The sequence below is a fragment of the Vibrio sp. V15_P4S5T153 genome (assembly GCF_963874485.1).
Taxonomy (GTDB): domain Bacteria; phylum Pseudomonadota; class Gammaproteobacteria; order Enterobacterales; family Vibrionaceae; genus Vibrio; species Vibrio anguillarum.
In genome coordinates this window covers 1-57671 of record NZ_CAWNHR010000019.1, presented here as the reverse complement: position 1 = coordinate 57671, position 57671 = coordinate 1, and the positions used below count along the sequence as shown (strand labels likewise).

Annotated in this window: 52 protein-coding genes, 8 tRNA genes, 1 rRNA gene and 1 pseudogene (1 of these 62 running past the window's edge); 14 read left to right on the top strand and 48 right to left on the bottom strand. The window is 45.2% G+C overall.

What is annotated here, in order from left to right:
* From rplI to fkpA, 13 genes are all read right to left on the bottom strand, one after another.
* Positions 1–393, bottom strand: partial view of a 50S ribosomal protein L9 gene (gene rplI, locus AACT42_RS18875; RefSeq protein WP_013857917.1) — the 5' portion only. The gene continues 57 nt to the left of window position 1, outside the view; 393 of the gene's 450 nt are visible here — the first part of the coding sequence; the start codon lies at positions 391–393; its stop codon lies beyond the left edge, outside the window.
* 33 nt (positions 394–426) lie between these two features.
* A complete protein-coding gene (rpsR, locus tag AACT42_RS18870) occupies positions 427–654 on the bottom strand; it encodes a 30S ribosomal protein S18 (protein ID WP_000090472.1) in 228 nt (75 codons plus the stop codon).
* Between the two features lie 16 nt (positions 655–670).
* Positions 671–973 carry a primosomal replication protein N gene (gene priB, locus AACT42_RS18865; protein ID WP_026027846.1) on the bottom strand — a complete coding sequence of 101 codons (303 nt, stop codon included), beginning with the start codon at positions 971–973 and terminating at the stop codon, positions 671–673.
* A gap of 8 nt (positions 974–981) precedes the next feature.
* Positions 982–1350 (bottom strand): 30S ribosomal protein S6, encoded by a 369-nt coding sequence (gene rpsF / locus AACT42_RS18860; RefSeq protein WP_013857919.1) that lies wholly within the window; start codon positions 1348–1350, stop codon positions 982–984.
* Between the two features lie 211 nt (positions 1351–1561).
* A complete protein-coding gene (gene tuf, locus AACT42_RS18855; protein ID WP_013857920.1) occupies positions 1562–2746 on the bottom strand; it encodes an elongation factor Tu in 1185 nt (394 codons plus the stop codon).
* A 123-nt stretch (positions 2747–2869) separates the two neighbouring features.
* Positions 2870–4966, bottom strand: coding sequence for an elongation factor G (fusA, locus tag AACT42_RS18850; protein WP_010318928.1), 2097 nt, complete (start codon positions 4964–4966; stop codon positions 2870–2872).
* Positions 4967–5041: 75 nt separating this feature from the next.
* Positions 5042–5512: a 30S ribosomal protein S7 gene (gene rpsG, locus AACT42_RS18845; protein ID WP_013857921.1), complete on the bottom strand. Its 471-nt coding sequence runs from the start codon at positions 5510–5512 to the stop codon at positions 5042–5044.
* A 96-nt stretch (positions 5513–5608) separates the two neighbouring features.
* The gene (rpsL, locus tag AACT42_RS18840) at positions 5609–5983 is read right to left on the bottom strand and encodes a 30S ribosomal protein S12 (protein ID WP_010318930.1); all 375 of its coding nucleotides are present in this window, start codon (positions 5981–5983) and stop codon (positions 5609–5611) included.
* Between the two features lie 182 nt (positions 5984–6165).
* A complete protein-coding gene (gene tusB, locus AACT42_RS18835; protein ID WP_064624236.1) occupies positions 6166–6441 on the bottom strand; it encodes a sulfurtransferase complex subunit TusB in 276 nt (91 codons plus the stop codon).
* A gap of 9 nt (positions 6442–6450) precedes the next feature.
* On the bottom strand, positions 6451–6807 hold the full coding sequence (tusC, locus tag AACT42_RS18830; RefSeq protein ID WP_064624234.1) for a sulfurtransferase complex subunit TusC: 357 nt from the start codon (positions 6805–6807) through the stop codon (positions 6451–6453).
* The gene (gene tusD / locus AACT42_RS18825; protein WP_094129258.1) at positions 6804–7208 is read right to left on the bottom strand and encodes a sulfurtransferase complex subunit TusD; all 405 of its coding nucleotides are present in this window, start codon (positions 7206–7208) and stop codon (positions 6804–6806) included. The genes tusC and tusD overlap by 4 nt, the downstream gene beginning before the upstream one ends.
* Positions 7202–7921 carry a helix-turn-helix transcriptional regulator gene (locus AACT42_RS18820; protein WP_013857924.1) on the bottom strand — a complete coding sequence of 240 codons (720 nt, stop codon included), beginning with the start codon at positions 7919–7921 and terminating at the stop codon, positions 7202–7204. Before AACT42_RS18820 ends, tusD begins: the two co-directional genes overlap by 7 nt.
* Positions 7922–8106: 185 nt before the next feature.
* Positions 8107–8895, bottom strand: a complete 789-nt coding sequence (gene fkpA / locus AACT42_RS18815; RefSeq protein ID WP_010318935.1) for an FKBP-type peptidyl-prolyl cis-trans isomerase — start codon at positions 8893–8895, stop codon at positions 8107–8109.
* A gap of 139 nt (positions 8896–9034) precedes the next feature.
* On the opposite strand from fkpA, the gene AACT42_RS18810 reads away from it, so the two are divergent.
* Entirely contained in the window at positions 9035–10015 is a 981-nt protein-coding gene (locus AACT42_RS18810; protein WP_026027456.1) for a WD40 repeat domain-containing protein, read from the top strand.
* Between the two features lie 2 nt (positions 10016–10017).
* Entirely contained in the window at positions 10018–10245 is a 228-nt protein-coding gene (locus AACT42_RS18805; RefSeq protein WP_010318937.1) for a SlyX family protein, read from the top strand.
* 82 nt (positions 10246–10327) lie between these two features.
* On the opposite strand, the gene AACT42_RS18800 is transcribed toward AACT42_RS18805, so the two are convergent.
* From AACT42_RS18800 to tsaE, 9 genes are all read right to left on the bottom strand, one after another.
* Positions 10328–10516, bottom strand: a complete 189-nt coding sequence (locus AACT42_RS18800) for a DUF2065 domain-containing protein (RefSeq protein WP_094132221.1) — start codon at positions 10514–10516, stop codon at positions 10328–10330.
* Between the two features lie 71 nt (positions 10517–10587).
* Positions 10588–11568, bottom strand: a complete 981-nt coding sequence (gene hflC, locus AACT42_RS18795) for a protease modulator HflC (RefSeq protein ID WP_013857929.1) — start codon at positions 11566–11568, stop codon at positions 10588–10590.
* A 2-nt stretch (positions 11569–11570) separates the two neighbouring features.
* Positions 11571–12764 carry an FtsH protease activity modulator HflK gene (gene hflK / locus AACT42_RS18790; protein ID WP_013857930.1) on the bottom strand — a complete coding sequence of 398 codons (1194 nt, stop codon included), beginning with the start codon at positions 12762–12764 and terminating at the stop codon, positions 11571–11573.
* Positions 12765–12809: 45 nt separating this feature from the next.
* Positions 12810–14099, bottom strand: a complete 1290-nt coding sequence (gene hflX / locus AACT42_RS18785; RefSeq protein ID WP_094132220.1) for a ribosome rescue GTPase HflX — start codon at positions 14097–14099, stop codon at positions 12810–12812.
* Between the two features lie 41 nt (positions 14100–14140).
* The gene (gene hfq, locus AACT42_RS18780; RefSeq protein WP_013857931.1) at positions 14141–14407 is read right to left on the bottom strand and encodes an RNA chaperone Hfq; all 267 of its coding nucleotides are present in this window, start codon (positions 14405–14407) and stop codon (positions 14141–14143) included.
* 181 nt (positions 14408–14588) lie between these two features.
* Positions 14589–15536 carry a tRNA (adenosine(37)-N6)-dimethylallyltransferase MiaA gene (gene miaA / locus AACT42_RS18775; protein ID WP_094132222.1) on the bottom strand — a complete coding sequence of 316 codons (948 nt, stop codon included), beginning with the start codon at positions 15534–15536 and terminating at the stop codon, positions 14589–14591.
* A 15-nt stretch (positions 15537–15551) separates the two neighbouring features.
* Positions 15552–17534: a DNA mismatch repair endonuclease MutL gene (gene mutL, locus AACT42_RS18770; protein ID WP_094132219.1), complete on the bottom strand. Its 1983-nt coding sequence runs from the start codon at positions 17532–17534 to the stop codon at positions 15552–15554.
* A 2-nt stretch (positions 17535–17536) separates the two neighbouring features.
* On the bottom strand, positions 17537–19258 hold the full coding sequence (locus AACT42_RS18765) for an N-acetylmuramoyl-L-alanine amidase (protein WP_010318945.1): 1722 nt from the start codon (positions 19256–19258) through the stop codon (positions 17537–17539).
* The gene (tsaE, locus tag AACT42_RS18760; RefSeq protein WP_010318946.1) at positions 19252–19716 is read right to left on the bottom strand and encodes a tRNA (adenosine(37)-N6)-threonylcarbamoyltransferase complex ATPase subunit type 1 TsaE; all 465 of its coding nucleotides are present in this window, start codon (positions 19714–19716) and stop codon (positions 19252–19254) included. The genes AACT42_RS18765 and tsaE overlap by 7 nt, the downstream gene beginning before the upstream one ends.
* Positions 19717–19936: 220 nt before the next feature.
* Between tsaE and queG the strand changes: the two genes are divergently transcribed.
* The gene (gene queG / locus AACT42_RS18755; protein ID WP_040122935.1) at positions 19937–21067 is read left to right on the top strand and encodes a tRNA epoxyqueuosine(34) reductase QueG; all 1131 of its coding nucleotides are present in this window, start codon (positions 19937–19939) and stop codon (positions 21065–21067) included.
* 659 nt (positions 21068–21726) lie between these two features.
* Here the strand turns inward: queG and AACT42_RS18750 are convergent.
* From AACT42_RS18750 to orn (AACT42_RS18730), 5 genes and pseudogenes are all read right to left on the bottom strand, one after another.
* A tRNA-Met gene (locus AACT42_RS18750) sits at positions 21727–21803 on the bottom strand.
* A gap of 153 nt (positions 21804–21956) precedes the next feature.
* Positions 21957–22032, bottom strand: a tRNA-Gly gene (locus AACT42_RS18745).
* 176 nt (positions 22033–22208) lie between these two features.
* Positions 22209–22490 (bottom strand): annotated as a pseudogene (gene orn, locus AACT42_RS18740) (oligoribonuclease); the annotation flags it as partial.
* Between the two features lie 89 nt (positions 22491–22579).
* A tRNA-Gly gene (locus AACT42_RS18735) sits at positions 22580–22655 on the bottom strand.
* Between the two features lie 176 nt (positions 22656–22831).
* Entirely contained in the window at positions 22832–23377 is a 546-nt protein-coding gene (gene orn / locus AACT42_RS18730; protein WP_010318948.1) for an oligoribonuclease, read from the bottom strand.
* Positions 23378–23531: 154 nt separating this feature from the next.
* Here orn (AACT42_RS18730) and rsgA point away from each other — a divergent pair, with 154 nt between their 5' ends.
* The 7 genes from rsgA to AACT42_RS18695 all read left to right on the top strand — a co-directional run bounded on the left by rsgA (position 23532) and on the right by AACT42_RS18695 (position 33429).
* Positions 23532–24593 carry a small ribosomal subunit biogenesis GTPase RsgA gene (gene rsgA, locus AACT42_RS18725; protein ID WP_094133756.1) on the top strand — a complete coding sequence of 354 codons (1062 nt, stop codon included), beginning with the start codon at positions 23532–23534 and terminating at the stop codon, positions 24591–24593.
* Positions 24594–24768: 175 nt separating this feature from the next.
* Positions 24769–25626 (top strand): archaetidylserine decarboxylase, encoded by an 858-nt coding sequence (gene asd / locus AACT42_RS18720; protein WP_013857937.1) that lies wholly within the window; start codon positions 24769–24771, stop codon positions 25624–25626.
* 212 nt (positions 25627–25838) lie between these two features.
* Positions 25839–27254, top strand: coding sequence for an SLC13 family permease (locus AACT42_RS18715; protein ID WP_064624225.1), 1416 nt, complete (start codon positions 25839–25841; stop codon positions 27252–27254).
* 298 nt (positions 27255–27552) lie between these two features.
* The gene (locus AACT42_RS18710) at positions 27553–29433 is read left to right on the top strand and encodes a methyl-accepting chemotaxis protein (protein ID WP_094133757.1); all 1881 of its coding nucleotides are present in this window, start codon (positions 27553–27555) and stop codon (positions 29431–29433) included.
* A 112-nt stretch (positions 29434–29545) separates the two neighbouring features.
* Positions 29546–30433, top strand: coding sequence for a DMT family transporter (locus AACT42_RS18705; protein ID WP_017046692.1), 888 nt, complete (start codon positions 29546–29548; stop codon positions 30431–30433).
* A gap of 156 nt (positions 30434–30589) precedes the next feature.
* Positions 30590–32122 (top strand): 2,3-bisphosphoglycerate-independent phosphoglycerate mutase, encoded by a 1533-nt coding sequence (gene gpmM / locus AACT42_RS18700; protein ID WP_017046693.1) that lies wholly within the window; start codon positions 30590–30592, stop codon positions 32120–32122.
* A gap of 221 nt (positions 32123–32343) precedes the next feature.
* The gene (locus AACT42_RS18695; protein WP_237666791.1) at positions 32344–33429 is read left to right on the top strand and encodes a murein hydrolase activator EnvC family protein; all 1086 of its coding nucleotides are present in this window, start codon (positions 32344–32346) and stop codon (positions 33427–33429) included.
* A gap of 37 nt (positions 33430–33466) precedes the next feature.
* On the opposite strand, the gene AACT42_RS18690 is transcribed toward AACT42_RS18695, so the two are convergent.
* The 4 genes from AACT42_RS18690 to nudC form a co-directional block, all read right to left on the bottom strand.
* Complete coding sequence (locus AACT42_RS18690; RefSeq protein ID WP_017046695.1) at positions 33467–34429, bottom strand: hypothetical protein; 963 nt, start codon at positions 34427–34429, stop codon at positions 33467–33469.
* 89 nt (positions 34430–34518) lie between these two features.
* Positions 34519–35157 carry a TetR/AcrR family transcriptional regulator gene (locus AACT42_RS18685; protein ID WP_013857945.1) on the bottom strand — a complete coding sequence of 213 codons (639 nt, stop codon included), beginning with the start codon at positions 35155–35157 and terminating at the stop codon, positions 34519–34521.
* Positions 35158–35258: 101 nt separating this feature from the next.
* Positions 35259–36326 (bottom strand): uroporphyrinogen decarboxylase, encoded by a 1068-nt coding sequence (gene hemE, locus AACT42_RS18680; protein WP_010318957.1) that lies wholly within the window; start codon positions 36324–36326, stop codon positions 35259–35261.
* A gap of 249 nt (positions 36327–36575) precedes the next feature.
* On the bottom strand, positions 36576–37361 hold the full coding sequence (gene nudC, locus AACT42_RS18675; RefSeq protein WP_170889804.1) for an NAD(+) diphosphatase: 786 nt from the start codon (positions 37359–37361) through the stop codon (positions 36576–36578).
* 180 nt (positions 37362–37541) lie between these two features.
* Between nudC and AACT42_RS18670 the strand changes: the two genes are divergently transcribed.
* Positions 37542–38036, top strand: coding sequence for an Rsd/AlgQ family anti-sigma factor (locus tag AACT42_RS18670; protein ID WP_013857948.1), 495 nt, complete (start codon positions 37542–37544; stop codon positions 38034–38036).
* Between the two features lie 90 nt (positions 38037–38126).
* Here the strand turns inward: AACT42_RS18670 and rpoC are convergent, their stop codons facing one another.
* The 13 genes from rpoC to AACT42_RS18605 form a co-directional block, all read right to left on the bottom strand.
* Positions 38127–42329, bottom strand: coding sequence for a DNA-directed RNA polymerase subunit beta' (gene rpoC / locus AACT42_RS18665; RefSeq protein WP_013857949.1), 4203 nt, complete (start codon positions 42327–42329; stop codon positions 38127–38129).
* A 79-nt stretch (positions 42330–42408) separates the two neighbouring features.
* Positions 42409–46437, bottom strand: coding sequence for a DNA-directed RNA polymerase subunit beta (rpoB, locus tag AACT42_RS18660; protein WP_010318961.1), 4029 nt, complete (start codon positions 46435–46437; stop codon positions 42409–42411).
* A gap of 252 nt (positions 46438–46689) precedes the next feature.
* On the bottom strand, positions 46690–47055 hold the full coding sequence (gene rplL / locus AACT42_RS18655; protein WP_010318962.1) for a 50S ribosomal protein L7/L12: 366 nt from the start codon (positions 47053–47055) through the stop codon (positions 46690–46692).
* Positions 47056–47115: 60 nt separating this feature from the next.
* Positions 47116–47604, bottom strand: a complete 489-nt coding sequence (gene rplJ, locus AACT42_RS18650) for a 50S ribosomal protein L10 (protein WP_094133759.1) — start codon at positions 47602–47604, stop codon at positions 47116–47118.
* Between the two features lie 288 nt (positions 47605–47892).
* Complete coding sequence (gene rplA, locus AACT42_RS18645; protein ID WP_013857952.1) at positions 47893–48594, bottom strand: 50S ribosomal protein L1; 702 nt, start codon at positions 48592–48594, stop codon at positions 47893–47895.
* Between the two features lie 4 nt (positions 48595–48598).
* Complete coding sequence (rplK, locus tag AACT42_RS18640) at positions 48599–49027, bottom strand: 50S ribosomal protein L11 (RefSeq protein WP_010318965.1); 429 nt, start codon at positions 49025–49027, stop codon at positions 48599–48601.
* A 133-nt stretch (positions 49028–49160) separates the two neighbouring features.
* Entirely contained in the window at positions 49161–49709 is a 549-nt protein-coding gene (nusG, locus tag AACT42_RS18635; RefSeq protein ID WP_013857954.1) for a transcription termination/antitermination protein NusG, read from the bottom strand.
* A gap of 12 nt (positions 49710–49721) precedes the next feature.
* The gene (gene secE / locus AACT42_RS18630; protein WP_026027616.1) at positions 49722–50102 is read right to left on the bottom strand and encodes a preprotein translocase subunit SecE; all 381 of its coding nucleotides are present in this window, start codon (positions 50100–50102) and stop codon (positions 49722–49724) included.
* Positions 50103–50355: 253 nt separating this feature from the next.
* A complete protein-coding gene (gene tuf / locus AACT42_RS18625) occupies positions 50356–51540 on the bottom strand; it encodes an elongation factor Tu (RefSeq protein WP_013857920.1) in 1185 nt (394 codons plus the stop codon).
* Between the two features lie 101 nt (positions 51541–51641).
* Positions 51642–51717: transfer RNA gene (locus AACT42_RS18620), tRNA-Thr, on the bottom strand.
* Between the two features lie 10 nt (positions 51718–51727).
* Positions 51728–51802: transfer RNA gene (locus AACT42_RS18615), tRNA-Gly, on the bottom strand.
* Positions 51803–51836: 34 nt separating this feature from the next.
* Positions 51837–51921: transfer RNA gene (locus tag AACT42_RS18610), tRNA-Tyr, on the bottom strand.
* Between the two features lie 30 nt (positions 51922–51951).
* Positions 51952–52027, bottom strand: a tRNA-Thr gene (locus AACT42_RS18605).
* 212 nt (positions 52028–52239) lie between these two features.
* Here AACT42_RS18605 and coaA point away from each other — a divergent pair.
* Complete coding sequence (gene coaA, locus AACT42_RS18600) at positions 52240–53163, top strand: type I pantothenate kinase (protein ID WP_010318972.1); 924 nt, start codon at positions 52240–52242, stop codon at positions 53161–53163.
* A gap of 13 nt (positions 53164–53176) precedes the next feature.
* Here coaA and birA read toward each other — a convergent pair whose 3' ends face one another.
* Both birA and murB read right to left on the bottom strand, forming a co-directional pair.
* Positions 53177–54139: a bifunctional biotin--[acetyl-CoA-carboxylase] ligase/biotin operon repressor BirA gene (gene birA, locus AACT42_RS18595; protein ID WP_094133761.1), complete on the bottom strand. Its 963-nt coding sequence runs from the start codon at positions 54137–54139 to the stop codon at positions 53177–53179.
* A complete protein-coding gene (gene murB, locus AACT42_RS18590) occupies positions 54136–55182 on the bottom strand; it encodes a UDP-N-acetylmuramate dehydrogenase (protein WP_094133762.1) in 1047 nt (348 codons plus the stop codon). The genes birA and murB overlap by 4 nt, the downstream gene beginning before the upstream one ends.
* 8 nt (positions 55183–55190) lie before the next feature.
* On the opposite strand from murB, the gene AACT42_RS18585 reads away from it, so the two are divergent.
* Together AACT42_RS18585 and pssA are read left to right on the top strand one after the other, a co-directional pair.
* Positions 55191–55673, top strand: coding sequence for a GNAT family N-acetyltransferase (locus tag AACT42_RS18585; RefSeq protein WP_013857960.1), 483 nt, complete (start codon positions 55191–55193; stop codon positions 55671–55673).
* A gap of 98 nt (positions 55674–55771) precedes the next feature.
* The gene (gene pssA, locus AACT42_RS18580) at positions 55772–57112 is read left to right on the top strand and encodes a CDP-diacylglycerol--serine O-phosphatidyltransferase (protein WP_013857962.1); all 1341 of its coding nucleotides are present in this window, start codon (positions 55772–55774) and stop codon (positions 57110–57112) included.
* A 274-nt stretch (positions 57113–57386) separates the two neighbouring features.
* On the opposite strand, the gene AACT42_RS18575 is transcribed toward pssA, so the two are convergent.
* Positions 57387–57463: transfer RNA gene (locus AACT42_RS18575), tRNA-Asp, on the bottom strand.
* Positions 57464–57492: 29 nt separating this feature from the next.
* A 5S ribosomal RNA gene (gene rrf / locus AACT42_RS18570) occupies positions 57493–57608 on the bottom strand.
* Positions 57609–57671: the final 63 nt, after the last annotated feature.

Sequence of the window (57671 nt, the reverse complement as noted above, 5' to 3'; positions counted from 1 at the left end):
GCTCACTTCGAAAGAACCTACGTTACGTAGAGCACCTTCAGGTAGACGAACTTCGCTCTTAGATACTGCAACACCTGCCGCTGTAATAGCGTCAGCGATATCACGAGTACCAATAGAACCAAATAGTTTACCTTCATCGCCTGCTTTAGAAGTAATAACAACAGCTTCAAGAGCGTTAACTTGTTCAGCACGAGCTTGAGATGCAACAAGTTGCTCAGCAACTTTAGCTTCAAGTTCAGCACGACGAGTTTCAAACATTTCAACGTTAGATTTAGTTGCCATTACAGCCTTACCTTGTGGGATAAGGAAGTTACGAGCATAACCAGATTTCACGCTTACAGTGTCACCAAGGCTGCCTAGGTTACCGATTTTATCAAGTAGAATAACTTGCATTGATTAATCCTCTTTCTTAATAAACGGTGCCAATTACTGATGTTTATCAGTGTATGGCAATAGAGCTAGGTAGCGAGAACGCTTGATTGCACGAGCTAGCTGACGTTGGTATTTAGCGCTAGTACCAGTGATACGGCTAGGTACGATTTTACCAGCTTCAGTTATGTAGTTTTTAAGAGTTGCTACATCTTTGTAATCAATCTCTTGTACGCCTTCTGCAGTGAAACGGCAGAATTTACGACGACGGAAGAAACGAGCCATGGGCTATCTCCTGATCTTAAATTTGAGTAATGTGGTCGGCATGTAGCACCAATTTACCTACGCCATTATGGCTAGTTTGGTAAGCGACAAAGCCACTTACGGTTATGGTGCTGCCTTGTACTAAGTGTTGAGTGAGATTCGTTGACCTCTGCCCACTGACGACTACCGGCATACGACAATAGACTTGTCTCGGTAAATCAGCTTCTATCACTGTTGAGCGATGTTCAAGCCAGAAACGGCAATGTTCAATACCCGCAGGACTTTGGCTTCGAATGGGAGGTTTTGCGACAGTGCCACTCAACTCCATCCGATTGGTCATCAAATCAATTACTCAGCGTCTGCATCGAAACGAGTTTCATCACGCTTAGAACGCTCTTCTTTAGCTTTCAGCATGATTGATGGCTCGGTGATAGCAGCTTTAGTACGCATGATCATGTTACGTAGAACTGCATCGTTAAAACGGAAAGCAGTTTCTAGCTCATCAATCACAGCTTGGTCAGCTTCAACGTTCATAAGAACGTAGTGAGCTTTGTGAAGCTTGTTGATTGGGTAAGCCATTTGACGACGACCCCAATCTTCTAGACGGTGGATAGTACCGCCAGTTTCAGTGATAGAACCAGTGTAACGCTCGATCATGCCAGCAACTTGCTCGCTTTGATCTGGGTGCACCATGAATACGATTTCATAATGACGCATCGGTTGCTCCTTACGGATTATTCAGCTTCCAGGTTTGGCTCGGTCGTCCATAGGAAGCAAGGAACGAAAAAAAAAGACCGAGAATTAAGGACGGCAAATAGTACAGAAACGAAGCAGGATTAGCAAGGGAAATGTACTAAGGGTCACATCAAACAAAAAGGGAAGCCTAAGCTTCCCTTTTTAATGCAGTGTGTGCATAAATTATCGAAAATTAAGCGATAACTTTAGCAACAACACCAGCACCTACTGTACGACCGCCTTCACGGATCGCGAAACGTAGACCTTCATCCATCGCGATTGGAGCGATTAGCTCTACAACCATTTGGATGTTGTCACCTGGCATTACCATCTCTACGCCTTCTGGTAGAGAGATATCGCCTGTTACGTCCGTTGTACGGAAGTAGAACTGTGGACGGTAGCCTTTGAAGAACGGAGTATGACGGCCGCCTTCATCTTTAGACAATACGTACACTTCTGACTCGAACTTAGTGTGTGGAGTGATTGAACCTGGTTTCGCTAATACTTGACCACGTTCTACTTCATCACGTTTAGTACCACGTAGAAGTGCACCAACGTTCTCACCTGCACGACCTTCGTCAAGCAGCTTACGGAACATCTCAACACCTGTACAAGTCGTTGTGATTGTGTCTTTGATACCAATGATCGCAACTTCGTCACCTACACGTAGGATACCGCGCTCGATACGGCCAGTTACTACTGTACCACGACCTTGGATTGAGAATACGTCTTCGATTGGTAGTAGGAATGCTTGGTCTACTGCACGCTCAGGCTCTGGAATGTAAGTGTCTAGCGCTTCAGCAAGTTCAATGATTTTCGCTTCCCACTGCTCTTCGCCGTTTAGTGCGCCTAGTGCAGAACCTTGGATAACTGGTAGGTCATCACCTGGGAAATCGTACTCAGATAGAAGCTCACGAACTTCCATTTCTACTAGCTCTAGAAGCTCTTCATCATCAACCATGTCACATTTGTTCATGAATACGATGATGTAAGGAATACCAACTTGGCGACCAAGTAGGATGTGCTCACGAGTTTGTGGCATTGGGCCATCTGTTGCAGCAACAACTAGGATACCGCCGTCCATTTGCGCAGCACCTGTGATCATGTTTTTAACATAGTCAGCGTGTCCTGGGCAGTCTACGTGTGCGTAGTGGCGTGCTGGTGTATCGTACTCTACGTGAGAAGTATTGATTGTAATACCGCGCTCGCGCTCTTCTGGAGCGTTATCGATAGATGCGAAGTCTTTCGCTTCACCACCGTACACTTTTGCAAGTGTAGTACAGATAGCAGCAGTTAGAGTTGTTTTACCGTGGTCAACGTGGCCGATAGTACCAACGTTTACGTGCGGTTTCGTACGTTCAAATTTTGCTTTAGACACGATCGTGTTCCTTCCTAGTTATGATTCGTCTTGAGTCACATATAGCTCAAGACGCGCCAGAAATTGCTATTTTATGCGCCAACTCTCATCAGCGCAATAGATTCGTTATTAAACAAATAACAGTTAACCACGTTCTGCAATGATTGCTTCTGCAACATTTTTTGGCACATCAGCGTACTCTGCAAACTCCATGGAGTAAGAGGCGCGACCCTGAGTGGCAGATCGTAAGTCTGTTGCATAACCAAACATTTCCGATAGAGGGACTCTAGCATGGATAATCTTAAGGCCTGCATGGCCTTCATCCATACCTTCAATCATGCCGCGACGACGGTTTAAGTCACCCACAACATCACCCATCCAATCTTCTGGAGTAGTTACTTCAACTTTCATCATTGGTTCAAGAAGAACAGGCTGCGCTTCTAAAGCACCTTTCTTGAACGCCATCGAACCAGCAATCTTAAACGCCATCTCGCTTGAGTCGACATCATGATATGAACCATCGAATAATGTCGCTTTCACATCCAGAATCGGATAACCAGCTAACACACCGTTGTTCATTTGCTCTTCGATACCTTTCGCAACCGAGCTGATGTATTCCTTAGGAATCACACCACCAACGATTTCGTCGACAAAGACAAAGCCTTCGCCGAGTTCCGCAGGTTCAATCTTAAGCCAAACGTGACCATATTGACCACGACCACCAGATTGACGAACGAACTTGCCTTCTACTTCCGCTTTTCCACGGATAGTTTCGCGGTAAGCCACTTGTGGTTTACCAACGTTACAGTCCACACTGAACTCACGCTTCATGCGATCAACAATGATGTCTAGGTGAAGCTCACCCATACCAGAGATCAACGTTTGACCTGTTTCCTTATCGGTTTCGACACGGAAAGATGGGTCTTCTGCCGCCAGTTTACCTAGCGCAATACCCATTTTTTCTTGGTCAGCTTTAGAGCGAGGCTCTACCGCAATTTGAATCACTGGCTCAGGGAATTCCATGCGCTCAAGAACCACTTTGTGGTCTGGGTTACACAGCGTATCGCCTGTCGTGACATCTTTTAAGCCGATCGCAGCCGCAATATCGCCAGCACGAACTTCTTTAATCTCTTCACGTTTGTTGGCATGCATCTGTACGATACGACCAAAACGTTCTTTTTTCTGTTTCACTGAGTTGTAAACGGCATCGCCAGAGTTCACCACACCAGAGTAAACACGCATGAAAGTCAATGTCCCAACAAATGGGTCAGTGGCAATCTTAAATGCAAGTGCCGAGAAAGGTTCGTTGTCGTCAGCGTGACGTTCTACTTCGTTCTCGTTTTCATCCACGCCTTTAATGGCTGGTACATCTACCGGTGAAGGCAAATATTCAACAACTGCATCCAATACCGCTTGTACGCCTTTATTTTTAAAGGCACTACCACAAGTGGCCAATACGATTTCATTGTTAATAGTACGAGTCCGTAGCGCTTGTTTGATTTCCGCTTCTGTCAGCTCGCCGTCTTCAAGATACTTTTCCATTAACTCTTCACTAGCTTCCGCTGCCGCTTCTACTAGGTTGTTGTGCCATTCTTCGGCCAACTCAAGCATATCTTCTGGAATGTCTTCGTAAGTAAACGTCATGCCTTGATCGGCTTCATTCCAGTTGATGGCTTTCATCTTGATAAGGTCGATGACACCTTTGAACTCTTCTTCCGCACCAATATTTAATTGAATAGGAACAGGAGTCGCACCAAGACGATGTTTAATTTGGTTTACAACGCGTAAAAAGTCTGCGCCAGCACGGTCCATTTTATTAACGAACACCATGCGAGGAACACCGTATTTGTCAGCTTGACGCCATACAGTTTCAGACTGGGGTTCAACACCAGATGAGCCACAGAATACAACCACAGCACCATCAAGCACACGAAGTGAACGCTCTACTTCAATTGTAAAGTCAACGTGTCCTGGGGTATCAATGATGTTTACGCGATGATCTTGGAACTGTGCTTCCATACCACGCCAGAAGGTTGTCGTAGCAGCAGAAGTTATAGTGATACCACGTTCTTGCTCCTGCTCCATCCAGTCCATGGTTGCAGCACCATCGTGAACTTCGCCGATTTTGTGAGAAAGGCCAGTGTAGAACAGAATACGCTCAGTAGTGGTTGTTTTACCTGCATCTACGTGAGCACAGATACCGATGTTGCGGTAGCGCTCAATAGGAGTTTTCCGAGCCACGATTGTATCCTCTTACTAAGGTAATCCTTAGAGTATGAAAATGTGCTGCGAGAGAACCTCGCAGCACAGAAGGTATTACCAGCGGTAATGAGCGAATGCTTTGTTCGCTTCTGCCATACGGTGAACGTCTTCACGTTTCTTAACAGCAGTACCTTTATTTTCTGACGCGTCTAGCATTTCAGCAGCTAGGCGAGCAGCCATAGATTTTTCACCACGCTTACGCGCAGCATCAACTACCCAACGCATAGCAAGTGCGTTACGGCGAACCGGACGTACTTCTACTGGCACTTGGTAAGTTGAACCACCCACGCGGCGAGATTTAACTTCGACCGCTGGACGTACGTTTTCAAGAGCTTCTTCAAATACAGCTAAGTGACCTTTGCCAGATTTCTCAGCCATAGTGTCTAGTGCAGTGTAAACAATTTTCTCTGCAGTAGATTTTTTACCGTCAACCATAAGAATGTTAACGAATTTTGCCAGCAGTTCAGACTTGAACTTTGGATCTGGAAGGATCTTACGCTGACCAATAACGCGACGACGTGGCATGGATATTCTCCGTTGTCTTTTTCAGGTTATCCAAAACTTTTCAGTTTCTTCAAAAATTAAATAATTTAGTGTTTGGCCTTACTTAACGGAAATCCATTAAGATTTAGGACGTTTCACACCGTATTTAGAACGAGCTTGTTTACGGTCGTTTACGCCTGCACAGTCAAGTGCGCCACGGATTGTGTGGTAACGCACACCTGGAAGGTCTTTTACACGACCGCCACGGATAAGAACAACTGAGTGCTCTTGAAGGTTGTGACCTTCACCGCCGATGTACGAAGTCACTTCGAAGCCGTTCGTTAGACGAACACGACATACTTTACGAAGTGCTGAGTTAGGTTTTTTAGGTGTAGTAGTGTAAACACGTGTACATACACCACGTTTTTGTGGGCACGCTTCTAGTGCTGGCACGTTGCTTTTAACAACTTGCTTTACACGAGGATTGCGGACCAACTGGTTAATAGTTGCCATTAACTAGCTCCTGAATTTACTTAAAGTAAGCTTTGTGAAAAATCTAGTCCCTAGTGCACTTAGTACAAATAGGGACGCAAAATTCTATGCAGCAGTGAGAGGTGTGTCAAGAAATATACAGATCTTTTTTAACCACCATAAGTAAAGGGTGGGTAACAGAGGGATAATCATGATAAGAAAATCTACCAAGTGATTGATTTTTCATGATTAGTAGTAAGCTCAACCAAACCAGAGAAATCCACTTTGGTAATTTGTACTGAGCAGAGATCCTGCACCCCACGCGCGCAGAGATCCTCAAGTAAGACATAAACCCTGTTCAGATCGTCGAGTAGTAAAAAAGAGCCCGCACTAGGGTTACTCATATAAACCGCTTCTTCAACCAAGATAATACTATCCTCAGCCAAACAATAACGCTGCGCTAAGGCCAGTTTTGCCGTGTCTTTTACAATATGCAGCATAGGTACACCTTAGAAAGTTAGTACTTGATCGCACTCGTGAAGTAACTGAGCGATTTGCTGAGGCGATTTTTTTTCAACATCAATTACCCATTGAGCCGATGCTAACCCCAACTCTTCAACGCTTTGCTCACACAGATAAAGGTGTTCAATATCGTATAACTCAAGCAGTTTAAACGCACTGATGTAGTCACGGCTAAGCAGTTGTTGCGGTGATTGGTTGGCAACGATTTGCGTCACCCCAAACCCAACAAAAAAGAGCGAGATCGCATCACAATAGGCAGAGGCTGCCAGTACAGCATCCAGCCCTTCTCTTCCAGCCGAACTAGAATGAGGCGAAGAATGAAAAACAAAACCGATTTTTTTCAAAACTGTACCACTCGATCTTGAGTCAATAACGCTTCAGCCAAACTTCCTAACCCAGTTTGAGCAAAACCTTGTGCCAAATTATGCGCAGTGAGCTGGTGTTGCTGAGCTTCATTTTCACTGATGATGCCACGACGCAACGCTGCAGCAACACAGGTTTCTAAGCGTACATGGTGTTCAGTAGCTAGCCTCTGCCATGCTTTCACAAGATCAAACTCATCGTTCGCAGGCGCGGTGATCGCAGAGCCATTGAAAACACCATCTTGATAAAAAAATACTTGCTTGAGTGAATGCCCTTTTTCTAACAATGCACAGGCAAACAGATAAGCACTACGCGCTGCCTGTGTGCCATACACTGAGCCATTGACCAATAATGTGTAACTCAATACTGGCTCCACTAACATTCATCTCCGGTCTTGCGTTGGCGAATGTAGAGATAGACAGTATGTTTAGAGATATTGAGCCGATCAGCTACGCGGTTAATCGCATCTTTGATGTCAAAAATGCCTTTGTCATACAGCTCCATCACGATCTGACGGTTCTTGGTATTGTTAGACACTGATTTATCGGCGTTGATCTCTTCGATGGTACGCTCTACCGTCTGATCCACCAGCTCTTCTACATCACTGGCAAAGTTAACCGATGAGGCGGCTTCCTGGGCTTCCTGAGTCGGCATGAATGATTGCAGAACTTGTGAGAACGGAGCATCTAAATTGACGTTGATACAAAGTAAGCCAATGACTCGGTTATCACCATTACGAATCGCGACCGTAATCGATTTCATCAACACACCACCCTTGGCGCGAGAGAAATACGATCGTGAGAAGTTACGCTCCGATCCTTCAATGTCTTTCAACATACGCAGTGCAAGATCAGTGATCGGGGAACCCACTTGACGTCCCGTGTTTTCACCATTGGCAATTTTAATCGCCGAGGTATTGAGATCTTCTAATGAGTGCAAAACGATCTCACAAAAAGGGCCAATCAGGCTGGCGATACCGTCAACCACAGCTTCATAAGATCGAAGAATGATTTTATCGTGATCACTAAATGGCATCACGTGCACGGATTCCATTTCAAGCAACATATCCGCGTTTAGAGTTTCTGTCGTTGTCACTGTTATCTAGCCTTAGAGCGAAAAATCAACAAATTGACGTAAGTTTATCAGAAAATTTTAATCGAAAACTCTGTTAAGTCACTAACAAGTGATTTAGGACAACTAATTAGTGAGTCGTTAGAGACAGAAAAGGCCTGATTCATCAGGCCTTTGAGCTGGTTACAACGGTTCAACAATGGCTGATATTATTTAGCCGCATCGCTACCGTTATCAATTTTTAGCAACTCCACTTCAAACACAAGTGTTGAGTTTGCTGGAATAGTCGGTGTGTCTTGCTCACCGTAAGCCAGTTGCGGCGGGATAACAAACTTGTATTTTGCTCCCACTTGCATCAGTTGCACACCTTCTGTCCAACCAGGAATAACCCGATTGAGTGGGAATGTCGCTGGCTCACCACGATCATACGAGCTATCAAATTGAGTACCGTCAGCCAGTGTCCCTTTGTAATGCACTTGAACAGTATCGGTCTCTTTTGGTGACTCACCTTTTGCTGGCGTCAGTACTTGGTACAGTAAACCAGATTCAGTTTTCTTTACGCCATCTTGTTTTTCAAATTCAGCGCGGAATTCATCACCAGCTTTTTCAGCAGCAGCCGCTTTTTCAGCGGCTTTTGCTTGCATGGTTTCAGAAACGCGTTTATCTAGAGCTTCTAGCGCTGCGCGTGTCTCTTCTTCACTCAACTCAGCATTGCCCGCGAAGACATGTTCAATCCCTTTTAGAACCAGATCTTTATTCAGATTGATACCAATTTCGGCTGGTTTCTCAATACTGGTGCTGAGATAATTTGCAAAAGAGACGCCAATCGCGTAAGCCGCTTTGTCATCTTCTGTTTTAAAGTGAACCGTTTTTCCCGCTTCCGTTTGTACTTGTTCTGCTGCAGGTGCTGCTTCAGTTTTCGGGGCTTCATCTTTCTGGCAGCCAACTGCAAGCATGACGGTTGCCGCAAGCAGTGACACTTTAAACAATGATTTCATTTATTTCTCCAATTTGTAGGCAAACCTTTTGTTATTACGCACAAATTTCGGTGAAAAACTGGTGCGCTAAACAGAGTTGTACCAATATAGCGATATGTTGATAGATTGTCTTTACACTCAAAGCGGATAATTAGACTTGATGCGAATAATTTCTCATTCAATCCTAGGTTGCATTGTCATCTTGATGTTAAATGGCTGTTTTTTCTCTAACAGCGATGTACAACGTTGGGATATAGAACCAAACGGTTCGACCAGTTTCGGTTTAAGCCGCGATGGTCGTTTTGCGCTACTCTATTCCAAACAAAGACAACTCGTTCTATGGGATCTTGAACAAAACAAAACCTTAGCCGAATTGGGACCTCAAGACCCACAAGCCAATACCGTTTCTCATATTCGACTCTCCGATAATGGCCGTTTTGCCGTGACCGCTAGCCAAATTAACTTTGCCGTATGGGACTTAGGTTGGACACAAGCTCAAGGTTTGTGGTCCATCTCCGATGGGCTGATCCGAGACATTGACATTGCCAATAACGGAAAACAAGTTCTACTCGGTTTATCCAATGGTAAAGCGATTTACGTCGATTTAGTCACTGGACGTCGACTAGAGTTCCTTGCTCATCGAGAAAAAGTCAATTCTGTCGCCCTATCGCCCAATGGCCGCTTTGCTCTGACGGGAGGTAATGATTATTTTGCCTACCTTTGGGATACGCAAAGTGGGCAAATTTTACGATCGTTTGAACATGAGCAGCGGGTGAATCGAGTAGCGCTGCAGCGAGAGGGAAAATTAGCCTTTACCTCCGATGGTGGTAATCAATCCATTATTTGGGATCTCTCCTCGGGTAAGGAACAGGCGAAATTGCGCAGTTTTTCACGACAATTGATTTTCTCTACGGCGCGTTTTTCCGATGATGGCAGGTTGCTTGTGACAGGGAATCCTTCAAGCCAAGTCGCGGTTTGGGATACTCAAAGTGGTAAAAAACAGCAAGGATTCGAAGTAGAACCGCTAAAAGATGCTCGCCCACCCACTGCGGTGGTGTATGATGCGGCCTTTGATCATCAGCAACGAATTATTACCGGAAGCTCTGCAGGTATTGCTCAAGCTTGGAAACTCGACGATTAATTATGAACGATAAGTATATTCAGCAATTAGAACAGCGTGTTAGTGACTTGGAATGCCAACTTGCTTTCCAAGAACAAACCATTGATGAACTCAATCAAGCATTATCAACACAGCAGCTCATGCTAACGAAAATGCAAGACCAAATGAAATATGTGGCTGGTAAAGTCAAAAATATGGATGCCTCACATTTAGCGGATCCATCAGAAGAGACTCCACCACCTCACTATTGATAGTGATGATAGTGATGATAGTGATGATAGTGATAGTGATAAACTGATAATAATAAATCGGTTACCGCGCTATTGTGCATCACTATCGTGCGAAGTAGTACGCAATGATGCCCCCTGCAACGACGAGACAACCACCGATGCGGCGCAGTTGATGATCGGGCTGCTGGCTGAGCTCTGCCACCATATTTCTCCAGCCATTAGGGGCGATTAACGGTCCAATACCTTCTGCAATTAACACCAGCCCCACAGCAAGCCAGATTGAATTCGACATAGTGCCTTCTCTCTTAAAGCCAATAAACGACAAAGGCTCCCTGAAGGAGCCTTTGAATAAACAACGGTCAATTATTTCGTTGTCAAACCTTTGGTGTTATTCATGTACTTGAAGAAATCACTCTTAGGATCAAGCACCAAGATATCACTCTTCTCACTAAATGATTTCTCATAGGCTTTCAGCGAACGTAAGAACCCGTAAAACTCAGGATCTTTACTGTACACATCTGAGTAAATCTTCGCTGCTTTAGCATCAGCATCACCGCGAGTTACGCGAGCCGTTTTATCCGCTTCCGCTAAGATAGTCGCCACTTCAAGTTCAGCTTGAGCACGAATGACTTCGGCTTTTTCACGACCTTGAGAACGGTGTTTACGAGCTACTGACTCACGTTCAGCACGCATACGACGATAGATAGACTCACTGATCTCATCTGGGAGGTTGATTTTCTTAATACGGAAATCAACCACTCTCACGCCTAAATCTTTCAGTGCGCCTTTACGCGTATCTTCCAACACATTTTCCATCACTTGGTCACGCTGACCATCGATTTCCAATGCTTGTTTCGCAGCCTCAGTCGTGACGACTTCATCATCAGCACTTTCCGGCAAGACATCTTTATTACGTGGGCCTGAAACAATTTGTTTGATTTCACGAGAACCGATTTCAGAACGAAGAATGTCTGTCACTTTACGCTCTAACAGTGCTTGTGCCGTCAATGCATTGCCACCACCCGTTGCCAAGTAGTATTGACCAAAGTCTTCAATACGCCATTTGACATAGGTATCGATGATCACATCTTTTTTCTCTGAAGTCACGAAACGGTCAGAGCGGCCATCCATTGTTTGGATACGTGCATCTAACGTTCTTACTCGATCAAACAGTGGCATTTTAAAATGCAAACCCGGTTCGTAGATTCGAGCAATTTCATTGTTATCTTTCAGAATACGACCGAAACGGACAACGATACCGCGCTCACCTTCAGGAATCACAAACAGCGACATCAACATCAATACCAGTGCAATCACTAATACTGGGATCATTAACTTACGCATTACTAGTATCTCCCTTGACGTGTATTGCTAGAGCGAGACGGTGTATTACCTGTATCACTGCTGGTTGGTGAATCAAGCTCTATCTGATCATAGGTTGATGATGATTTATCTTGACGTTTGGTGTCATTCTTACTGTCTTGGCCTGTAATTCGATCCAACGGTAGATAAAGCATATTGCCACTGGATTCTGAATCAATTAGCACTTTAGATGTGTTTGAATACACCTCTTCCATAGTATCTAGGTAGAGACGATTACGTGTCACATCTGGCGCGGCTTGATACTCAGGGAGCAGTTTTTCAAACTGTGCCACTTGACCCAATGCTTCGTTAATCGTGCGTTCTGTATAACCTTGCGCTTCTTTCTTCAAACGTTCAGCTCGGCCTGTTGCTTTAGGCAGGATTTCGTTCTTATACGCTTCAGATTCACGAATGAAACGCTCTTCATCTTCTCGCGCCGCAATCGCATCATCGAATGCATCTTTCACTTGCTCTGGCGGACGAGCCGACTGGAAGTTGACATCGACAATCATTAAGCCCATATCATAGCTATCAATGATTTGATTCAAGGTCGTTTGGGTACTTTGACGAATTTGCTGACGGCCACTGGTTAAGATACTGTCCATCAAAGAATCACCAACCACGGCACGTAATGCTGAGTCAGTTGCTTGGCGTAAGCTATCGTCAGCATTAGTCACACGATACAAGTACTTGTATGGATCAGACACGCGATATTGTACATCCATGCCAACAGTGACCACGTTTTCATCTTTGGTTAGCATCAAACCCGATGCACGTAGTGAGCGAATCGCTTGTACGTTAACGGCCGTCACTTCATCAACAAAGCGAGGACGCCAGTTCAAACCTGGATCAACGATGCGATCATACTTACCTAAACGCAGCACGACGCCACGCTCAGCTTCACCAATCGTATAGAAACCAGAAAAGAACCACACCGCAACTGCGATTGCTGCAATGACTCCAAAGCCAATTGCGCTACCACCAGAGAATGAAGGGCCTTTACCGCCTTTCTTACCAAATCGTCCGCCCAGTTTCTGGCTCAGTTTATTGAAAACCTCATCCAAATCTGGCGGTCCTTGATCACGGCCACCTTTATTTTTGTCACCACGATTATTACCCCAAGGGTCATTATCGCGGCCATTGTTGCCGTTGTTATTACCGGGCTCATTCCACGCCATTAGAAAGCTCCATCATTTGATATGACGTTATACTGTAGCAGTCCTTTAAGTAACTATAAAGTCACGCAAAACTGCTTCTTCTCTTTTCTCTAGTCTAAACCAATCAACTTGCTGCATACGAATGTTAATCAACAAATTACCGTCTGGATCATATTCTTCTTGTTGAATACATTTCATTTGTGAAAATGCACTACGAATGCGACCTTGGTGCAGTGGTGGAATACACAATTGATATTGAATGACTTGACTCGCTAATCGCTCAGTCAATGCTTCGAAAAGCAGATCAATACCCTGTCCATCCATGGCTGATAACCACACGGTTCTCGGTATTCCCTCATCATCTCTTTCGATGCGAGGTTGTTGGCCTTCTAGATTATCGATCTTGTTCATGACGACAAGCGTTGGTACCTCATGGGCATCAATCTCTTCTAATACGTCATGGACGGCTTTGATATTCTCACGAAAACGCTCATCACTGGCATCAACAACATGTAACAAAATGTCAGCTTCTTGAGTTTCTTGTAACGTGGCTTTAAACGCTGCGACTAAATCGTGCGGTAGATGACGAATAAATCCTACAGTATCAGCAAGAACGGCAGTACCAACATCCGCCAATTCGATTTTACGCAAGGTAGGATCTAGGGTTGCAAACAGCTGATCGGCTGCATAAACCCCGGCTTCAGTAATGCGATTAAATAAGGTTGATTTCCCCGCATTGGTATAACCCACTAACGATATGGTGGGAATTTCAGCTCGATTTCGAGCACGGCGTCCTTGTTCTCGCTGCTTAGCGACTTTCTCTAAGCGGCGCAGTATCGCTTTAATGCGTTCACGCAATAAACGTCTGTCGGTTTCTAGCTGCGTTTCACCAGGCCCACGTAAGCCTATACCACCTTTTTGTCGCTCAAGGTGCGTCCAACCACGAATTAATCGCGTAGAGATGTGGCGCAATTGTGCCAGCTCTACTTGCAACTTCCCTTCATGGGTTCGTGCCCGTTGGGCAAAAATATCGAGGATAAGGCCAGTACGGTCAATCACTCGACATTGGCATAGCTGTTCAAGGTTACGTTCTTGGGCAGGAGAAAGGGCGTGGTTGAAGATCACCACATCCGCTTCAACAAGTTGAACCGCATGCGCTATCTCTTGGGCTTTACCCTCACCGACATAATATTTAGGGTGTGGAGTTTGACGGCTGCCAGTAATAATTTGCAGTGTCGACACTCCAGCAGAAGAAACCAGCATTTCACACTCGCTGAGATCATCCCACTCACCCTTTTGCGTGAAGTTGATATGAACAAGTACCGCTCGCTCACCGGCTTCGTAACGGTCAAACAAGCAACCAACTCCTTTGTAAGTAAATAATACTAATCAGAGAATTACTCTTCTGATTTGTCTGATGGACGATCAGACCCAGTGCGTGGCTCAGCAGTATGGTGGCTCACTGCACGTGCAGGAACAACCGTTGAAATCGCATGCTTATACACCATTTGATTGACTGTGTTTTTCAGTAAGATCACAAATTGATCAAAGGATTCAATCTGACCTTGAAGCTTAATTCCGTTCACAAGGTAGATGGATACTGGAATGCGCTCACGACGTAGTGCATTTAAGAATGGGTCTTGTAGAGATTGCCCCTTAGCCATTTTATTTTCCTTATTTGTATTTTGTTGTAGTTATTTAGCTAGTGGTGCACTGCATTATTGGTGCGGCCTTTGCATCTGAGCTAAATGAATAAAAACCCCGTTGCTACTTGTTATGACGGCGATAATGCCAAATATCAAGTAACGGATCCTTTACAGGGTACATCACGCAAAAGCGATCACATTATACACAGCTAACTCCATCAGATGCTATGGCATTTGAGAGAGTTTCTACTGCATGATCAATGTTTTCGCTATCTAACCAAGTTAAATCATCCCAGCTGCGTAACCAGGTGATCTGACGCTTGGCCAATTGACGGGTTGCACAGATTCCACGATATACCGCTTCCTCTAACGTACAATTCCCATCCAAATAGTCCCACATCTGTCGATAACCAACACAGCGAATCGATGGCAAATCCGGATGAAGATCATTTCGAGCATAAAGTGCTTTCATTTCTTCTTCAAATCCAGCTTCGATCATCTTTTCAAACCTGAGTTCGATTCGACGGTGGAGCTCAGCCCTTTCCTTGGGAGCTATAGCAAACTGCTTAACTCGAAATGGCAGGCTTTCACCTTTCGTTTGAGTTAACTCTGTAAGAGTTTTACCTGAAATTCGGTAAACTTCCAATGCTCGTGACAATCTTTGTGGATCATTGGGATGAATTCTTGCCGCCGAAACCGGATCAATCGTTTGTAATTGATCGTGTAACTGACCCCAACCATGCTCCAAAGCCTCTTGCTCAATTTTTTGCCGTATCTCAGGATTAGCCGCAGGAAGTGGCGAAAGCCCTTCAAGTAGAGCCTTGTAATACAACATAGTTCCCCCAACGAGCAGAGGAATTTTACCTTGCGCGGTAATATCATGCATTGCAAGTAATGCATCGCGACGAAAATCCGCCGCCGAATAGGCTTCACTGGGATCCAAAATATCGATCAGACGATGAGGTGCGAGTGCCAGTTCATGCGCATTAGGTTTGGCAGTGCCAATATCCATGCCTTTGTAGATCAGCGCCGAGTCGACACTGATGATTTCCACTGGGTATTTTTGGCGCAAACGAATCGCCAAATCTGTTTTACCTGATGCGGTCGGGCCCATTAAAAACAGAGCCAATGGTTGTGTTTGATTCATCATTCTTTTAATTCGTTATGCCAACAAGGCCGCTATGGTGGTAGAAAAATCAACGGGGCGGACGAAACTTGCATCATGAAGAGGAAGTTGCCCTTGCCAAAGCTGTTCAAGTTCCGAAATCATTTGGATGGCTTCAGACAAAGTGTAGTCACTTTTCACCACAGTGATGTGTTCAGCCAGCCAATCGGCAACAAGATCCACCGTAATAGGTTCATCATCAACCGTAAAATCAGCGGACACGTAAGATAGCAGATCTAGGATTAAGTTTTGCAGGTTTTGTTGCCTCAACGGTTGAGGTACGCCCATCACCATGATGCTTGAACCATGACGTTCTTTAAGCTCAATCCCTAGCGTATTCAACATCGGCTGGCAATGCGCTAACGCTTGATGTTCTTGTGCTGAGAGCTTGATGGAGAGCGGCACGAGTAAAGGTTGGCTTTTCAAGAAGCCTTGCTCGGTATGCAATTGGCCACGAGTTTTCAGCCATGCTCCTTTAATAAGAGAAAGCAATACGACGCCCTGTTTGGACCCCATTAACAGGTACTGCCCTTTGATTACCGCAATAGCTTTACCCAACTGTTCGAGCTGCAGCATTTCACCTTGATCTTGATGTGCGATAGGAGAAAGTTCGACTGCAGAAGCCGGCGGTTGAGTTGCCATAAGCTCTTGATAGATCTTCACTTCTCCGCTCGAAGGTGAGGCCGTTGGCTGGCGCTCAGCTTTCGCACGAGAGGAAGATGGAGAGCCGTTTTGCTGCCAATGGCTACGCTTGGGCGTTTCAGCTATGCCGTGCGCGGTTGTGCTTTCTCGCTCAGCTTTTCTTGGATAAGCGGGAGTGTTGTCGACAGCTTGCCACACTTGCTCTGGAACGGTGTTATGCCCCTCAGTTTCTTGGCACACACTAGCAATTGCAGTGCCATTCTCAATGCGATCCACAGTCGCCGCATCGGGCTGATGAAAAGCCGATGGTTTGAGCTGCGGCTTTTCAATGTGTTTGCTTTCAGCCAGTGCACTACTGAGTGCTTGATAGATAAAATCATGCACTAATCGCGCTTGATGGAAACGCACCTCATGTTTCGCGGGATGGACATTCACATCCACTTGATGGGGATCGAGCTCAATGAAGAGTACATAAGTGGCGAACTGATCGCCTCTCAGGCTGGTTTCATAACTTTGCCGGATAGCATGATTAATCAGCTTGTCACGCATCATCCGCCCATTAACGTAGCAGTATTGCAAATCACTCTGCTGGCGCGCGCCTTCTGGAGTCGTTATCCAACCATGCAAGCGAAGCCCTTGATGTTCCAACTCAATGCTTAGCATATGGCGAACAAAAGCGTTGCCACACACAGCCGCGATTCTTTTTTCCTCTTGAGCGGCCGTTTTAGCCGCTCGATATTGACGCACCATCTTGCCGTTATGGCGCACATTGATGGTGACATCAAACCGGCTCAAAGCAATGCGTTTTAGTAGCTCATCAATGTGAGTAAATTCTGTTTTCTCTGTGCGTAAAAATTTGCGCCGAGCGGGCGTATTAAAAAACAGATCGAGCACTTCGACAGAGGTTCCAATCGGGTGCGCGGTTGGCTGCAACTTAACCGCCATATCTCGACCTTCACTGTATGCTGCCCAAGCTTGTTCTTGCGTGGCTGGACGAGACGTCAATGTAAGCCGAGAGACAGAGCTAATACTCGCGAGCGCTTCTCCGCGAAAACCTAAGCTGACGATCGCCTCTAAATCATCTAAGGTGTGAATTTTAGAAGTTGCATGACGGCTTAAAGCGAGCGCCAATTCCTCTTTTACTATCCCTTGCCCGTTATCTCGCACACGAATAAGCTTCGTACCTCCCTTTTCGATATCGATATCGATACGTGAGGCGCCCGAATCCAAGCTATTTTCCACCAGCTCTTTGACGACGGAAGCCGGCCTTTCAACCACTTCACCTGCGGCAATTTGGTTAGCAAGACGCGCGGGTAGAATCTTAATCGTCATAGTCATTACTACTTATTGGGAATGATCAACACTTGCCCTATGGCGAGCTGATCAGACCGAAGTTGGTTTACTTGGCGAATACTATTCAGACTCACTTGATATTGGCTGGCAATTTTGCTCAAAAACTCACCTTTTTCAACTTTATGCTTACGCAGCGGCTTATCCTTCAAACTCACCGTTATCTTCAGTTTCTGCCCCAGCGTTAAGGTGTCTGAACGCAAGTTATTCTCGCGTTTAATCGCATCCACACTCACTTTATAGGTGCTCGCTATCTTGCCCAAATACTCGCCAGATTTCACCACATGCGTAACAATTTCCGTTTCTACTGGGTTGCTGACCACAGGGACACGAATCGGAGCTGACGTGGCCGGAATCGTTAAGATTTGACCAATCGACAAATTGGCATTTTTTAGTTTGTTGGTTGCGATTAATGCTTGAGTCGAGGTGCCATATTTATTAGCGATAACCGAGAGTGATTCGCCACGCTGCACTTTGTGCTTTTGTGTTTTACCGCGATTAGCAAACAGAGTGCCCTCGGGTGGATTTTCTTCAAAATACTGGACGATGGCGGTTGCCAATGCGCGAGCCAATTTATCCTGATGCGAGCGCTGAAATAGCAATTGTTCCTCAGTAGGGTTAGAAATAAAACCCGTTTCAACCAACACCGAAGGAATATCGGGCGACTTAAGTACCGCTAAACTGGCATTAACTGGCTCCGCTTTATGTAGGTGGGCTACTTTCCCCATCTCTCGTAATAGATGAGTTGCCACTTTATAACCCTCTTTTTGCGAGTGGCTAAATTGCAGATCAAGCAAAGTTTGGCTGACGTTTCGATCACTATTGTTTTTTGCCAGCACTTCACCAGCCCCACCTAACAGTTCTGATTGCTGTTCGTGGTTCTCAACCCAGCGAGCAATTTCCGTATTCGCACGCTTGGTATTTAACACAAACACTGAGCCGCCTCTGGGCTGAGGAGTATGAAACGCATCGGCGTGAATCGAGACAAGCAAGTGTGACTTATTACGACGCGCAATTTCAGAACGTTTATTGAGATTGACAAAATAATCGCCACTGCGTGTCATAACTGCCTTCATTCCCGGAACGGCGTTAATTTGATCCGCGATTTTCTTAGAGATACTTAAGGTGGCATTTTTTTCATATTTTTTGGTCGGGCCAATCGAACCGGGATCTTCTCCACCATGACCCGCATCAATAGCCACCACAATATCCTCGGTTCCTAATAACTGCGAAGCATCGCGACTGACTTTAGTTTGGCTGGCTGGTTTTACTGTCGCCTTGCCACTATCCAAATTGTGGGGTAAATCAACCACCAAACGATGCCCATACTGACCACCCGGCGTTGGCGCAAGTTTAAATGGCTGAGGGTTCACTTTGCGCTGTAACTCAAACACCAAGCGATACGTCCCTTTCTCCGGAGGCGAGCTATTACGAATTTGCTTAAGAACAGGACTCTCCGTGACTTTAAGCGGCAATTTTGTATTAAGCGTGGTGTTTTTTAAATCCACCACCAAACGCTCGGGGCTGCTTAAGGTGAAATAGCTATAATCCGCTTCAGTTTTGAGATCGATAACCACTCGAGTTTCATCTGGAGAAGGCCAAACGCGCACGCCTTCTAATGCATTCGCGTGCGTCGTTGAAGTAAATAAAGCACAGCCCCAAACCGCAAGCGATAGAGTTATCGTTCGTAACAAATGGATGATGTTCAACATAACTCCAACTGACTCAGCAATGAGGATCCATAGGGGCTGTTTGCACTCAGAAAAGCTTGCCTTTGTTCGCCATCGTAACGTAGCTCAACATCAATATCTGCGGTTGGAAGTAGACCGCTGCCTTTTTCTGGCCACTCAACAAGGCAGATCGCATCCGGTGTGAAATAGTCACGAATACCCATAAATTCCAACTCTTCCGGATCGGCCAAGCGATAAAGATCAAAATGGTATACTTGCCAATCGGCTAGTTGATAAGGTTCAACTAAGGTATAAGTCGGGCTCTTGACGTTGCCAACATGACCTAATGCGCGGATGAAGCCACGGCTGAAGGTTGTTTTTCCAGCACCGAGATCACCATGCAAATAAAGCGTGGTTTGCGCAGAGCATCGCTTAGCCAAAGCTGCGCCTAATTTTACCGTTTGCTGTTCGTCTTTTAAGGTAAAGATCTTAGTACTCATGAATTACCGCTCTCAAGTGTCGAAAATTGACTATATAAAAATCAAAAGAACTCGAATAGTAAACTGGGTTGGAATTGAGAGACAAGCTCTCTTCTGTAAGTAAAAGGAAAAAACTCGCTTTTTATGTCAGTTTAATCCACATCACAGGCGATCATTTCCTAGATCCTCAATAAAGGATCCGTTAAGATCCTCGCCCCTTTTTGCAACGAGCTCATCGATAATGGACTACCAAGTACTGGCAGACAAAATTAAAATCTGGGCACGTGAACTTGGCTTCGAAAAGGTCGGGATCTGCGATATCGATCTCAGTGAGCACGAAGAGCCTTTGCAGAAATGGTTGGATGCTGGATTTCACGGTGAAATGGACTGGATGGCGCGCCATGGCATGATGCGAGCTAGGCCACATGAACTCCTTCCCGGCACCGTCCGTGTGATCAGCGCACGCATGAATTACTTACCCCCAGATGCTCGGTTTGCCAGTGATTTGAATAATCCCAATTACGCTTATATCAGCCGCTACGCTCTGGGGCGTGACTACCATAAACTGGTACGCAACCAGCTCAAAAAACTCGGCGAAAAGATTGAACAAGAAGTGGGGGCACTCGGTTATCGCCCTTTTGTCGACTCCGCACCAATACTAGAGCGGCCTTTAGCACAAAAAGCTGGACTTGGTTGGACTGGCAAGCATTCGCTTATCCTTGATAAAGAGAGTGGTTCTTGGTTTTTTCTTGGTGAACTACTGATTGATTTGCCGCTTCCAGTCGATACACCAAGCAGTAATCAATGTGGCAAATGCACTGCCTGCATCACCTCATGCCCTACACAAGCCATCGTGGAAGACGGTGTTGTTGATGCTCGCCGATGCATCTCTTACCTCACCATAGAATATGATGGCGTAATTGCTGAAGAGTTTCGCAAGGCAATGGGTAATCGCATTTACGGCTGTGATGATTGCCAGTTGGTCTGCCCTTGGAATCGCTTTTCCGACCTCACTCAACAAAGTGATTTTCATCGCCGTCAAGCACTGGATGAACCAGACTTAGTTGAACTGTTTGCTTGGGATGAGGCCACCTTCTTACGTTATATGGAAGGTTCGGCTATTCGCCGCATTGGCCACCAGCAATGGTTGCGTAATCTTTCCATCGCTTTAGGAAACGCGCCATATTCACAACGCATTATCGCAGCACTAAACACGAGGTTAGGCTTGTCTGATTTATTAGACGAACATATACATTGGGCGCTAGTAGAACAAAAACGAAAATCATCGGAGCCAGCGAGTGCATGCTCTAGCAATAAGAAGCAGCAGCGCTTAATTCGAATTGTCGAGAAAGGGTTACCGCGTGATGCGTAAAAAATGAGGTAATTGCATAACTAATGAACACAGACTTTGATATGTATCTCAAAATACCAATTTGTGGACAAAATTTTAAACACGACACTGTTTTCTATAATTAAGAAAAGTTAGCCACATCAGCAATTAATGACAAGGATCAAAGATCTTGATATTAATGATCATACAGTTAGTTGACCTAATGGTGATAAAAAAACAAAAATCAATTTAAAAACAATTAGTTACACAGAAAAACAGCAAGATTAGAGAACAGAGCCGCATTAAAAGATCTTTCACTGACGCTTACCAGCACTTCACTAAAAACACGTTATACACTAACTTATCCACAATTAATTTTTGTGGATAACTCTGTTAATGAATAAGAATAAATAGCGACGAAAAGCCAGATTCTACAGAGACTAACCTGTGTATTGAAATTCAGCACGTAAGTTATCAAGACGGCAATAAATCCGCTTAGAACCGCAGATTATTTTTATTTTAGGGAGTTATGCTTCACAGCATTAAAGAAAGAGCATAAACCAAATACTGGTTTGAGTTCAGAGAATACTCTGAAAGGAGCTGGAGCGACACATAACCGTTACCTCAACCTTGGTAAGGTTGCACTCTACCAACTGAGCTCGTGTCGCAATGATTAATCGCATTTACGCTTAATCTGAATTTGGTTGCGGGGGCCGGATTTGAACCGACGACCTTCGGGTTATGAGCCCGACGAGCTACCAAGCTGCTCCACCCCGCGTCCGTATTGTGTCACCGTTAAGTACGATGAAAACTTACACTCTCTAACAAGAGAATTTGTAGCGACGCACGAGGTTCACTTTCTTTAAACAAAGAGGCGTGACCTCAACCTTAACTAGGTTGCGTGGCGCTATTCTTTTCTTCGAAAAGAATTTGGAGCGACACACGAGGTTCGAACTCGTGACCTCAACCTTGGCAAGGTTGCGCTCTACCAACTGAGCTAGTGTCGCATTCACAACGTTTCCGTTGTTCAGGGCTGCGAATTATAAGAGCATTTTCTTATGATGCAAGCCCTTACTGGCAAAAAATCTTTTTTTTTTTTTTCTGACGAAAAAGAACGCAAATATGGCGTATTAATCACAAAAACTGGTTAACACGCCATCACCAAAAAATGCCGTTCTGAAAATTAAATACTGAATATGGTCTTACGGTAGTACTGAAGCTCAGCAATAGACTCACGAATATCATCTAAAGCCAGGTGACTACCTTGCTTAGAAAAGCCATCCAATACTTCTGGCTTCCAACGGCGAGTCAGCTCTTTTAGCGTACTGACATCCACATAACGGTAATGGAAGTAGGCTTCCAGCTCAGGCATATGTTTATAAAGGAAGCGGCGATCTTGCCCAATACTGTTGCCACAAATCGGAGATTTACCTTTAGGCACCCACTTTTCCAAAAACGTAATGGTCTNCACGAGGTTCACTTTCTTTAAACAAAGAGGCGTGACCTCAACCTTAACTAGGTTGTGCGGCGCTATTCTTTTCTTCGAAAAGAATTTGGAGCGACACACGAGGTTCGAACTCGTGACCTCAACCTTGGCAAGGTTGCGCTCTACCAACTGAGCTAGTGTCGCATTCACAACGTTTCCGTTGTTCAGGGCTGCGAATTATAAGAGCATTTTCTTATGATGCAAGCCCTTACTGGCAAAAAATCTTTTTTTTTTTTTTCTGACGAAAAAGAACGCAAATATGGCGTATTAATCACAAAAACTGGTTAACACGCCATCACCAAAAAATGCCGTTCTGAAAATTAAATACTGAATATGGTCTTACGGTAGTACTGAAGCTCAGCAATAGACTCACGAATATCATCTAAAGCCAGGTGACTACCTTGCTTAGAAAAGCCATCCAATACTTCTGGCTTCCAACGGCGAGTCAGCTCTTTTAGCGTACTGACATCCACATAACGGTAATGGAAGTAGGCTTCCAGCTCAGGCATATGTTTATAAAGGAAGCGGCGATCTTGCCCAATACTGTTGCCACAAATCGGAGATTTACCTTTAGGCACCCACTTTTCCAAAAACGTAATGGTCTGTTCAACCGCTTCTTGTTGTGTCACTGAGTCATGACGTACTCGCTCGACCAAACCGCTTTTGGTATGTGTTGTGGTGCACCATTCATCCATTTTAGCCAATTCAGCTTCTGATTGATGAACAGCCAACACTGGGCCTTCAGCCAAAATGTTCAACTCACTATCAGTCACAATGGTGGCAATCTCGATAATTTTGTGAGTTTCAGGGTCTAAGCCTGTCATCTCAAGATCAACCCAAATCAAGTTTTGATCGCTAAAAGACATAAATACGTTGCCTATATTGGTTTGCAGATAAAAAAGGTACTATACCCAAATTCAGATCCCCAAGATACCTTTGGACATTGGATCCAAACGGTATGATTTTGAGTAAAATCTCAACGTTGGATCAAAACGTATCATAATCATGAAGTAGATAATCGTGGCAAAGAAAAAGAAGCTGACGAAAGGTCAAGTACGACGCGTTCGTAATAATCAGAGTAAACGACTCAAAAAAGAGGACACAGTTTCGTGGGATGAAGCCATGCTCGGCACCGCAAAAACTGGGTTAGTGATTACTCGTTTTGGCCAACATGCCGATGTTGAAGATTTAGAGACTCACACCATCCACCGCTGTAATTTACGCCGAGGCATTGAAACGCTGGTCTCAGGAGATCGTGTTATTTGGCGACCTGGACTCGAATCGATGGCGGGTATCTCTGGCGTTGTCGAAGCGGTTGAACCGCGCAAATCGGTTCTGACTCGTCCAGATTATTACGACGGTTTGAAACCAGTAGCGGCAAACATTGATCAGATGGTCATTGTGTCATCCGTACTGCCGGAACTGTCACTCAATATCATCGACCGTTATTTGATCGCTTCAGAAACCGTGAATATTGCGCCGCTAGTGGTACTGAATAAGATTGATTTACTCAGCGATGAATTGCGTAACCAATATCAAGAGTCGTTACGTGTGTACGAACGCATTGGCTACAAAGTGCTTTTTGTCAGCAAAAAAAGCGGTGAAGGGATTGCTGAGTTAGAAGCGGAACTTGGCGGACGGATCAACATATTTGTTGGTCAATCTGGCGTTGGTAAATCCAGCCTAGTGAACGCATTAATGCCAAATTTGGAAGATGAAATTGAAGAAGGTGAAGTTTCTCAAGCATCTGGACTTGGTCAACATACCACCACTGCGGCTCGCTTGTATCATATCCCTACAGGCGGTGATTTGATCGACTCGCCGGGAGTGCGTGAATTTGGTTTATGGCACTTGGAAGCTGAAGCGATCACTGAAGCCTTTGTCGAATTTCGTCCCTTCTTAGGCGGCTGTAAGTTTAGAGACTGTAAACACACTGACGATCCGGGTTGCTTACTACGTGAAGCCGTGGAAAAAGGTGATATTAGTAACACGCGCTTTGAGAACTACCACCGAATTTTAGAAAGCATGTCGGAAAACAAAGCTAACCGCCAATATTCACGTAACAAAAAAGCAGATTTATAAATAGCATCGAGTTTTACCCCGGCAAATGTCCGCAGACTTGATCGATAAATTTTTTATCTGTCGCCATCGAATAATCCGTAAGCAATGGTGACTAACTGCTGACATGGTGAGAGTTTTTCAGTAACATCTCGCGCCCAAAGTGAAGAACATACAGTTAACATTGGAATCAGAGACAATGGATAAAATTAAAGTTGGACTGCAATACTGGATCCCACAACATGGCTTAACACGCCTGATGGGTAAACTCGCATCAGCGAAAGCTGGCGGTCTAACCACTGCAGTCATTCGTTGGTTTATTAAACAATATAATGTCAACATGGATGAAGCTCTGCATTCAGATCCTAGCCATTTCAAAACATTCAATGAATTCTTTGTTCGTGAATTGAAAGCCGATGCTCGGCCAATCAGTGACGGTGATAGCTTAATCACCCATCCGGCCGATGCCTGCGTTAGTCAATTCGGGCCGATTCAAGATGGCAAGCTGATTCAAGCGAAAGGCCACCATTTTACAGCGGTAGAATTGCTCGGCGGTGATGCCAAGCTGGCGCAAGAGTTTGAAGATGGCGAATTTGCCACGCTTTATTTATCACCTCGCGACTACCACCGCGTACACATGCCTTGCGATGGCGTGTTACGTCAAATGATTTATGTTCCGGGCGATCTTTTCTCGGTTAACCCACTAACCGCCGAAAATGTACCGAACCTGTTTGCTCGCAATGAGCGCGTGGTGTGTATTTTTGATACTGAGTTTGGCCCAATGGCACAAGTGCTTGTCGGAGCGACCATTGTTGGCAGTATTGAGCTAGTTTGGTCAGGTACCGTCACGCCTCCGCGCGGCAATACCGTTTATCGCTGGGATTATCCAGCCCAAGGCAATACCTCTGTTGTACTGAAAAAAGGACAAGAGATGGGTCGCTTTAAGCTAGGCTCAACGGTGATCAACCTGTTTGCAAAAGATAAAATTCGCTTTGATGAGTCTATGCAACACAATGCTACAACGGTTATGGGTACTCCATACGCACAGCAACGTTAATCGCCATCTCTTAATGTTCCCTGCCGAATGTGTTAGCTCTGCATGTTCAGAGCTAACGCCTCTAGATATTTCGCTTTTTTCTTTATTGATAAAAAACAAAGCTGCTGCATATTCCTTCGCTAAAACTCAAAATTTCAAGCCGCGTCTAAGACCTTCATTCACATATCATTTACGCTAGTTACTTCAAGTTAACCTAATGAAGGTCATGTGATATGCCTACCATGAATACGGGAATGCTGATAAAGCTTGCGATCTGCTTTTTGCTGCCCATCGGTGTTTTACTGATGCCCATTGATGCAATACCGATTGATGACTTAACCTTAATTCAACATCGATTACTGGCTATTTTTTTATTGGCTGCTCTGCTTTGGGTATTGGAGCCAGTTCCTGTATTTGCCACCTCCATTTTGATCATTGCGCTCGAATTGGTGATGATTTCAGATAAAGGCTTGCATCTCTTTCGTTCGCCACCCGCTGGGCATGATATCGGCGAGTTAATGAAGTACACCGATATTTTCAGCGCTTTCTCTTCACCGATTATTATCTTGTTCATGGGCGGCTTTGCACTGGCGATTGCTGCTTCTAAATATGAATTGGACAACAACTTAGCCCGAGTTTTACTCAAACCTTTTGGTACTCAACCCCGCTTTATTATGCTGGGGCTAATGTTGATCACTGCGGTATTTTCTATGTTTATGTCCAATACCGCGACTACTGTGATGATGCTGGCGCTGCTCGGGCCGATCGTCGCTTCAGCTCCAAAAGGGGATTTAGGCATCAAAGCCTTAGTGCTCTGCATTCCGATTGCAGCGAACACCGGTGGTATTGCCACGCCTATCGGTACGCCGCCCAATGCAATCGCGCTGCAATATCTCACCGGAAGCAATAGCATTGATTTCTTTTCTTGGATGATGATGGGCTTGCCGTTTGTGATTATTCAGCTCACGTTAGCTTGGTTTTTGCTACAAAAACTGTTTCCCTCTTCAGAAAAACAGATGGTGCTGAAACTAAACGGAACATTCCAAAAAAATTGGCGTGCAATCGTGGTCTACATTACTTTTGCCGCCACCATAGTGCTGTGGATGACCACCTCTCTACACGGCATGAACACCTATGTGGTATCTATTATTCCTTTGGCGGTTTTTACACTCACCGGCATTATGGGTAAAGAGGAACTGAAACAGATCAACTGGGACGTCTTATGGCTAGTGGCTGGCGGGATAGCGATTGGAATTGGGCTAGATAAAACAGGGCTCGCTTCAGCATTAGCTCACGCGATTGATTACAGTTCTCTATCGCCTATCTCGGTCGTCATCACCCTGTCGCTCGTTTGTTGGCTCATGGCAAACTTCATGTCCAATACCGCGACCGCTAACTTACTCATGCCGATCGCCGCCGCGATTGGCACATCCATGGAAAGCTTGGCCAGTATTGGTGGTATACAAAGTTTGTTAGTAGTTGTCGCCTTTTCTGCCTCACTGGGTATGATTTTACCTGTCTCAACACCACCGAACTCACTGGCCTATTCTACCGGGCTTATTGAGAGTAAAGACATGGCCAAAACAGGTCTGATTATTGGCGTTGTTGGCCTGTGCATTGTCTATGCTGCCGCGCTATTACTGACCTAACCTTTGGTCACTGCGACTTGCATTGAGCGTCAAGACTGAATGCAGGTCGCAAAGATGAATCATTCCAGCCTAAAACTAAGTAAAAGCGAATCAACAAGATGAACAATAATCGAGCACGATCATATTAATCAAAGCTACATTCTCGTAGGATTACTCTGATTTACTTATTCATTTATCTGAAGAAACATGGAACGGCTTCATCATTTCGCTGCAACTAAGCGTAGGAGCCGTTAATTCATCTTTTTTCCGTTCTGATCTATCGACACGCTGTTGTCAAACCGTTCTAGGGGCATAACCCATGAGACATACCATCAAATTTAAAATTCAAGTGGCGATCGCCATTATCATTGCGATAGTCAGTGGCGTACAAGCTTGGATCTCCGTCAGCCAACTGCAACAGGAGACGACTCACGCCATCAATAGTGAAATGGAAAATGTCAGTCTCGCCACCAGCCGTTATATCAGTGATTGGCTCGGGATCCGTAGCAATATGATGTTGGCCAATGAATCTTTTATCGCCAGTAATGACAACGCAGATCAAGCGCTACTGGTCACCAAAAAAGGCGGTGATTTTCTTTCTGTCTATGCTGGCTTCAGCGATGGCACCATCGCTTATGGTGATAAAACCGAAGATTGGCCAAGTGATTATGATCCAAGAACGCGCCCTTGGTATAAAGATGCAATGGCACAATCCGGGCTTATAATTACCGAACCCTACCAAGATTTTGATGGCAGCATCGTAGTCAGCTTCGCCAAAGCCTTTAAAGGTCAAAAACAAGGCGTACTCGCCGCCGATTTAACCGTAACCAATCTCATTAAAGAGGTACTGAGTGTTAAACTCGATAACCAAGGCTTTGCGTTTCTGGTTGATGGCAATAACAATATTGTCGCCTATCAAGATGAAGCCTTAAGCCAAAAACCTTTAACCAATTTAAACAACGAATTAGATTCCCAGCACATGGCCAGCTTAGCTAAAGAGAATCGCGTTGATACTATTGTTTGGCCAAAGCAAGGCAACAAGTTGATTTACGTCTCACAAATACCGAATACCGATTGGTCGCTGGGCATTGTGGTGGATAAAGAGATGGCCTACGCCTCGGTTTCTGAGCAGATCACTTTTACCGCCATTGCCTCTTTAGTACTCTACATTATTATCGCCAGCATCAGCACTTGGGTTGTAACCCGCTTACTGCAACCACTGCAGGTATTGTCGAACGCTTTAGCGCAATTAGCGCAAGGAGAAGGCGACCTCACCCAACGCATCGACATTCGACGCATGGATGAAATCGGTGAATTGGCCGAGAAAGTGAATCTCTTTTTAAGTCAAATGCAGGAGATGCTGAAAGGGATCGTCAGCCGTAGCCAACAACTTTCCCAGCAAGCACAAGACGCCAATGACCTTTCTGCTCAAGCTTCCATGCGAGTTGAGCACCAACAAAATGATGTCAATCAAATAGCCACCGCGATTCACGAGATGTCGGCTACCGCCGCTGAGGTGGCTAGCCACGCCGAACTGACCGCTAGCGCGTCACAAGCATCGGCCTCAGCTTGTGATGACGGGCAGGCGGTTATCAAAAAGAATCGTGATTCCATTACTCACTTAGCCAATCAGGTCGATAGTGCGGCCAAAGTGATCCGAGAGTTGGAGAGCAATGCTCAAAGTATCAACCAGATCCTATCCACCATTCAAAGTATTGCCGAACAAACCAATCTGTTAGCACTCAATGCAGCGATTGAAGCGGCCCGCGCAGGTGACCAAGGCCGTGGTTTTGCTGTGGTCGCCGACGAAGTTCGTGTGCTAAGCCAACGTACACATGGCTCAACGGAAGAGATCCGCACCATGATTGAAACCTTGCAGCGCAATACTCAACATGCGGTCGAGAATATGGAAGCCAGCACCAAACTGGCCGACCACAGTGTTGACTATGCCGAACAAGCTCACGACAGTTTAGTGCGGATCACGCAAGCCATCACCGAGATCAATGATATGGCCTTGCAAATTGCCAGTGCCGCTGAAGAGCAGCGAGCCGTCAGCGAAGACATTAGCCGCAATACACAAGGTATCAAAGACGCTTCTGATGACCTTGCTAGTCAAACTCAGCAGAGCAGCCACAGCGCTCATGAAATGCATTTATCGGCAGAAGCCATGCGTAACGATATTCGCCGCTTCAAAGTGTAAATCCTCTTGGCTTGCCTCTTTTAATCACATTGAGGCAAGCCCATAAATTCCCTTTGTTTTCCCCTAGCGCTTAAGGCATATTGAGATCCTTCCCTCGTTCAAGGATGTCTACATGGGCTACGAATGGCTCGCGCTTGCTGCCGCGTTTCTTTGGGCAGTAGCCAGTTTACTGTCTGTTACTCCCGCTCGCCATTTAGGAACCTTTGCTTATAGCCGTTGGCGCATGGGCTGTACTTCTCTCATTTTAGTGAGCATGGCGCTGGCAACTGGCGGCTGGGCAACGGTAAACAGCGAGATGGTGACACCCATGATGTATTCGGGGTTGATTGGCATATTCATTGGCGATACGGCGCTGTTTGCGTGTTTAAATCGCATGGGGCCAAGACAAGCCGGTTTGCTCTTTTCCTGCCATGCCGTTTTTTCGGCCATTCTCGGCTATTTTTTATTCAGCGAAAGCATGAGCCATGCAGAGCTAGTGGGCGCGACTTTTGTCTTTTCAGGCGTTCTAACGGCCATCTTTTTTGGCCGCCGAGGGCAAAATCATAATGCATTGGAAGCAATTAAAGGCCGAGTATGGGTTGGCATTGCACTTGGCCTTGTCGCGGCTCTATGCCAAGCATTGGGTGGGATCATCGCCAAACCGGTGATGCAAACGGGGATCGACCCCATCGCCGCTTCCGCGATTCGAATGCTCACCGCCTTCACCGCACACTGCTTACTGTTGGCTACTGGTGCAAAATTAGCACGCGCCACTCAAGCCATTACGCTGCCCATTTTTACCATTACTGCCATCAACGGTTTTCTTGCGATGGCGGTCGGAATGACATTAATTCTCTACGCACTGCGTGAAGGCAACGTGGGTATGGTGGCCCTGCTCTCCTCAACCACGCCCATCATGTTGTTGCCTATTTTATGGATGTATACCAAACAGCGGCCCAACCGCTTCGCTTGGTGTGGTGCACTATTTGCCGTGCTTGGGACAGGAATTTTAGTTTATTAAATGGCGCTAAAAAGGCACCGATGTTGATCAATAGGCTACCTTTATAGGCATTGATAGGGAGAATCATTGATCTTAACCTACTGCAATCGCTTCAAAGTGTAGTAAAATTACGCTAATTTCTGTTTAAGTTACTTTGAATTTGACGAGGTCATAACTATGTCAGCTAAGAAGCCAATGGCTTTAGTAATTCTTGACGGTTGGGGTTACCGTGAAGATAACGCACACAATGCAATCAGCAATGCACATACTCCAGTCATGGATAGCTTAATTGCAAACAACCCAAACACTCTGATTTCTGCTTCTGGTATGGATGTAGGTTTACCGGATGGTCAAATGGGTAACTCAGAAGTCGGTCACACCAATATCGGTGCTGGTCGTATTGTTTACCAAGACCTGACACGCATTACTAAATCAATTCTTGATGGTGAATTCCAACAAAACGAAGTGTTAGTCAACGCGATGGATAAAGCCATCAAAGCGGGCAAAGCGGTTCACCTATTGGGGCTAATGTCGCCAGGTGGTGTTCACTCGCATGAAGATCATATCTACGCTGCCGTTGAAATGGCTGCTGCCCGTGGCGCTGAGAAAATCTACCTCCACTGCTTCCTTGATGGCCGTGATACGCCACCACGCAGTGCCGAAGCCTCATTGCAACGCTTCCAAGACCTATTTTCTAAATTAGGTAAAGGTCGTATCGCCTCACTGATTGGTCGTTACTACGCCATGGATCGCGATAACAACTGGGAACGCGTACAAAAAGCTTACGACCTATTGGTTGAAGCCAAAGCAGAATTTACTTTTGATTCCGCCGTGGCAGGCCTTGAAGCCGCTTACGCACGTGAAGAAAATGATGAATTTGTTAAAGCGACAGAAATCAAAGCTGAAGGCCAAGACTCTGCTGCGATTGAAGATGGCGATGCCGTGATTTTCATGAACTACCGCGCCGACCGTGCACGTGAAATTACTCGTGCCTTCATACCAGATTTCAACGGGTTTGAACGTGTGAAGTTCCCAGCAATTGACTTTGTGATGCTAACCCAATACGCCGCCGACATTCCTCTGCTGTGCGCATTTCCACCAGCATCACTAGAAAACACCTACGGTGAGTGGCTATCAAAGGCGGGTAAAACTCAGTTGCGCATCTCTGAAACAGAAAAATACGCGCACGTCACCTTCTTCTTTAACGGTGGTGTTGAGAACGAATTCCCAGGCGAAGAGCGCCAATTGGTTGCTTCACCTAAAGTGGCAACTTACGATCTGCAACCGGAAATGAGCGCGCCTGAACTGACTGAAAAACTCGTTGCGGCAATCAAGTCGGGTAAATACGATGCGATTATCTGTAACTACCCGAACGGCGATATGGTTGGTCATACTGGTATTTACGAAGCGGCCGTGAAAGCATGCGAAGCGCTTGATGAGTGTATCGGAAAAGTGGTTGAAGCGATTAAAGAAGTCGATGGCCAGCTACTGATCACAGCAGACCACGGCAATGCAGAAATGATGGTGAACCCGGAAACAGGGGGCATTCATACCGCACATACCAATCTGCCAGTGCCGCTTATCTACGTCGGTAGCAAAGATCTTAAGCTAAAAGATGGTGGTAAGCTTTCTGACCTAGCACCAACGATGCTTGCTCTATCGAACATGGACATTCCGGCAGAAATGTCTGGTCAAGTGTTGTTTAAATAACTCACCAACCACGTGCTATTGAGCCTCGATAAATATCGAGGCTTTTTTTCGCCCAAGAACTCGATTTGATTGCAAGTTTTGACATAGGGCTTTCGCCTCGCGGATGGCTTTGAGTATACTGACTCACTAATTTGTCGATAGAGACTTGAAAACGGATGAGAAACAAGCCTTCACCACACCCACTTACTATAACGACTTGGTGGCATGCACTTAGCCTAGTGATGGTGTTAGGGCTAGCTTGCCTCTCCTGCTCACCGTTAATGGCTGCCACACAACAAGAGCTAAAAGGGGTGAAAGGAGAAATTTCTCGTCAGCAGCAAGCGTTAAATAATCGACAAAAAGAGCTCGATTCGTTGCAAAATGCGCTTAAAAAGCAAGAAGTGGGTATTTCAAGTCTAGAAAATCAGATCAAAAACACCAAATCAGAATTAGTAGTGGCCAACGCTAATATCGCTAAACTCAAACAAAAGATCACGGCCTTAGAAACACAACAAACACAACAAACCGCCAAATTAGCTCAACTGATCAAAACCTATTACGCCACTCAGCGAGCGACAGCCTCATCCAACATACTCAATAATGGCGTGGAAGAAGATCGCATCAGCCAGTATTACCAACACTTGGCGAAGGCACGCAGCCAAACCATCCAACAGCTTGAACTTACGCAAAAAGAACTCAATGAAAGTGAAAAACAGCTGCGACTTGAACGAGACCAAATCGCCTCTCTATTGGAACAGCAGACCCAAAAGCGCGCTACATTGGCAAAAACGCAGTCAGAACGACGCAGTACGGTGGGTAAAATTCAAAAAAGTATTTCCGGTGATAAAGTCTACTTAGCGGAATTGCAACGCAATGAAACGCGATTACAAGCGGAAATCGCCAAAGCAGCAAAACGTAACGCTGTACTAATGGATGGGTTAGCGCCGCAAAAAGGCAAGCTACCTTGGCCAGTCAAAGGCAAAATCCTGCATGCTTTTGGTACACGTCAAAATGGACAAATTGACTGGAAAGGTCTAGTCATTGACGCCAATTATGGTCAAAACGTCAAAGCGGTTTATTCTGGCACGGTCGTGTTTGCTGAATATCTACGTGGTTATGGGCTGGTGGTTTTGCTCGATCATGGCAAAGGCGATATGACCTTATACGGCTTTAACCAAAGTTTGCTCAAAAAAGAGGGCGATAAAGTCACCGCCGGTGAAACCATTGCTTTAGCGGGAGACACTGGCGGTCAATCTCAGCCAGCGCTCTATTTCGAAATTCGTCGCAACAGTAAAGCCGAAGACCCAACACGCTGGCTCAGTCGCTAGCAAAACACATCCATCACCCTGTTAATCCGGGCGAGCGTTAGTGTGATGAATAGTACGCTTCTACTTGAGTAATGAATTGGGTCAATTGTCTTTTATCCAACGAATTAATACCCGCCGCCGCTTCTCGCCCGCCTCCGGTTGCAAAGGCGCTGCATAACCTATCCGCTCCCTGTTTATTGGTTAATGGAGCACGTAGCGAAACGGTATAACCACCCGATGAATTTACCGTTAAAACCATATGTGCCGCGGCAGGTGCTTGATTGGCTAGCCAATTACTAAACACACCACTCACTCGCTGTGATGATGCACAGTCTGGCAGCTCGTATACGCTCAAACAGGCACTTTTATAGATAGGCTCTAACGACTGAGCAAGCTGCATATCTTGCTCATAAGCGTGCTGCAAATGATAAAAAGGGGAGTTGTCATCCTTCATTAAATCAAACGGTGAAGGATAAACTAGCAAGGCTTGGTACAAATCAGCGGGGTGATAATGAAGCTGCTCTATCGTCTCTCCATAACCGTTATAGTTAATCAAGGTGCCTAAGTTTTTTAGTTGTTCAGCTTGAGTGGTAGTTAGCCCCGCGTTGCGCGCTAAAGTATCCGCTTTAGCAATCAAATTATCGCCATAAGCTGCCACAATCGCCCACTCATGGAACGGACCACCTAACCACTGATCAATAATTAATGCCGTACAAGTATTAGGGTCCAAATCAATATGGGCGTCAAGCAGCGGAGTCTCGGGGATTGAGCCTGCATAGTGATGATCGGCATAAAACACCGTCACCCCCGCCGCAAGAGCCTGCTGTAAAGGTTGCTGATTCTTCTCCATCGAAATATCTAACACGGTCAGACTATCTCGGGATTGAAGATTAAGACGCTGAAGCAATTTGATATCACGCTTAACCCCAGTAACTAGGGTCGTCGTGCGAGGGTAAGCAAGCCGCAGCTGAAGAAGAGAGATGATGCCATCAGCATCACCGTTAAAAACGTCATAGTGCATATCAACACCACCCTTAGAGATGTATAACTAACAAGCTAACAGCTTCAAAGGATTAAGAACAATACTCAAAGGTTATAACTAAGCACACATTATGATGCGTGCATCGCCCGCACACCTTCCTCTAATAATAGAAGCTGTTCAAGACCTTGTTCCGTTGCTTTGGGTTTAACGACTGCGATCATCTGTAGCATGCCTTGATGAATCACTTGCTCGGTGATCTGCGTTTTGGAAAACATCGCTGACTGATAACTCAACCAACACGAGGCCGTCATATGGAGAGTGGTCACTAAAGATTGCATATCTTCTTTTCCGACAGACAGCAATTTCAGCTCAACAAAAGCGTGCATAATATTAATGAGATTAGTTTGCAGCTTTTCTTGTACTTGAATGTACTCACCATGTAGAACTTCATCACGCTGCAGGATTTCCGGTAAATTGGCATAGAAAAAACGGTATTTCCACATCAAAGTGAAGATCGAATCAAGATAATGCTTTAACAGAGTTAAGCTTTCGCGCTGTGCCGCAATCGGCTGAAAACGTTCGAGTAACTCTGCTGAATAGAGAGCAAAAATATCACGAACAATTTCTTGTTTATTACGAAAGTGATAATACAAATTACCTGGGCTGATTTCGATATGTGCTGCGATATGGTTAGTGGTCACCGTTCTTTCACCATGTTCATTAAACAGCGCTAATGCAGCATAAACGATCTTATCTTTGGTTTTCATCTTGTCTTATTACCTCTTTACCTCTGTGAACCTGCTCCTATCAAATAACAGGATGAGAGTGAGAAACGGTGCATTATCGGCGATAAGGCACCGCAAACCTATTATTGATGGTACGGTTTAGACAAGGCGTGCACCGCATCAACAAATATGCCCGCATTTTCCGGTGGCACATCTAAATGGATACCGTGTCCGAGGTTAAAGACATGGCCCGTTCCACCATGGCCGAACCCTTCAAGAATGGTCGCCACTTCTTGGCGAATACGATCATGCGGAGCATAAAGCATGGAAGGGTCCATATTGCCTTGCAGCGCCACTTTGTCACCGATACGCGCTTTGGCGTCGGCAATATTGATGGTCCAATCAAGCCCTACTGCATCACAACCCGTCGCAGCAATCTGCTCCAGCCACATGCCACCGTTTTTGGTAAACAGAGTGACGGGTACGCGGCGACCTTCATTTTCACGAATTAAACCATCCACAATTTTGTGCATATACTGTAGTGAAAAGAGGTTGTAGTCGCGCGGCGTCAGTACTCCGCCCCAAGTATCAAAAATCATAACAGACTGAGCACCCGCTTTGATTTGTGCGTTAAGGTATTCAATAACACTGTCTGCCAGTTTATCGAGCAAGGCGTGCAGCACGCTAGGATCGGCGTACATCATTTTTTTGATCTTAGTGAAGGCTTTTGAGCTGCCACCTTCCACCATATAAGTCGCGAGTGTCCATGGGCTGCCTGAAAAACCGATCAATGGAACTTCACCTTGTAGATCTTTGCGGATCTGGCGTACGGCATTCATCACATATTGCAGTTCGCCTTCCGGATCCGGTAAGCCAATTTTATCGACATCGGCTTTACAAGTGATCGGGCGTTCAAACTTTGGCCCTTCTCCCGCTTCAAAATACAAACCCAATCCCATGGCGTCAGGAATGGTTAAAATATCAGAAAATAAAATAGCGGCATCTAATGGAAAGCGACGTAATGGCTGTAATGTCACTTCAGAAGCTAGCTCAGCATTTTTACACAGCGCCATAAAATCGCCTGCTTCGGCACGCGTTGCGCGATACTCTGGCAGGTAACGTCCTGCTTGGCGCATCATCCATACAGGGGTGCAATCGACAGGTTGTTTTAACAGTGCACGCAAGTAGCGATCATTTTTTAATTCAGTCATTCCGTCTTCCAATTTAAAGCTTGTTATTTTTTGTGGCGTTATTCTAGCACTGAATAAGCGCCAAAAACGGTGTGCTTTGCAAGCGAGATCATGTTATTAACTTTTAAATCAATGGTTAATTTGCAAGCAACCTTTAACGGTGTTAAAAATTTGTTCGCTAGCGAAAACTATAATTATAAACTGAGTACTCTGTACTCGGCATCTCATAACGACATCTTACTTACCCCCTCCTTCACCGGAGGGTTTTTTTTAGCAATGCGGCAGTGAATCTTTCTCGATTTCGCTTAACGTGTGCTCTATTAATGCTCTGGCTATCGTCCCTTCGGGCGCAACGGGAGGCAAAGCACTTGCTAAAAACCATTGTGCATCACTCAATTCACTATAGTCGGGTTTTATCGTGCCAGAGTCATATTCCGCCACAAAGCCCATCATCATACTCGATGGAAATGCCCAAGGCTGACTACCAAAATAGTGAATATTTTTCACATGAATCCCCGTTTCTTCAAGCACTTCACGTGCCACGCATTGCTCTAACGTCTCCCCGACCTCCAGAAAACCAGCAATGACGGTATACATGCCGTTACGATGCCTTGGGTGCTGGGCCAATAAAATTTTATCCTGATTTCGTACCGCGACAATAATGCAAGGAAAGATACGCGGATAATGTAACGTTCGACACTCAGAACATTGCATCGCCAATTGGTTATGGTTTAGGTAATTTCGCCCACCACATTGTGGACAAAAACGTAACGTTTGACTCATGTGACCATATTGAAGCGCTTTGCTGATCGCCAAAAACAGTTCTGGTTTGAGATGCAACAATTCGCGTAATGAAGTCATTTCTCGCTCGCCATCAAGATCGGCATCATTGACCCACATCACTGGGTAACCATCACAACTATCTACCACCACCGCTTTTTCTAAAGGCAGGGAATATTCACCCGCAGATCCTAGCGGTAACTCACCATTTATGGTCCAGATCTCACTTCCGGAAACTACACACCAATAAGCGATTTTTGTATCACTATTTTTCAACATGTTGCGACCTCTCTTCTTGCAGTTACCCCATTTTACTGGCAATCTAAATTCATACCAGAATTTGTAACGTTCCAAATTTAGTTCTATAAATTCTAGTAAGGACAATGAGTTGTATCTACGAAGTGCAACCCTACGCAAAGGAAACGGTCACCAGCTTTGTGACCCGATCATGAGGGCATGGTCATGCTAAAAAAACTAAAACGCACACAAGAGCAATGGGGCGGTTACAGTGACGTTATTGATCACTGGTTAAACACGCGACAAACCTTAATTGTAGAGTATTGCAAATTAGCCGCGCTGCAACCTTGCACCGCCAAAACGAATGTTAACGGGCTTCCCTCGCCAGAAGAGCTGCAACGTTTTTGCCAACAACTGGTGGATTATATTTCCGAAGGTCACTTCAAAATCTACGATATGGTGATGGATAGGTGGCGTGCAACTGGCTTTGAAGCCACCGATGAAATTAATCAGACTTATGGAAAAATTATTGTTACTACCGAGCCGTTACTCAATTTTACAGATAAATACGCGGCAGTGAGTGATGAGGATGATCTCGAAAACTTTGACAACGACCTTTCGCTAATTGGTGAAATTATTGAGGTGCGTTTTGGAGTGGAAGATAGTTTGATTCAACTTATCGCGGACAGCTTGGCTATCCCTCCTGGTGCTTAATATTGAATATTTTGCTGTAATCATTCGCGTAGATTAATTAAGCGCAACAAAAAAGGCACCCGAAGGTGCCTTTTTTAATCAGCGCTGAGATTACTCTTCAGAAGAGAAACCTGCGTTTAGCAGTGCCGCTAGGTTATCTGTCGCTTGTTCAGCAGACGGGCCTTTTAGCTGTGCCGCACGTTTAGCTTGACGTTCTTGGTGGTAAGCGAAACCTGTACCCGCTGGGATCAGACGACCAACGATTACGTTTTCTTTCAGACCGCGAAGATCATCACGTTTACCAGAAACAGCCGCTTCTGTTAGTACGCGAGTTGTCTCTTGGAACGATGCCGCAGAGATGAACGATTCAGTCGCTAGAGATGCTTTAGTAATACCTAGTAGCTCACGCTCGAAACGAGCAGGCTGTTTACCTTCGGCTTCTAGGTTACGGTTTGCAACTTTCACTTGTGAGTATTCAACTTGCTCACCCGCTAGGAACTCAGAGTCGCCAGCATGAGTAATCGTACACTTACGTAGCATTTGACGAACGATAGTTTCAATGTGCTTATCGTTAATCTTAACGCCTTGCAGACGGTAAACTTCTTGAACTTCGTTAGCGATGTAAGACGTTACAGCATGGATACCACGTAAACGTAGGATATCGTGCGGAGTCTCAGGACCATCAGCAATAACGTCACCACGTTCGATCTTCTCACCTTCAAACACGTTAAGTTGACGATGCTTAGGAATCATTTCTTCATAAGTTTCGTCACCCTCACGAGTGATGATTAGACGACGTTTACCTTTGGTTTCTTTACCAAAGCTCACAGTACCTGTGTGCTCAGCAAGAATCGCAGGCTCTTTTGGTCGACGAGCTTCAAACAAGTCAGCTACGCGAGGTAGACCACCCGTGATGTCTCGGTTACCGCCAGATTTTTGTGGAATACGCGCTAATGTGTCACCAATACCAACTTCAGCACCATCTTCGATATTAACGATCGCTTTACCCGGTAAGAAGTATTGAGCTGGCATATCAGTACCAGGGATCATGACATCTTTACCTTTCGCATCAACAAGTTTGATAGCTGGACGCATATCTTTACCTGCTGCTGGACGAGCGGCAGCTTCGGTTACTTCGCTTGAAGATAGACCCGTTAGGTCATCTGTTTGGCGAGAAACCGTTACACCATCAATCATATCAACGAATTGGATGCGACCAGCCACTTCAGTGATGATTGGCATGGTGTGCGCTTCCCAGTTAGCCACTGTTTGACCAGCTTCAACCGCGTCGTTATCACCTTTACTCAACACAGAGCCGTAAGGCAGTTTGTGTTTTTCTTTCGTGCGACCAAATTCGTCAATGATAGTCAGCTCTGATGCACGAGATGTGATAACCAGCTTCTTATCTTTGTTGATAACGAACTTAGCGTTGTGAAGTTTCACAGAACCTTTGTTCTTCGCTTGGATGCTGTTCTCTGCCGCAGCAGTAGAAGCCGCACCACCGATGTGGAACGTACGCATCGTTAACTGTGTACCCGGCTCACCGATAGATTGAGCAGCAATAACACCGACTGCCTCACCTTGGTTCACTAGGTGACCACGAGCAAGGTCACGACCGTAACATAGCGCACAACAGCCGAAGTCCGCATCACAGGTTACCACTGAGCGTACTTTCATATTATCGACAGAGTTCTCATCGATAATCTGACACCACTTCTCATCAATCAGAGTATTACGTGGGATAAGTACTTCTTCAGTGCCTGGCTTCATCACATCCTCAGCCACAACACGACCAAGAGCCAGTTCAGTTAAAGAAACTTTAACATCACCACCCTCGATATGAGGCATCATGTCGACACCTTCTTGAGTGCCACAGTCATGCTCTGTCACCACAACGTCTTGTGCAACGTCTACTAAACGACGAGTCAGGTAACCTGAGTTCGCTGTTTTAAGTGCTGTATCGGCTAGACCCTTACGTGCACCGTGGGTAGAGATAAAGTACTGTAGTACGTTCAGGCCTTCTTTAAAGTTTGCTGTGATAGGCGTTTCGATGATTGAACCATCTGGACGCGCCATCAGACCACGCATACCTGCAAGCTGACGAATCTGAGCAGCAGAACCACGAGCACCCGAGTCAGCCATCATATAGATGCTGTTAAACGATTCTTGTTGTTCTTCTACACCATCACGGTTGATCACGGTTTCAGAAGATAGGTTATCCATCATCGCTTTCGCAACACGGTCGTTGGTAGACGCCCAGATATCGATAACTTTGTTGTAACGCTCACCCGCCGTAACAAGACCTGATTGGAACTGTTCTTGGATTTCGCGTACTTCTTCTTCAGCTTCAGCAATTTCAGTGTATTTTGCTGCTGGTACAACCATGTCGTCGATACCAACTGACACGCCTGACAGTGCTGCATAAGCAAAACCGGTGTACATGATTTGGTCAGCAAATACGACCGTATCTTTCAAACCAAGCTTACGATACGCTTCGTTTAATAGATTTGAGATCTGTTTCTTACCAAGCTTCTGGTTCACGATGCTGTATGGCAGGCCTTTAGGCACGATTTGCCATAGCATGGCACGACCGACAGTCGTATCGACCATCTTAGTCTCAGTTGTGCTGTAACCATCTTCATCAACAACGGTTTCAGTGATACGTACTTTAACGCGTGCGTGTAGCGCCGCTGTCTTAGTACGGTATGCCTTCTCAGCCTCTTTAGGGCCAGCCAGGTACATACCTTCACCTTGTGCGTTGATTTTTTCGCGAGTCATGTAGTACAGACCCAAGACCACGTCCTGTGAAGGTACGATGATCGGATCACCTGATGCTGGCGACAGAATGTTGTTCGTCGACATCATCAGTGTACGAGCTTCAAGCTGTGCTTCTAAAGTTAGAGGCACGTGAACCGCCATTTGGTCACCATCGAAGTCCGCGTTATACGCCGCACACACAAGTGGGTGCAGTTGAATCGCTTTACCTTCAATCAGTACAGGTTCGAACGCTTGAATACCAAGACGGTGCAGTGTTGGTGCACGGTTTAGTAGTACTGGGTGTTCACGAATCACTTCGTCTAGGATATCCCAAACAACCGCTTCTTCACGCTCAACCATTTTCTTAGCTGCTTTGATCGTCGTGGCCATGCCGCGAGTTTCTAACTTGCTGTAGATAAATGGTTTAAATAGCTCAAGTGCCATCTTCTTAGGAAGACCACACTGGTGCAGACGTAAATATGGACCTACTGTGATTACAGAACGGCCTGAGTAGTCTACACGTTTACCAAGTAGGTTCTGACGGAAACGACCTTGTTTACCCTTGATCATATCAGCAAGAGATTTCAGAGGACGCTTGTTAGAACCTGTGATCGCACGACCGCGACGACCGTTATCAAGTAGCGCATCAACAGACTCTTGCAGCATACGCTTTTCGTTGCGTACGATGATGTCCGGAGCTGCTAGCTCTAGAAGACGCTTCAAACGGTTGTTACGGTTGATCACACGGCGGTACAAATCGTTCAGATCAGATGTCGCAAAACGACCGCCATCTAGTGGTACTAGAGGACGTAGATCTGGCGGAAGTACCGGAAGCACAGTCAGGATCATCCACTCAGGGTTATTACCTGAGCTGATAAACGCTTCAACAAGCTTCAGACGCTTAGTCAGTTTTTTGCGTTTAGTTTCAGAGTTAGTGGTTTGTAACTCCTCACGCATCATCTCTGTTTCAGCGACAAGATCCATTGAACCCAATAGGTCTTTGATCGCTTCTGCGCCCATCTTCGCCGTGAACTCATCGCCCCACTCTTCTAGACGGTCAAGATACTCTTCTTCAGTAAGCATCTGACTCTTTTCTAGATCCGTCATACCCGGCTCTGTTACCACATACATTTCGAAGTAAAGAACACGTTCGATATCACGTAGAGGGATATCCATTAGCAGACCGATACGAGACGGTAGCGATTTTAGGAACCAGATGTGAGCAACCGGTGATGCAAGCTCGATGTGGCCCATACGGTCACGACGAACTTTAGTTTGTGTAACTTCAACGCCACATTTTTCACAGATCACGCCACGGTGTTTCAGACGCTTATATTTACCACAAAGACATTCGTAGTCTTTGACTGGACCAAAAATACGCGCACAGAACAGACCATCACGTTCAGGCTTGAACGTACGATAGTTGATCGTTTCAGGTTTTTTAACTTCACCAAAAGACCATGAACGAATCATGTCAGGTGAAGATAGACCGATTTTGATTGCATCAAATTCTTCGGTCTTATGCTGTGCTTTTAGAAAGTTTAATAAGTCTTTCACAATCAGCTCCTGTAAGGAGTTAAAAGGCGCTCGGCGAGCGCCTTTCTACCAGGATAATCCAGAGGGTTTACCGCCAAGATTACTCTTCGTCTTCTAGCTCGATGTTGATACCTAGCGAGCGGATCTCTTTCAGCAATACGTTGAAAGACTCTGGCATGCCAGGTTCCATGCTATGGTTACCATCAACGATGTTCTTATACATCTTCGTACGACCGTTAACGTCATCTGACTTAACAGTAAGCATTTCTTGTAGTGTATATGCAGCACCGTATGCTTCTAGTGCCCACACTTCCATCTCACCGAAACGCTGACCACCGAACTGAGCTTTACCACCAAGTGGTTGCTGAGTTACTAGGCTGTACGAACCTGTTGAACGAGCGTGCATCTTGTCATCAACAAGGTGGTTCAGTTTGAGCATGTACATGTAACCGACAGTTACAGGACGCTCGAATGCATCACCAGTACGACCATCAAACAGTGTTAGCTGACCAGAAGTTGGTAGGTCGGCTAGGCTTAATAGTTCTTTGATCGATGCTTCTGATGCACCATCAAATACTGGAGTTGCAATCGGTAAACCACCACGAAGGTTGTTCACAAGAGTACGAACATCACCATCAGACAGAGCAGCAATATCTACTTTCTGACGCGTATCGCCAAGATCATAAACCTTCTGTAAGAACTCACGCTGCTTAGACAGCTCTTGTTGTTCTTTAACCATTTGGTTGATCTTGTCACCAATACCTTTTGCAGCCAGACCTAAGTGAACTTCAAGGATCTGACCTATGTTCATACGTGACGGTACACCTAGTGGGTTTAATACGATATCAACCGGCTGACCGTTTTCATCGTAAGGCATGTCTTCAACAGGGTTGATCTTAGAGATTACACCCTTGTTACCGTGACGACCTGCCATCTTATCACCAGGCTGGATACGACGTTTCACCGCTAGGTAAACTTTAACAATCTTCAGAACGCCAGGCGCTAGATCATCACCTTGAGTGATTTTACGACGTTTCGCTTCGAACTTCTTATCGAAGTCAGCTTTTAGCTCATCCCACTGCTCAGCAAGCTGTTCAAGTTGAGATTGTAGCTCGTCGTTTTCTAGTGTTTGTTCTAGCCATTTCTTACGATCAATCGCATCAAGCTTCGCTTCAGAATAGCCACCATTGATCAGTACAGCTTTCACACGCGCTAGTAGACCACCTTCAAGAATTTGGAACTCTTCGGTAAGGTCTTTCTTCGCTTCTTTTAGCTGCATGTGTTCAATTTCAAGCGCACGCTTGTCTTTCTCTACGCCATCGCGAGTGAAAACTTGAACATCGATAATGGTACCTGAAACAGAGTTTGGTACACGCAGTGACGTATCTTTAACATCAGAGGCTTTTTCACCGAAGATTGCACGTAGTAGCTTCTCTTCTGGAGTTAGCTGAGTTTCGCCTTTCGGCGTTACTTTACCAACTAGGATGTCACCACCCTTAACTTCAGCACCAATGTAAACGATACCTGACTCGTCTAGTTTAGACAGAGCCGATTCACCTACGTTTGGAATATCCGCTGTGATCTCTTCAGAGCCCAGCTTAGTATCACGAGCCACACAAGAAAGTTCTTGGATGTGGATAGTCGTGAAACGGTCTTCTTGAACCACGCGCTCAGAGACTAAGATCGAGTCTTCGAAGTTATAACCATTCCAAGGCATGAATGCGATACGCATGTTTTGGCCAAGCGCTAGCTCACCAAGGTCTGTTGAAGGACCATCAGCAAGGACATCACCGCGAGCTACAGGTTCACCTGGCATCACAGTAGGACGTTGGTTAATACATGTGTTTTGGTTCGAACGTGTGTATTTAGTTAGGTTGTAGATGTCGATACCCGCTTCACCAGATACAAGTTCATCTTCATTAACTTTAACTACGATACGAGACGCATCAACTGACTGCACCATACCGCCACGTTTGGCAACGGCAGTTACACCAGAGTCAACCGCTACATTACGTTCGATACCAGTACCAACCAACGGCTTCTCAGCGCGTAACGTTGGAACCGCTTGACGTTGCATGTTCGCACCCATCAATGCACGGTTCGCATCATCGTGTTCTAGGAACGGGATAAGCGAAGCGGCGATTGATACGACCTGGTTGGTCGCAACGTCCATGTAGTCAACATGTTCACGAGGGTGAAGACCAGATTCACCTTTTTGACGAGCTGTGATCAGCTCATCTGCAAACGTACCTTCTTCAGTCAGAATGGCGTTTGCCTGCGCGATAACAAATTGACCTTCTTGGATAGCTGACAAGTAATCAACTTCATCAGTCACCACACCATCAACAACACGACGGTACGGAGTTTCTAGGAAACCGTATTCGTTACAACGTGCAAATGCTGACAATGAGTTAATCAGACCGATGTTCGGACCTTCTGGCGTTTCGATCGGACATAGACGACCGTAGTGAGTTACGTGTACGTCACGTACCTCAAAGCCAGCACGCTCACGAGTTAGACCGCCAGGACCCAATGCAGAAATACGACGTTTGTGCGTCACTTCTGAAAGTGGGTTGTTCTGGTCCATAAACTGAGAAAGCTGTGAAGAACCGAAGAATTCTTTAACGGCTGCAGAGATAGGCTTCGCATTGATCAAATCTTGAGGCATGATCGCATCAAGATCACCAAGGCTTAAGCGCTCTTTCACTGCACGTTCAACACGTACAAGACCTACGCGGAATTGGTTTTCAGCCATTTCACCAACAGAGCGAATACGACGGTTGCCAAGGTGGTCGATATCGTCCACTTCGCCAATGCCGTTACGAATGGCGATCAACTTCTTCATCACTTCGATGATATCAGTTTCGTCAAGCGTACCAAGCTCGCCGGCATCTTCACGCTCAATTGAGCTGTTGAACTTCATACGGCCTACTGTTGATAGGTCATAGCGTTCTTCTGAGAAGAATAGGCTTTCAAACAGCGATTCGGCTGCTTCTTTTGTTGGTGGCTCGCCAGGGCGCATCATGCGGTAGATTTCTACTAGTGCAGAAATACGATCAACCGTACTGTCGATGCGGAGCGTCTCAGACACAAATGGACCATGATCAAGATCGTTCGTAAATAGAACTTCAAGTTTCTTATAGCCCGCTTGTGAAAGATTCGCTAATGCTTCCAAGCTAATTTCTTGGTTTGCGCTAACGATGACTTCACCAGTTGCTTCATTGACATAATCTTTAGAAGCGACTTTACCAACGATGTACTCAACGGGTACTTCGATAAAATCAACGTTATCTTTTTCTAGTTGACGAATATGACGAGCCGTTACACGACGACCTTTTTCGACATAAACGGTACCATTTGCTTCAATATCAAATGACGCTGTTTCGCCACGCAGGCGCTCAGGTACCAACTCCATAAGAAGAGTTTGGTCTTTGACTTCAAACTTCACTTTTTCGAAGAACAGATCCAAGATCTCTTCTGTCGATTTACCAAGTGCACGAAGAATGATCGATGCAGGCAGTTTACGACGACGGTCAATACGCACGTATAGGTTATCTTTTGGATCAAACTCAAAATCTAACCATGAACCACGGTAAGGGATAATACGTGCGTTATAAAGAACTTTACCTGATGAGTGAGTTTTACCCTTATCGCTGTCGAAGAATACGCCTGGGCTTCGGTGCAGCTGGGATACGATAACCCTCTCAGTACCATTAATTACGAAGGTACCATTGTCTGTCATGAGTGGAATTTCACCCATGTAGACTTCTTGTTCTTTAATATCTTTTACAGTACCTGCTGGCGCGTCTTTATCAAAGATCACTAGGCGTAGTTTTACGCGTAGTGGCTTAGAATAAGTTACACCACGAATTTGACATTCTTTAACGTCAAAAACTGGCTCACCAAGACGATAGCTAACGTATTGCAGCTCAGAATTGCCGTTATAGCTCTGAATAGGAAATACAGAACGAAAAGCAGCCTCAAGACCGTATTGTCCTTCAGGATCCTGTTCGATAAACTTGTCGAACGAATCGAGCTGGATCGATAGCAGGTATGGAATGTCCAACACTTGTGGACGAGTACCAAAGTCCTTACGGATGCGCTTTTTCTCGGTATAAGAGTAAACCATGGGGTTCCTCAGCTCGCTGATAAGTGACCCAAACTGCCCACCAATTATTCAAAAATAAAGGGTCATAGGACAGTGACTAACAGCTGTTTACTGTAGTAACACAACATCACTCAAAAATGATAGTTTGTGTGCTTTTGCACGAGTATAAGCGTCTAAACAGCGGGAAAATTCACCCATACCCTACAGCGCAAAAAGGCCGGTGGTCAATAAACCACCAGCCATTAGCCTTGCGGCTAAGAAATTAAGTAATAATTACTTAACTTCAACAGTCGCACCAGCTTCTTCTAGCTCTTTCTTAAGTGCGTCAGCTTCTGCTTGAGAAACTGCTTCTTTAATTGCAGCTGGAGCGCCGTCAACTAGAGCTTTAGCTTCTTTAAGACCTAGGCCAGTTGCGCCACGTACTGCTTTGATTACAGATACTTTGTTTGCGCCAGCAGCAGTTAGGATTACGTCGAATTCAGTTTGCTCTTCAACAGCTGCTGCTGCTGGGCCACCTGCAACTACTGCAGCTGCAGCAGAAACACCGAACTTCTCTTCCATAGCAGAGATAAGTTCAACAACTTGCATTACAGACATTTCTGCAACTGCATCTAGGATTTGCTCGTTAGTAATAGACATAACAATTCTCTTTTAAGTCAACAATAAGTTTATTTAGCAAACAATAAAAAGCAATGCGAATTACGCAGCTTCTTTTTGATCGCGGACAGCAGCGATAGTACGTACCAGCTTGCCAGCAGAAGCTTCTTTCATGCACATCATTAGGCGTGCGATTGCTTCGTCGTAAGTTGGTAGTGTCGCTAGTAGTTCTGCGTCAGTTAATACGCCTTCAAATGCAGCTGCTTTGATTTCAAAGTGCTTGTTCTCTCTAGCGAAGTCTTTAAAAAGACGCGCTGCAGCACCTGGATGCTCGTTAGAGAATGCGATCAAAGTAGGACCTACGAATACGTCTTGTAGACATTCGTAAGCTGTGCCTTCCACTGCGCGACGTGCTAGAGTATTACGAACAACTCTCATGTAAACACCCGCTTCACGAGCTTGTTTACGTAGAGAAGTCATCGCGCCTACTTGAACGCCACGAGAGTCAGCAACAACTGCAGAAAGTGCACCACTGGCCGCTTCGTTGACTTCAGCAACAATTGCTTGTTTGTCTTGAAGGTTTAAAGCCATCTTGGATTTACTCCTGGTTGTCGTTACACCACTCACTATTATCACAACAGTGAGAGTTATTTCGGTGCAGTCCCAGAAGAAAGTTTATCTATTCAAAAAATAAATTATGCTTTCTGTCAGTTCGGGCACCATCTACGTAGGTACGATTAAGTCATTTATCAAACAGACAAATAACGCCTACGGTCTTGGACGGAGACTGGGTCATAGTTCTAAGAACTAAAATCAGCCCCAACCACAAATATTAGGCGCAGAATTATACACAAATTCCACACCTAATCAAATGTATTATTACGCTTGAGCGTTTAGCGTGTTCTGATCAACAGCAACACCAGCACCCATCGTAGTAGAAATGCTTACTTTCTTCAGGTAAGTACCCTTAGCAGAAGAAGGTTTCGCTTTCTTAAGTGCAACTAGAAGAGCTTCTAAGTTCTCTTGAAGTTGGTTAGTTTCGAAAGAAACTTTACCGATAGTTGTGTGGATGATGCCGTTTTTGTCGTTACGGTAACGAACCTGACCTGCTTTAGCGTTCTTAACCGCTTCAGCAACGTTAGGAGTTACAGTACCAACTTTAGGGTTTGGCATTAGACCGCGAGGACCAAGAATGGTACCTAGTTGACCTACAACGCGCATTGCATCTGGAGAAGCAACAACAACGTCAAAGTTCATTTCGCCTTTCTTCACTAGCTCAGCTAGATCTTCCATACCCACTAAATCTGCACCAGCAGCTTTAGCCGCTTCAGCGTTTGCACCTTGAGTGAACACTGCAACACGTACTTCACGACCAGTACCGTGTGGCAGAACAGTTGCACCACGTACGTTTTGGTCAGATTTACGAGCATCAATGCCAAGGTTCACAGCAACGTCTACAGACTCAACGAATTTAGCCGTTGCAAGTTCTTTAAGAAGAGCTACAGCTTCGTTGATTTCGTATTCTTTAGTTGCGTCAACTTTCTCACGGATAGTGCGCATACGCTTAGTTAGTTTTGCCATGATATTAACCCTCTACCACTAAGCCCATTGAACGAGCAGTACCCGCAATAGAACGTTTCATCGCTTCAATGTCAGCACCAGTCATATCAGCCGCTTTCGCTTCTGCAATTTCTTGGATTTGAGCATCAGTAACCGTGCCCACTTTTTCAGTGTTTGGACGGCCTGAACCAGACTTGATGCCTGCAGCTTTCTTCAGAAGAACAGCTGCTGGAGCAGTCTTAGTTACGAACGTGAAAGAACGGTCGCTGTATACAGTGATAACAACTGGAGTAGGCAAGCCTTTCTCCATTGATTCTGTTCTTGCGTTGAACGCTTTACAGAATTCCATGATGTTAACGCCACGTTGACCTAGTGCAGGACCAACTGGTGGACTTGGGTTCGCCATACCAGATGCAACTTGCAACTTGATATAAGCTTCAACTTTCTTAGCCATGATATTTCCTAAATGTGGGTACAAACGCCAATCAGCTGATCAGCTCCCCGGTTACTTTGTCATAAAGACGTGTAAATAAGGCGCGAAATTATAATCACATTTCACGCCCTTAACAACCCTAAAAGGTGTTTTTTTAATCAAGCTTATCGACTTGGCCAAACTCAAGTTCAACAGGAGTTGCACGACCAAAGATAGATACTGACACTTTAATGCGGCTCTTCTCGTAATCCACTTCTTCAACGGTGCCGTTGAAATCAGCAAATGGACCTTCATTAACACGAACCACTTCACCTGCTTCAAACATCGTCTTAGGACGCGGAGCTTCGCTCGCTTTCTCTAGACGATTAAGAATCGCATCGGCTTCTTTGTCAGTGATAGGTGCAGGACGATCGGAGGTTCCACCAATGAAACCCATTACACGAGGAACACTACGAACTAAGTGCCAGGACTCATCATTCATGAGCATCTGTACCAATACATAGCCTGGGAAGAACTTGCGCTCACTTTTACGGCGTTGACCTGCACGCATTTCAACAACTTCTTCGGTTGGAACAAGAACTTCACCGAAGAATTCTTCCATTGCGTGCATCTTGATATGCTCACGCAGCGATTGCGCTACGCGGCCTTCAAATCCAGAGAAGGCTTGAACTACATACCAGCGTTTTTTAGGAGCTTCACTCATGTATTAAACCCTCTATACCCCAGTCACGAAAGCGACAAGACGAACCATAATGCCGTCGATGCCCCAAAGTGCTAGAGCCATTACGATACTTACAGCTAAAACGATTAATGTTGTTTGCATGGTTTCTTGACGTGTCGGCCATACCACTTTGCGAACTTCCATACGAGATTCACGCGCAAACGCAATCGCCGCTTTTCCTTTTGTGGTTGTCGCAGCAACACCGAGTGCTGCAATAATCAGCGCAACCACACCTGCAGCGCGAAGCACTACAGACATTTCACCATACAGGTAATTACCCACAACAGCGGCAGCTAACAGAGCAAAAGTGACAATCCACTTAAATGTGTCTGCTGCACTTGAGCTATCAGGAATTTCAGCATTGTTTGCTTTCATAAACCAACCTGTTACAAGTCTTAACATAGACGACAACAACCCCGCTGTTGCAGGGCAAATCCATAGCACAGGTAAAGCTACCTATACATACTCATCAAGATAGAAATGTCTCTATCTTAAATCCTTTGCACTGGCTTTATCGACCAACAAATCGACAACGGCCAAATTTAGTGCAGAAAAAGGGCATCAAATGATGCCCTTTTTGGTAGTCGTTAGTCAAATACTATTCGTATTTAAACGGCTAAATCAGCAATTAAGCGATAACTTTAGCAACAACACCAGCACCTACTGTACGACCGCCTTCACGGATCGCGAAACGTAGACCTTCATCCATCGCGATTGGAGCGATTAGCTCTACAACCATTTGGATGTTGTCACCTGGCATTACCATCTCTACGCCTTCTGGTAGAGAGATATCGCCTGTTACGTCCGTTGTACGGAAGTAGAACTGTGGACGGTAGCCTTTGAAGAACGGAGTATGACGGCCGCCTTCATCTTTAGACAATACGTACACTTCTGACTCGAACTTAGTGTGTGGAGTGATTGAACCTGGTTTCGCTAATACTTGACCACGTTCTACTTCATCACGTTTAGTACCACGTAGAAGTGCACCAACGTTCTCACCTGCACGACCTTCGTCAAGCAGCTTACGGAACATCTCAACACCTGTACAAGTCGTTGTGATTGTGTCTTTGATACCAATGATCGCAACTTCGTCACCTACACGTAGGATACCGCGCTCGATACGGCCAGTTACTACTGTACCACGACCTTGGATTGAGAATACGTCTTCGATTGGTAGTAGGAATGCTTGGTCTACTGCACGCTCAGGCTCTGGAATGTAAGTGTCTAGCGCTTCAGCAAGTTCAATGATTTTCGCTTCCCACTGCTCTTCGCCGTTTAGTGCGCCTAGTGCAGAACCTTGGATAACTGGTAGGTCATCACCTGGGAAATCGTACTCAGATAGAAGCTCACGAACTTCCATTTCTACTAGCTCTAGAAGCTCTTCATCATCAACCATGTCACATTTGTTCATGAATACGATGATGTAAGGAATACCAACTTGGCGACCAAGTAGGATGTGCTCACGAGTTTGTGGCATTGGGCCATCTGTTGCAGCAACAACTAGGATACCGCCGTCCATTTGCGCAGCACCTGTGATCATGTTTTTAACATAGTCAGCGTGTCCTGGGCAGTCTACGTGTGCGTAGTGGCGTGCTGGTGTATCGTACTCTACGTGAGAAGTATTGATTGTAATACCGCGCTCGCGCTCTTCTGGAGCGTTATCGATAGATGCGAAGTCTTTCGCTTCACCACCGTACACTTTTGCAAGTGTAGTACAGATAGCAGCAGTTAGAGTTGTTTTACCGTGGTCAACGTGGCCGATAGTACCAACGTTTACGTGCGGTTTCGTACGTTCAAATTTTGCTTTAGACATGAGTTGTCCCTCTAGGTACGGATTTAGGTGGCTTTGATGACCACGCAACCAAAATTATTGGTAAGGAGTATATATCAAAAGGAGATAATTGCTTGGAGAGCTGGTGCTGATACCCAGAGTTGAACTGGGGACCTCACCCTTACCAAGGGTGCGCTCTACCGACTGAGCTATATCAGCACTCAAAAATTGGAGCGGGCAGCGGGAATCGAACCCGCATCATCAGCTTGGAAGGCTGAGGTAATAGCCATTATACGATGCCCGCACACGTAACTCTGAGAGCTATTTCCTTAAGAATATGGTGGAGGGGGACGGATTCGAACCATCGAAGGCGGAGCCGGCAGATTTACAGTCTGCTCCCTTTGGCCACTCGGGAACCCCTCCAAATTTTTTCTTCATTCTTTCGAAAAAGAATGGTGCCGACTACCGGAATCGAACTGGTGACCTACTGATTACAAGTCAGTTGCTCTACCTACTGAGCTAAGTCGGCATAAGTGGAGCGCATTCTATTGAATGATGCTCAGCCTTGCAAGCCTAAATATTAAAAAAAAACCAATTTTCCATAAATCTCGCCTGTTCGTTGCTTTTTCAAACAAAATGCGTTTTCTCACTCAATTCTATCGTTTAAGGCATTTCCATTCTTTTCACCTTAATGTATGTTTCATCCTCTTCTTTTTTCTGTCATTCATCGTTAGGTATTTTATGGGTCCTTATATCTCTTTTGATCGCAATCAATGGGCCGAGCTACGTAACTCTGTCCCAATGACTCTCTCTGAGGCTGACTTAAAAGAGCTACAAGGTATTAATGAAAACCTAACGATGAAAGAAACGGCTGAAATTTATCTGCCTTTGGCTCGCTTACTTAATTTATACGTGGCCGCCAGACAAAGCCGAAATGCGGTTTTGCATCAATTTCTCGGTAATACCGATATATCGCCTCCTTTTATCATTGGCATCGCAGGAAGTGTCGCCGTTGGGAAAAGTACTACGGCGCGTTTGTTAAAAGCGCTTCTTTCACGCTGGGAGAATCATCCCAAAGTTGAACTGATCACTACAGATGGGTTTCTTTTTCCCAACAAAATTCTTAATGAAAGAGGAATTATGGGGAAAAAGGGGTTTCCTGAATCTTATGATATGAAACGTCTGGTACAGTTTGTGTCGGATGTTAAAGCAGGAAAAAGAAATGTAAGCGCGCCGATCTATTCACATCTTACTTACGACATCACCACTGAAGAGAAAGTCGTCGATAGGCCAGATGTGTTGATCATTGAAGGATTGAACGTCTTGCAAAGCGGCATGGATTATCCACACGATCCACATCGAGTGTTTATATCTGATTTCTTAGATTTCTCACTGTATGTCGATGCGGACAGTCAACTTATTGAAAAGTGGTATGTTGAACGCTTTATGAAGTTTCGTCACAGCGCCTTTAAGGAGACGGGATCGTACTTTAGCCACTACACAAAACTGTCTGAGCTAGAGGCGAGAGAAAAAGCTGAGAGCATCTGGCACTCGATCAACGGTAAAAATCTGCAACATAATATTTTACCGACCAAAGAGCGCGCTCAGTTAGTTTTGCGTAAAGGCCTCAATCATACTGTGGAAGAGATACTACTAAGAAAATAGTTTGGTAAAGCGGTTACTCTGCCTTGCGTAACGATATTTCGCCACCAATGTAACTCTCCATTCCATTCTCTGTTTCTAGCAACACTGCTCCATATTCGTTGATCCCGTGCACCACGCCATAGACCTCTTTGGGGCCCATAAGCAGTTTAACTTTTCGACCAATAAAGTTATCGAGTCGATTCCAGCGCGGTATAAAATCCTTCATCCCATAAAGCTCGTAATCACGTAGCGCTTGGTCTAATGATTGAATAAAGACAATAGCGAGCAAGTTCCTGTCTATTTTCAGACCGTCGGCTACCTGCGACAAACTTGCCCATGGCTGGTCAATGGCTTGCTCATTTTCGGGCATGAAAATGTTCATTCCCATCCCAATCACTAAATGTGCCGCTGCGCCAGCCTGCCCTGTCATTTCTACTAAAATACCCGCCAGCTTTCTATCCTGAAAATAGAGGTCGTTCGGCCACTTAAGCTTTACACCGTCAAATCCGATGCTTGCTAGCGCTTCCACAATCGCGACCCCGACCACAAGGCTAAGCCCCATTGCGGCCGCCATCCCTGCGTCGAGTCGCCAGTACATGGAAACATAAAGATTGCTGCCAAAAGGCGATATCCACTGACGCCCACGCCGACCCCGTCCATTAGCCTGATACTCTGCTAAGCAAACGCAGCCCGAAACAAGGTTATCTACACGTTCTAACAGGTATTGGTTGGTTGAATCGATAATGGGGAAAAGCTCGACAGGGTTACGCACGGCATTTTGGATCTGTGTCGCATCAAGTAGATTCAGTGATTGAGCAAGCTGATAGCCTTTGCCTTGGACGCGGAAAATATCAATTCCCCACTCCTGAATCCCTTTAATATGCTTACTGACTGCAGCGCGAGAAATACCAAGTTCTGCTCCTAGCAACTCACCAGAACAAAACTCGCCACTGGCCAGATGACGAAGTAATGATAGTTTGACACTGTGCTCTTTCACTTTAATTCCTTAGCAAGATGCTCAAGGTTCGTTTCACCAATCGCATCTAAAAATCGGACTTCATGCTCTAAAAATATCGAAAATTTATCCTGAACTGCTATGCAAACTTTAATCGCTAGTTGAATGACATCAAAGGCTGTAGCGCTACCTTTATTTACCAACACTAAAGCTTGCTTCGGATGCACTTGAGCATCACCTAAGCTATACCCTTTGAGCCCACATTGATCAATCAACCACCCAGCCGCTACTTTTCTGCCTTCTTCCACGGGGTAAGAAACAAGATCGGGATAACTCTCAAGAAGAGCCTGCCAATGTTCTAAACTAATAATTGGATTTTTAAAGAAGCTTCCTGCGTTACCTAGCACCCGCGGATCGGGTAATTTGGCATTGCGAGTAGCGCATACCCGTTTATAAATATCAATAGCTTGGCAGGTGTGACTATCCAGTTCTTGCAAAGGTCCATAATTCAGTACGGGTTGCCATTGCTTCAATAGCTTTAGTCCTACCGCTACAACGATCGCGTTACTGTGCAAAGCGTGCTTAAAAATAGAATCACGATAACCAAATAGACATTGTTTAGCGCTCAGGCGCTTGACGGTTAAGGAGTCTAAACAGAGATAATCAACGTAATCACACACATCTTGAAACTCTACACCATAAGCGCCAATATTTTGGATAGGAGCAGAACCTGCACAACCAGGTATCAAAGCCAAATTTTCAAGACCTGCAATATTTTTCTTCACTGCCCATTCAACAAGTGAAGGCCAATCCTCACCACCAGAAACATGCAAATAATGGTAATTATCATCCTGCGTGTGCTGTAACCCTTTCAGTTGGTTGCTTAAAACCATTCCTTGAAAATCACAAGTAAAAAGGACATTGCTACCTTTTCCTAACATCAACTTAGGCAAAGTCTGCCATTCTGCGCTCTGGTAAATTTCCACCAAATCTTGCACAGAGAAAACTTCAGCTAATAATTGACAAGATTGTTCTAGGCCAAAAGTGTGGTATTTTTTTAAGCTCGCATTGGGATGTAATTGCATGGCATTCTATGGATAAATTAAACTCACGCCATTCTACAACAGATAACTATTCGAAGCAGGAAGAAATGTGGCAACTACAATTTGACATACTCCCCCCGATAAAACTTCCTTTGATCAAGCGAATGTACAAAGAACATTACCCTTCAGCAAAAGCTAGGAAAGATGAATTGTGCGTTATAGGCACGCTCGATGGGCAGATATCTGCTGTTGTCAGATTTAAAAATATTGATGTATATCGATTACTGACTGGCATGCTTGTGCTGCCAGAAAACCAAAAAAAAGGGATTGGGTCGCAGTTGCTCAATTATTGCAGCGAGAATATTCTCAATAATCAGGATTATTGCTTCGCATACGCTCATCTTGAGCCCTTTTATGCTCGTCATGGTTTTCACTCCATAATGACAGAAGAACTACCAATAGCTCTTATGCAACGGTTTGAGCGCTATGTATCCAGTGGTAAAGATCTCATTCCTATGAGATACCTAGGCTAGTATGACGAGAATGCGCGGCTTTTCTAGCAATTGAACCGTTGAATTTGGTAATATCCCCAGTTCGCAATTTTGCAAATAAGTAAGGTAAATCATCCAATATGATTGCTCATAGAAACCCATTCGAGCGATTGCCGACCATCGCACAATCACCGGATCATTTTGAAGTTTTATTTTCGGCAAAAGAATTTAAAAATCATCTGATCCAGTCGATCCGTCAGGCAAGTAAACGAATCTATCTTGTAGCGCTGTATTTAGAAGATGACGAGGCAGGCAGAGAAGTTTTAACGGAGCTATATAATGCCAAGCAAAGAAACCCTGGCTTAGATATTGCGATTTGCGTTGATTGGCATAGAGCGCAACGTGGATTAATTGGTGCGGCCGCTTCGGAAGGCAATGCTTCAATGTATCAAGAGTTCTCTCAGAACCACGAACACGCCATTCCCGTATACGGCATCCCCGTGCGAGGTCGCGAAGTTTTTGGTGTTTTACATCTCAAAGGTTTTATTGTCGACGACCAGGTGATCTATAGCGGAGCAAGCCTTAATAACGTTTATTTGCATCACAAAGAGCGCTATCGATTCGACCGCTATCACACCATCGACAATCAATCTCTTGCCGATAGCATGGTACAATTTATTCAGCAAAAAATGATAAGTCATCCTGCTGTCAATGACTTATCAAACACATCGAAGCCAACGACGAAAGATATCAAAACTGACATTCGGCAATTTAGAGCCTCTCTAGCAACAGCAAACTATGAGTTTGAGTCACAGATCCCAACAGCCGATCAAGTGGCTTTGACGCCACTGGTAGGTATTGGAAAGCGTCGAAATAAACTCAACCACAATATTAACCAACTGATCGCTCATGCTAAAGATGAAGTCTTTATCTGCACTCCGTATTTCAATTTTCCAAAAAGTGTCGCTAAAGAAGTTAAGAAAGCATTGAAACGGGGTGTAAAAGTTCACATTGTCGTTGGCGATAAAACGGCAAACGATTTCTATATTTCCCCAGAGCAAACCTTCAAGACAATCGGCGGCTTACCTTATTTATATGAGCTTAATCTACGCCGTTTTGCCAAAGTAAATGAAGCCCATATTGCCAGTCGAAATCTTTCTATCCATCTCTGGAAACATGAAGAGAATAGCTTCCATCTAAAAGGCGTATGGGTGGATAAGCGCTATATGTTGATCACTGGTAATAACTTAAATCCAAGAGCATGGAAGCTCGATCTCGAGAATGCCATTCTCATCCAAGATCACTATCACCACTTAACACCTAAGTTTGAGCAAGAGATCGACAACATCCTTCGACATACTCAACTTGTTTGTACCTACAAACAACTAGAGAAGATAGAAAACTACCCTGATGCGGTACAAAAACTACTGCGCAAAGTAACGCGAGTTAAGGCCGATAGAGTGCTCAAACAGATTCTGTAAAGCACAACACTAGACGATTAGCCGACACAACGTGTCGGCTTTTTTATATGCCTACACGTTGTTTTCATATGGCTATTGATTGAGATAGTAGCGCCTTTCATGCAGCTACTCTGTTCGATGAACATAAGCCAAAAGAAGTTCAGCGCTCAAGAGGACATCAAGGAATAAGCACAGGGAATCTAGTTGCAATAGAGATAGCTTAAAACGACTTAAGCAGCTCATTGAAACTCAAACGAAAAAAGCCCTGCTATTACTAGCAGGGCTTCCTAATAAGTGGCGGAGCGGACGGGACTCGAACCCGCGACCCCCGGCGTGACAGGCCGGTATTCTAACCAACTGAACTACCGCTCCGCAGCGTGTCTGGTTAGACAATATTCAAAGCCTGGCGATGTCCTACTCTCACATGGGGAGACCCCACACTACCATCGGCGCTGTTGTGTTTCACTTCTGAGTTCGGCATGGAATCAGGTGGGTCCACAACGCTATGGTCGCCAAGCAAATTTCTTAATTCGGAAAGCTGTTTCGTTCTCATTCACACATTCAATGTTCTTCCATTGAG

What these genes read in the sequence shown, in the direction of transcription:
- rpsR (WP_000090472.1), bottom strand. Translation starts at nt 654, where the DNA reads ATGGCTCGTTTCTTCCGTCGTCGTAAATTCTGCCGTTTCACTGCAGAA.
- rplK (WP_010318965.1), bottom strand. Translation starts at nt 49,027, where the DNA reads ATGGCTAAGAAAGTTGAAGCTTATATCAAGTTGCAAGTTGCATCTGGT.
- secE (WP_026027616.1), bottom strand. Translation starts at nt 50,102, where the DNA reads ATGAAAGCAAACAATGCTGAAATTCCTGATAGCTCAAGTGCAGCAGAC.
- AACT42_RS18710 (WP_094133757.1), top strand. Translation starts at nt 27,553, where the DNA reads ATGAGACATACCATCAAATTTAAAATTCAAGTGGCGATCGCCATTATC.
- rplA (WP_013857952.1), bottom strand. Translation starts at nt 48,594, where the DNA reads ATGGCAAAACTAACTAAGCGTATGCGCACTATCCGTGAGAAAGTTGAC.
- hemE (WP_010318957.1), bottom strand. Translation starts at nt 36,326, where the DNA reads ATGACTGAATTAAAAAATGATCGCTACTTGCGTGCACTGTTAAAACAA.
- AACT42_RS18695 (WP_237666791.1), top strand. Translation starts at nt 32,344, where the DNA reads ATGGTGTTAGGGCTAGCTTGCCTCTCCTGCTCACCGTTAATGGCTGCC.
- priB (WP_026027846.1), bottom strand. Translation starts at nt 973, where the DNA reads ATGACCAATCGGATGGAGTTGAGTGGCACTGTCGCAAAACCTCCCATT.
- rplL (WP_010318962.1), bottom strand. Translation starts at nt 47,055, where the DNA reads ATGTCTATTACTAACGAGCAAATCCTAGATGCAGTTGCAGAAATGTCT.
- AACT42_RS18805 (WP_010318937.1), top strand. Translation starts at nt 10,018, where the DNA reads ATGAACGATAAGTATATTCAGCAATTAGAACAGCGTGTTAGTGACTTG.
- gpmM (WP_017046693.1), top strand. Translation starts at nt 30,590, where the DNA reads ATGTCAGCTAAGAAGCCAATGGCTTTAGTAATTCTTGACGGTTGGGGT.
- miaA (WP_094132222.1), bottom strand. Translation starts at nt 15,536, where the DNA reads ATGAATCAAACACAACCATTGGCTCTGTTTTTAATGGGCCCGACCGCA.
- rpsG (WP_013857921.1), bottom strand. Translation starts at nt 5,512, where the DNA reads ATGCCACGTCGTCGCGTTATTGGTCAGCGTAAGATCCTTCCAGATCCA.
- AACT42_RS18765 (WP_010318945.1), bottom strand. Translation starts at nt 19,258, where the DNA reads ATGTTGAACATCATCCATTTGTTACGAACGATAACTCTATCGCTTGCG.
- asd (WP_013857937.1), top strand. Translation starts at nt 24,769, where the DNA reads ATGGATAAAATTAAAGTTGGACTGCAATACTGGATCCCACAACATGGC.
- hflC (WP_013857929.1), bottom strand. Translation starts at nt 11,568, where the DNA reads ATGCGTAAGTTAATGATCCCAGTATTAGTGATTGCACTGGTATTGATG.
- AACT42_RS18705 (WP_017046692.1), top strand. Translation starts at nt 29,546, where the DNA reads ATGGGCTACGAATGGCTCGCGCTTGCTGCCGCGTTTCTTTGGGCAGTA.
- mutL (WP_094132219.1), bottom strand. Translation starts at nt 17,534, where the DNA reads ATGACTATGACGATTAAGATTCTACCCGCGCGTCTTGCTAACCAAATT.
- tsaE (WP_010318946.1), bottom strand. Translation starts at nt 19,716, where the DNA reads ATGAGTACTAAGATCTTTACCTTAAAAGACGAACAGCAAACGGTAAAA.
- tusB (WP_064624236.1), bottom strand. Translation starts at nt 6,441, where the DNA reads ATGCTGCATATTGTAAAAGACACGGCAAAACTGGCCTTAGCGCAGCGT.
- hflK (WP_013857930.1), bottom strand. Translation starts at nt 12,764, where the DNA reads ATGGCGTGGAATGAGCCCGGTAATAACAACGGCAACAATGGCCGCGAT.
- rpsF (WP_013857919.1), bottom strand. Translation starts at nt 1,350, where the DNA reads ATGCGTCATTATGAAATCGTATTCATGGTGCACCCAGATCAAAGCGAG.
- pssA (WP_013857962.1), top strand. Translation starts at nt 55,772, where the DNA reads ATGATTGCTCATAGAAACCCATTCGAGCGATTGCCGACCATCGCACAA.
- AACT42_RS18585 (WP_013857960.1), top strand. Translation starts at nt 55,191, where the DNA reads ATGGATAAATTAAACTCACGCCATTCTACAACAGATAACTATTCGAAG.
- nusG (WP_013857954.1), bottom strand. Translation starts at nt 49,709, where the DNA reads ATGAGTGAAGCTCCTAAAAAACGCTGGTATGTAGTTCAAGCCTTCTCT.
- AACT42_RS18685 (WP_013857945.1), bottom strand. Translation starts at nt 35,157, where the DNA reads ATGAAAACCAAAGATAAGATCGTTTATGCTGCATTAGCGCTGTTTAAT.
- rplJ (WP_094133759.1), bottom strand. Translation starts at nt 47,604, where the DNA reads ATGGCTTTAAACCTTCAAGACAAACAAGCAATTGTTGCTGAAGTCAAC.
- AACT42_RS18670 (WP_013857948.1), top strand. Translation starts at nt 37,542, where the DNA reads ATGGTCATGCTAAAAAAACTAAAACGCACACAAGAGCAATGGGGCGGT.
- orn (WP_010318948.1), bottom strand. Translation starts at nt 23,377, where the DNA reads ATGTCTTTTAGCGATCAAAACTTGATTTGGGTTGATCTTGAGATGACA.
- AACT42_RS18800 (WP_094132221.1), bottom strand. Translation starts at nt 10,516, where the DNA reads ATGTCGAATTCAATCTGGCTTGCTGTGGGGCTGGTGTTAATTGCAGAA.
- AACT42_RS18715 (WP_064624225.1), top strand. Translation starts at nt 25,839, where the DNA reads ATGCCTACCATGAATACGGGAATGCTGATAAAGCTTGCGATCTGCTTT.
- tusD (WP_094129258.1), bottom strand. Translation starts at nt 7,208, where the DNA reads ATGTTAGTGGAGCCAGTATTGAGTTACACATTATTGGTCAATGGCTCA.
- tuf (WP_013857920.1), bottom strand. Translation starts at nt 51,540, where the DNA reads ATGTCTAAAGCAAAATTTGAACGTACGAAACCGCACGTAAACGTTGGT.
- murB (WP_094133762.1), bottom strand. Translation starts at nt 55,182, where the DNA reads ATGCAATTACATCCCAATGCGAGCTTAAAAAAATACCACACTTTTGGC.
- coaA (WP_010318972.1), top strand. Translation starts at nt 52,240, where the DNA reads ATGGGTCCTTATATCTCTTTTGATCGCAATCAATGGGCCGAGCTACGT.
- rpoB (WP_010318961.1), bottom strand. Translation starts at nt 46,437, where the DNA reads ATGGTTTACTCTTATACCGAGAAAAAGCGCATCCGTAAGGACTTTGGT.
- AACT42_RS18810 (WP_026027456.1), top strand. Translation starts at nt 9,035, where the DNA reads ATGCGAATAATTTCTCATTCAATCCTAGGTTGCATTGTCATCTTGATG.
- queG (WP_040122935.1), top strand. Translation starts at nt 19,937, where the DNA reads ATGGACTACCAAGTACTGGCAGACAAAATTAAAATCTGGGCACGTGAA.
- AACT42_RS18690 (WP_017046695.1), bottom strand. Translation starts at nt 34,429, where the DNA reads ATGCACTATGACGTTTTTAACGGTGATGCTGATGGCATCATCTCTCTT.
- hfq (WP_013857931.1), bottom strand. Translation starts at nt 14,407, where the DNA reads ATGGCTAAGGGGCAATCTCTACAAGACCCATTCTTAAATGCACTACGT.
- rpsL (WP_010318930.1), bottom strand. Translation starts at nt 5,983, where the DNA reads ATGGCAACTATTAACCAGTTGGTCCGCAATCCTCGTGTAAAGCAAGTT.
- fkpA (WP_010318935.1), bottom strand. Translation starts at nt 8,895, where the DNA reads ATGAAATCATTGTTTAAAGTGTCACTGCTTGCGGCAACCGTCATGCTT.